Origin of the sequence: Paraburkholderia sp. J8-2 (assembly GCF_905220195.1) — a bacterium.
Classification (GTDB): domain Bacteria; phylum Pseudomonadota; class Gammaproteobacteria; order Burkholderiales; family Burkholderiaceae; genus Paraburkholderia.
Window position 1 is genome coordinate 1 of the sequence record NZ_CAJMZA010000024.1, and the last position, 57,671, is coordinate 57,671.

Below are 57,671 nucleotides of genomic sequence, written 5' to 3' on the forward strand. Positions count from 1 at the left end.
CAGGAAAGCGCCTTCTGGCAAGCCGTTTCTTCATCGCCAGCGAAGAAAGCCCATGACGTACGCCCGATTTCGCAGCGGCCGCGCGTGAGAGCTGCGTCTGAACAGGAAGATCCGTGCAGTCCCACCGCCTGCACGCATCTACGTATCGGTAAGGCAGGCAAATGCCCAGGTTACGGCGCTTTGCGGCTTCGCCGAACGGGACACACGTGGCAACTCAGGACCATCTCCAGCAGCGCGCGAAACAAAAAGGCCGCCCAGGATGGTTGACTGCCCAGCTCCCAACGGAGGTCCGCTCAAAAAGGCGGCCGTCTACATGGCCAAAGCCATTCACACGGACTGGAGAAAATGCTCGCCAGCCTGAGCGGGTGGTGCGCTCGATCAGCTACTGTGTCGTGAACACGACAACGTGACAGTGCCTCTGGAAGGCATCCCTGGTCGCCTCCCACGGATAGAGGGGGCGGTTCAGGTTGTTCTGCGCTGTGGGCTCAGTCGTTAGACAGCGAACCCAGAAGTGTCGCAACCTTCGCCTTGCTGGTTTTCTGCAATCGAGCCATGAGGGCGTGATCGATTCGCTTCAGCCCGTATGTTTGAGCGATGTCATTCTGCAATCGGCACCATAGATGGCTGGCGACCTCGGCGTCGACCATCGCCCGGTGCGCACGACCCGATTTCGGTAACCGAAGCATCTCCGCCAAACTGGATAGGCGGTGACTCTGGGCGCGTGGGTAGATCCGCCTGGCGACGAGCATCGTGCAAACAAACGAATGCTCCGCTGGCACTCCAAGAAGCCCCAGTTCTGCCTGCCAAAACCGCTTATCGAAACCGGCGTTGTGGGCAACGACGAGATGGTTTCCAACAAACGCCGCAGATTCCCTCATGACTCTCGATACAGGAGGAGCCGACGCGATCATGTCGTTTGTGATGCCGGTGAGAGCAACGACATCGGACGGGATGCGCCGTCCTGCGTTCATCAAGCTCTGGTAACGATCAACAATCTGACCGTCACGCAGGAGGATGACGGCAATCTCGGTAGCACGGTCGCCCAGATTCGGCGACAGCCCAGTTGTTTCGAAGTCGAGTACCGCAACGGTCTGCATGCTTCTTTCGTTCACTAATCAGTTGATGCCGTACTACGCACGCTTCGCCAGGCCTGGCGAGCCGCCCAGGCAAGACCCACCCTGGTTTATTCGCTCGACTGCCGCTCTGGCCAGTTCAACAACCAGCGACACACTCGGAGCCAGGATTTGCAGGGTATCCGTGGCGATGCGCCGGGATCCGGATGTGTTGAATGAGTGGCGTATTCTACGCTTCGGCCGGAAGCCGGCGTGGATGGCGTGCGTCTCTATTCGCTGGTGCTGGTGACAGGTGAGGTACGGACCGAACTTGTCGCCCAAGTGCGCCGCCTCGTGCTTCGGCGCTCCAATCGGAGAGCGAAGGCGTCGCTGCCGCCGCTGTGGGATGCGCGACAACAGGGGCTGTTTTCCTGAATGGCATCCGGTTAGGCGGAGCGCAACCGGTCGGCCAACCGCTGATCGCGTCATCATGAAGCGGGCTATGATTGCCGTCACCGTATTACGCGTCTGGGAGGTAATCTTGGCGACGTTCAGGGAACTGAAAGCACAGATGGCCAAGCTCGAGGAGCAGGCGGCGGCGGCCCGCGCTGCGGAGTTCGAGGAAGTCCTTGCAGATATCCGGGCCAAGGTAGCCGATTATGGGTTTACGGAGCGGGACATTTTCGGTCGCGGTCGGGGCCGCCCGCGAAAGACTGCCACGGGTGTCTTGCCGCCGAAATATCGTGATCCCAAGACGGGGGCGACGTGGTCGGGCAGGGGACGGGCGCCTGACTGGATCAAGAACGCAAAGAACCGCGACAGATTTCTGATTTCGCGCTGAAGGACCGCTTCGGTGGCAAGGCAACGGGCAACCTGCCCACAATGATTCGGAAGCCAGATTAGTTTCGCTATTCACACGCCGTCGGGACGAAGACTCTCGCGTTCGCAAAGGCGAGCAGCCTCACAGTCGAGGCTGAGAATTACGATAGCTCTTGCTGGCGATTGCGTAGGAGAAGCGTGGGGCACGGCGCAGAACCCAGTGGGTCATATCGACCCGTTTCCGTCATTTGCGCTTTCGGAGCTGCAACGTCCGCTCTCAATGGGCCTAGCTGCCCGTCATGCCGCGGCGCACCGCCGCTTGTTGAATTGTCGATGATCTTGAGCCTTTAAGCCTGCCGTCGATGCTCGTCGATGAATGGTTTGCGCGGTTTGGGTGCTGTGCGCCGGCGCAGCATCTTTTAATTGCAAAGCTGATTTGACCAGATTGAAGGTGCCGTTTCGACGAACCGGCAGAAACGCCATAAATTGAGACGGCTCGGGTGCCCGCTGATAACTTCGCTCGAAAGAAGAAACGAACATGCCTCACATCCCCATCGTACTTGTACGGGTGGAAATTGCTGACCGCGGCGATTCCGTGAATGACGGCGGGTTCGTGCGTTGATCGGACATCAACGCTTGCGCACCAGCCGATGCACTGCGCCGTTCAGCGCGTCGAGGAATTCATCGACTCGCTGCGTTGCCACCCTGTTCTCGTTCCTGCCGCCATAGGCCTGGATTTTGGCCATGGAGTCCGACATTCTGCGGTTGTTGTGAACCAGCGCGTCGACTTCGGAAATGAATCCCAGGAGGTCGCGACAAAGCTGTCGCCCTTGTTTAGATAGACCCAGATAAACCGCGACGGAAATCGTATTCGTCTCGACACGCACATATCGGATGTGAGCATCGTAGTCATGGAATCTCGGATGAAAGAAATCCTTAATGCACTCCGGTGAAGGATAGCGGCGCTTGCGCCACGTTCCCCATTGAAAGTTCGACTTGCGATGGTTGCAGTCATGACAGGCCGCCGCGAGATTCCAGTAATGCAGCGAGAACTGCGGATAGTCAGCGCGCGAAAGGATGTGCTCGACAGGCCGCGCGTGGGCGATATTCTGCAGCCAGCGGCGACAGTAGCAGCAGCGGTTCTTTTGAAGTTGGACGAGATGATCTCTCAGCGCCTTCTGGATCTGAGCGCCGAACGGGACAGGGTTCCCTTTGGTATTGACCGCATTGACGGAGCGCAATGCGGACCACCGGTCGAGGTTCTGTCGCTGCGATATTTTTCGCTCTCGCCGCCATAGCGTCCTGGCGCTCACACACAGATACTGATACTCGTGCGGTGTGCTGAAAAAAATCTGTCCCTCTTCAGCGAGTTGCCGAAGGCGTTGGCTTTTTGTTTTCATTCTGGTTGTCGCCTTAGTTACGGGATGCCTGTAAATTTCGGATCTCAGTGATGGCAGCCTCAGCCTTACCGATTAGATCGATGTCTGCTTCCGCGGTGTCACGGCTGTCGAAGCTTCGGCCGTTCTCGACGATACGTCTCATCTCACCCAGCTGGCCGAGAATTTCGCTGCCGACATCCTGAGCGACTTGATCGCGGTTGGCCACATCGATGAATTCCGCAACGAGGGACGCACATCGCTCGTGAACTTCGCGGTTGTTGGTGGTGTATGTTCTGAATCCCTCGAACAGGGCGGTCTCGACCGATCGCCGGGATTCCTGATCGAGCGACTGAAGCGTGCCATCACGCAGCGTAAAGCAATGGTCGTCGCCTTCGAGTGCGCCTGAAATGAGGATGGGCGAGTGCGTGGCGACGAGCACATCGGCACGGAACCGACGCCCAATGGTCGTAAGCATCTTCGGGATGGCTCGCTGCCAGCTCACGTGAAGGCTGATCTCGGGCTCGTCGACGAGAAAGAGAGTGCCGGTGCTCGCGTGCCAAACCATTTTTGCCGCAAGCATGACGATCTGCTGCTCGCCCGAGCTGAGTTCGTCGAACGGCGTGATGCTGCCGCGGTCGAGCTTGCGCTTAAGTCCCAGCTTGTATTTTCGCGATTCCATTGGAGATTGCCGCAACATCGCGGCATGCTCCCGGTCCATCGGCTCGTCGGCGTTCAAACGCACGACGCCGCCGATGAGACCCCCATCCGTGTGAGCGTTGCTGCCGATGCTGACAGGGATGAGGTACAACTCGGATTCGAATCCGGCAAGCAGGGCAATCTCGTCGAAGATGGCTTTTTTTTCCGGGCTTGCGTGGATTTCGAGCATTAGTCGTCCGGCATTGACCGCCGCGTCGCGAATGTTGATTCCTGCTACCGAGGTTCGGGCGCCCATATAGGTGTAGAAATTTGCGCCCTCCCCTTTCAGCGAACGTGGGAAGCGGTCGATCGCTCCGAAAGAAATGGCGACCACCTTCCTCTTTTTAACGGCTGTTTCGTGCGCGATATGCTGCAGTAGAAAACTCTTGCCTTCCCCGTTGTTGCCGATGACGTAGATTCGTTTCCCGAGCGCTGCCTCGTCATCAAGACATGTATTCAACTTCGCCCGGTCGACTCTTGCCAAAAAGGCCTCTTCAGAATTCGATTCAAGATACGCCCGTGCGATGAGTCTGTACCCATTCTCAGCGACGTTGCGCACGGTTACCCGTTGGCACAGTCCCGGCACGTTCCGATACCCCGAGCGGAACTCGCGCGCAAATATGCTTTGCAGAAGGTGTTCGCCCTTGCCCGACGGTTCCAACGGCGCACGGTTGAAGTCAATATGTTCGGCGCATAGGGCGATCAACCGTCCAATGAACGACGCCACGGCTTTCCCGTTGTCGCTGAAGCTGAGACGTGCCAAAGGCTCGGCGTCGATGAACACAATTGCTTCGTCGCCTGTACGGATTTGCTGCCGCTCCTTCTGAATCAGCCACGCCGAAAACTTTGCGGCTCTCTGATCACTCGCGCTTCGCGGGAGATCAATGACAGCAATGACGTGCCCGCCCAACACGAGCTCATCCCGGGGACGGAACCGCGGATGCGCTGACCGGCCATCGACCTGGGGGACGATCGCGAGCATCAACTCGAACCGTGCATGAGTGAGCATCGCCTCGTGAGCAAAACTCAGTGCAGATGGCGGTCGTGTCCAGGGGCGATTTTCTACCAAGGAATCGATTTCATCCCGATGGAACCGCCTGGCAGGAGGATTGATCAATGCCAAATCCACATGGTGATGGGGCCATTCGAACAGTTCTCCCCCTGAATTCGCCGGGAATGGCAGCCGCTCGTGCCGGATGGCGCTTATATGAAAACGCATGTCTCGCGCTAGACCCAGCCAATCGCTACGCACGCCGGTCAATACCCTGAGGTCTTCGCTGACGACCTCTGCGGCCTGGATGGGGAACTGACCCGTGACACCGAACATATCGACGAGTGTCCGGCTGTTGCGCGGCAAAAGCGACGACGCCAGACGAGCGCAGAAGGCCTCCCGTGCGAAGTCGACGCCGGATGCGGCCAGACGTGAGAGGCCGAGATCGAAGGTGGGCAGAATGAGGTCCTTGTTCCGGGTCTGCAGCCATCCCTGTACGAAGGAGAATCGCTTCAGAGCCGCTTCTTCATCACCTGGCGCGATGAGGTTTCCATCACCGCTTTCGGATTGCAATCCTTCTTGAACGGCCAGGGCGAGACCGTTCATGCGCTCCCTGAATTCGGGCGGATTGCTGGTGCGAAGCCACCCGATGATTTCCGAGTCACCGGAGATACTCGTAAATCGCTCGGACCTCAACAAACGCCTGCTGCGCAGCCGTTCGATCAGCTCGCTGTTTAACGGGTCCCGGTAGCTGACCTCCTGAACATAGAGGCATATCAGTGCTTCCAGATAGGGAGGGGCCCTCTGGATGTCGCCGTCGTCAGATGATTGCCTCAGAAAGTCGTTCCAAAACCTGGTAGCGACGATGTCCGTCTCGCGAAGATTGTCCATGGAGTTTCGAGTTATGTAGTGCGTTAACGTGGCTCTCGAATGCCAGCCTGTCGTCTGCTGATCAGCGAGCAGACGAATCCGCAGGATGATAGTTGTTTTTTGCCTCAAGTAGCGAGCGAACCCAAGCGGTCGCCACCGTACGGCAACGCGAGATCGCTACAATCGGTCGAATGGATACCCTGACTTTTCAGTTTCCCAGCTCGGCGCCATACGCAGCCGAAGCGCAAACGATATCGCTGACTGTCACGCGCGACGTGCCGATACCGCCGGCAAGCCTGATCGCGGAGTGGCAACGAGCCTTCGGCGCATCTTTAATAAGGTCGGACTTGTAGGCGTCAATGAACAGCGTTTCGAAGTGGTAAATCTGCGCCCCTACGAACTGGGCGAATGGGGAAATCGCAGCGGCGGGATCGGTCTGTTGCTACGCTAAGATATGACTGCGGCTGATCAATTGAACGGCGGGTAACAGAAGTGTACTAGCCCTTCGAACGAGTGCTTTACGAAGTGGCCGATTGGCAGCAATTGGCCGACGTCTGCCTCACGCGGCCGGCTCTGGTTGATCTTACCCACGAACCGTGGACACCGTGGCGGTCCGATTCAGTCACTGTGAGTCTGCCTTCGAGTCCAATATCGGTCGGTCCTGAAGTTGTGCCCCCGCCACGGCTGAGGCTGCGGTGGCCACCGTCTCGTCACCAGCAAGCTTTCTGACCTCGGACGCGCAATCGTCGGACGCTGCAACGTGCGCCTGGGTAAGCAGCAACTGAAGCCCCGCGATCTTCTGCTGATCCTGGGCCAACAGTGATTGGCAAGCTGTTTCCACCTGGTGCAGCCCGCTGTGGTCGAGGATCGATTGGAGGTGGGTGGCCATCCGCTCCCGGTCTTCAACCACCGGGGTAGGCTGACCCAGAACGCGTAGGGCCTCCAGCACTGCGGGCTGACACGCACCAGTGTAGGTCAGCACGCGGTCACAGACCGGTGGCAGTACCCACGTGGGCGCATGCACTGTCTGCTGAGTCCACAGTTCTTTATCGACCTGATGATGAATGCCCTTCGCACGTGGTGCCCACCCTCCATGATGGTGGCCATGATTGTGCATTCTGACGCCGACACGGTACAGGTGGTGACTGCTGTGTGTGCCACGAGCGTGATGGACCGCCGCCTGTCCCCCGTGCGCGCGCACTGTGTGTCGGATGTGCTCGGTGTGTTTAGTCGTCTGATGTTGGTGGCCGTGTGCGTCAGCCATGGCGGGGACCAACAGCGTTCCCGCCATGATGGCCGCCACGTTAATACCTGTTCTTGCGCTGTTGTAGCCCACTACACAATCCTATTAGTCTCGGTCCTCACAGCACACGTTAACGGCAGTCTATGCGGTCTGCTTTACCCCACACAGTCGGGGAGCCTGCCGAAGCTCCAGATGACTATCCAAAATCTGTTCAATAAGTGCTCAGGCGAATATTGCGGTCTACGAAAGCGCTCGCACGTTGCCGATTCCGCGTGCGTTCTGAGCCGGTGTAATGATCGGCAAGGTGGCCTTCAGGCATGTCCCGTGCGGGTATTGGCATGGGTACACGTACATCATTGGAGGGCGACTCACTATGAAGAAAGCCAGACACTTTATTGCGCTTGCTGCTGTGCTTCCTGCAATTTTCTCCACGCCCTCAATGGCGGCGGGCTGCATGGAAGGTGCCGCTGTCGGCGGAGTGACAGGACACGTTGCCGGGAAGCACGGCACGGCTGGAGCAGCCGCAGGATGTGCCGTCGGGCACCATGAGGCGACGAAGAAGCAGAAGGAGAAGGCTGCCAGCCACGCTGCTGAGAGCCAACCGGCGAGCCAATAGGCGTCGAACAGGTCCGATACGAGTGAATTCGCGATGCGGCGCGCGTGATGCCGCCGCACTTCCGTAGAACTCAATGAGTTTGTCACCAGCGCGGCCCCATGGGGATGCGATCGGGGCCGTACGTGTTGACAATTTTATTGTCACTGAAAACACAATAAAAGCGTCAACTTACATGCGATCGTATTAAATTTGTCAACTCGCCTACGGCTAGGCTAACAGCTTCTGAAAGGTCTGACTCGTAGCGCAGATCCCGTTTGATGCGCTGGAAACTGTTCATGTAGTCGGTCCAACGCGTGCATGCAAGTTCGAGGCGCATCGCTAAAATCGCGAACGTTACAAGACGACCAAACTGTACCCCGATAACACCCGAAATGCTGTCGAAAGATCACCATGCTTTATGCGTGTGCCGGAGATCAGAAGGTCGAAATACCCGCTAATCCTGGCTTGAAAAGGTTCATCATGAAAAGTAGTAATCCTTATGTATTGGGAGAAGATTCATGAACAAATACGCTCGGGACTAGCTCTTGATGGGACGCGCGTCGCTGCAGCGTCGGCAGACGTAAGCCGCGCTCCTACACCGCTGGAGAACTTCTTCCTAATGTGGTGGACGGCAGCTTTCTGGTTGCGTTGATAAATCCTGGTCATTGAAAGCTTCTCGGGTCTTGCTATACGGCCTGATGTCTGATTGACGCATCCAATGTCGCAACGTTGACAAATTTAATGTGCTCTACGAACAGGTCCGATACGAGTGAACTCGCGATGCGGCGCGCGTGATGCCGCCGCACATCGCCTGACTCGGGTTTATTGGAAGACGGCGCTGCGGCTGCAGGCGGGAGCTGTCAGGCGGATTCGTCGACCCCGGAGTTTTCTTTATAAATCAGTGCATTGTGATAAGAAGGATTATCTCAATGGCGGAGTTTCACGTCGATTTCCGAAGAAAACTCTGTCCGCACGCACAAAAGCAGCGAATGTGTTGCTGGCTTGTCGAGCGCGGGCGAGACGAACGTCGCCGCATCGAGCCGTGGCTATGGTCAAGGTCGAGGGGCGCGCGCAGGCCGCTCTCAAGGAGGATAGGCGCATCGCTTCCCCCAGTGTTGGAGGAAGCGAAGGCTTGAGGTCACTCCGCTACGGGCATCGAGAACTCGGCACCCTTTTCGGTGCTTTCCGGCCAGCGCTGCATGATCGACTTCTGCTTCGTATAGAAGCGCACGCCTTCTTCGCCATAAGCGTGCATGTCGCCAAAGAGGCTGCGCTTCCAGCCGCCAAAGCCGTGCCATGCCATCGGCACCGGAATCGGCACGTTGATGCCCACCATCCCCACTTCGATCTGGCGGCCGAATTCACGTGCCACGTGGCCGTCTCGCGTGTAACAGGCCACGCCGTTGCCGAACTCGTGGTCGTTGATCAACTGCACAGCTTCGGCGAAGTCCTTCACGCGGACGCAGGCGAGCACCGGCCCGAAGATCTCTTCCTTGTAGATCCGCATCTCGGGCGTGACATTGTCGAACAGCGTGCCGCCCGTAAAGAAGCCATTCTCATGGCCGGGCACCTTCAGGCCGCGCCCATCGGCCACGAGCTTCGCGCCTTCCTCCACGCCGGTCGCGATATAGCCTTCGATGCGCTCGAGCGCCTGCTTCGTTACGATCGGGCCCATTTCCGCGTCGGCTTCCATGCCGTTCTTGATGACCAGGCTCTTCGCGCGTTCAGCTAGGCGCGGCACAATCTTGTCAGCCACGTCGCCCACCAGCACAGCCACCGAGATCGCCATGCAGCGCTCGCCCGCTGAGCCGTAGCCTGCTCCGATGAGCGCATCAACGGTCTTGTCGAGGTCCGCATCGGGCATCACGACCATGTGGTTCTTCGCGCCGCCGAGCGCTTGCACGCGCTTGCCGTGCTTTGCACCAGTCTCGTAGATGTAGTTCGCGATCGGCGTGGAGCCCACGAAGCTGACGGCCTTCACGTCGCGGTGTACGAGGAGGGCGTCGACCACCACCTTGTCGCCCTGTACGACGTTGAACACGCCGTCGGGCAGGCCGGCTTCCTTGAGCAAGCGCGCCATGAAGAGCGAAGCCGAAGGATCGCGCTCACTAGGCTTGAGGATGAACGTGCAGCCCGCGGCGAGCGCCACCGGGAACATCCAGCAGGGCACCATGCAGGGGAAGTTGAACGGTGTGATGCCGGCCACCACGCCCAGCGGCTGGCGCACGGTCCAGTTATCCATGCCCGTGGAAACCTGTTCGGTGTAGTCGCCCTTGAGCAGTTGCGGAATGCCGCAGGCAAATTCGATCACATCGATACCACGCGCCACTTCGCCCCGCGCGTCGGAAAACACCTTGCCATGCTCGGCCGTGATGATCGCCGCAAGTTCGTCAGCGTGACGATTCATCAGCCCGAGAAAACGCAGCATGATGCGCGCGCGGCGAATCGGCGGCGTGTCGCGCCACTTCGGGAACGCGGCTTTCGCGCTCGCCACGGCCGCGTCGACATCGGCACCTTCGCCCAGCACGAGGCGGCGTGCGGCGGCGCCGGTCGCGGGGTTGAAGACCGCTTGCGTGCGCTCGCCCGAGCCACGCTCGGTCTTGCCGCCAATGAAGTGAGCCACGTCTGCGGTATCAATAAAAGGTTGCATTTCGTCTCCTCGGCAATGGTTGATGATGACCAGTGTACGAAGCCTGGAAATGCATGAAAAGAGACCGCGACTGAAATGATTGTTTACGTATACGAACAATCATCGGTCGAGAATGTAAAAAATAGAAAGGGCAACGAACGTGCCATGATCGGCAATTAACTCGCGTAAGCAGGTCTCAGGCGTATCCGCGCGACGACTGAACGGATGGGATGGACGAGTGGTAGGTGCCGTCGAGCACGTCTTCGGTACGCTCAAGCACTAGATGGGTCCTGCACACTTCCTGACCCGAACGCTCGCACGAGTGCGTACCGAGATGCGCCTGCAGGTATTAGCCTACAACCTGAAGCGTGTCATTAGCATACTGGGCGCGGTAAGAACCCTGAAGGCCGTGAAGTTGGCTGGGAGCTAAAGCCCCGAGGGGCGTTGTTGTGCTCGTGACATTCGATTCTTCAAACTCACCGTAAAAAAGTTTGACCGGTCCGGTCAAGAATTGCTCACGCGGTAGAAAAATACGTTTCGACACGCCCTGGACCCACTTCGGCCGTTGAAACTAGCTGGACATGAATGCTGGTTTCAGAGGTCCAGCGTTCATCCACGCGTGCGTGCTGTCCGTCAAGTCATCGGCCCAAACTGCCGCCGCTCGTCGCAGCAAGACGAGATCGTTCGGCGGAGTCTTCGAAAGCCTTCGCGACAGCGAGGCGCCCCATGCTGCCTCGCGCGTCACGTCTTTTTGTTGTGCTTGGACTGCCACTGCGTCATAAAGGCAATCTCCTCCTTTTGTGCCTTGATGATTTTTTTCGCCAGCGCCTTCATTTGGGGATCTTTGCCGTACTTGAGCTCGACTTCGGCTTGATCCACCGCTCCCTGATGATGCGGGATCATGTGCGCCACAAAGTCCGCGTCTGTATCTCCGGTGTATCCGGGTGCGCTCATGTTTTTCATCATCTTTGCCGCGTTGTTCTCAAAGGCCGACGTCGGCGCAGACAGCGGCCCATCGGTTTCCGCAGGCGTATCCATTTTTCCAGCAGACATGTTCATCTGCCCATTTGCCATGGCAGTGGCTTGCTGCGCGCTCGCGTTGAGTGCTATGCCACACAACACGATTCCGACGTTGATCGAGAGGACGGTGAGTAAATGGTTGACTTTCATCTGAATATGCTCGATAGGTGGATAACTTGATCGTTAGCGGGCGACTGCGGTCCTAATCAGGCCCCGCGTATTGATCATCACCCTTCCTATCGTTGGAAGGTCAAGTGTCCAGGTGGAGCGCACATTTTTGCAGAGACCGAGACTTGTAATTGCGCGAAGGGCTGCTTTGCTCGACGACTTATCGGATCGAATCCGTACGTGAATGGCCGGTATTTAGGGCAACACGAGGCAGTTGCGGGAGTCGTCTGATAGAAGGATGCGGCGTCGCATGAACACATCGGCGGCAGGCCTACCAATATTGCTCTATGAACGATTGCCATCGTACGGATGCTTAGTGAGCAGCCATGCAGTCGTGTGTACGGGAGGAAGCCAGTTGGGTCGAGAGTGACGGAGATGATGCGCGCTTTTCTTCTCGATCATATTTTGCGATTGATTGATCTTAATGGCGAGGTTGACGTTTGGTTGATTATGAAAATACCATGACATCTCATTCTTGCGTGTCGGCAGCACTCATTTCTTACGAACTCCATGAAAGTCTTGGCGAGTCGAAACTGTGATCTGTTTGGCAAGTTTCGAGGCTTCTTTGTCGCAGCAGCGGAAATCAATTTCTAGTGTGATTTGTTCGGATTCTGATAATAAAATTTGCCGAACAGATTAATGTGAAGAATTTGGAAAATCAGGATATTGATCATGAAACTTAATTATGAGCAATCGGTCGAGAATTTTTCGAGCGCATTTAATCTCTCGAAAATAAAGACGCAGCAAGGCAAAGATCACATTCCCGGTGGGTTTAGTAGGCGCACATTTGGATACGGGCCGCACGCGATCTTCGTTGAGAAGGGCGAGTCACAGTACATTCACACTATCGAAGGTATAAAGCTACTCGATCTCAACAACAATTTTTCTACCAATGTACTGGGGCACAATCATCCTAGCGTCCGAATGGCAATGGAGGAAATGCTTCAGCATGGCTTCTCCTTCGGCAATCCGACTGATGCCGAACTGGAGCTGGCCAGGATTCTCTGTGATCGCATTGACTCCATCGATCAGATCAAGTTCTTCTGCTCTGCTAGCGAGGCATGTTTGGGAGCAGTCCGCATTGCACGGGGATATACCGGCAGAACCAAGATAGCAAAATTCGAGGGAGGGTATCACGGTTTTGCTGACGATCTCGCTATCTCGGCTCACCCGAGCCCCAATAATTTCCCCGGACCGGATACCAAACCGAAGTCTTTGCCTGACTCCGACGGTATTCCTCATTTCAAGAGTGACAACGTCGTTGTACTCACGCAAAATAATTTTGAGTCTTGCGAAAGGACACTGAGGGAAAACGCAAAGGATATCGCTTGCCTTATCATGGAATTGCAGTCTTGCGCCGGCGGCATTGTCGAGCTCGAGAAAGGGTTTGTGTCGAAGCTGAGGGTGCTTACGCAAGAACTAGGGATTCTTCTTATTTTCGACGAGACGATTACATTGCGCGCGGCGTATGGCGGGTTGCAAAGTGTCTATCAAGTCAAACCAGACATGACGGTGCTTGGGAAAATGATCGGAGGTGGCTTGCCCATTGGCGCAGTGGGGGCAAGCCGGGAGGTTTTCCGTGTGGTAGAGGAGAATCAAGTCATGATCTCTGGCACACACCACGGGCACCCGCTGGCCTGCGCGGCGGGAAGTGCAACTCTAAAGGTGATGGATGCCGCTGCCTACCGAAAGCTAAATGGCATGGCCGATAAGGTGAAGGTTGAACTCAATACATGGGCCATGGAATGTGGGTTCCCGTTTATCGTATTCGGGTCATTCTCTGTCTTGGGATATGTGTTTACCAAAGCGATTGGCCAAAAAATTACCACGCACCGTGACTACTGGCACATGGTTGACGAAAATAGTATGAATATTTATGCACTTGAAATGGCGACCCGAGGCTATTTCCCGGTGCATCGCGGTCAATTGGGGTTGACGCTTCCTATGACCGACGACGACATTGACGGTTACATTTCAACCACGAAAGACATTATTCGTCTTATTTATTCTAAGGATTAGGCAATATCAGGGAGCACTGAACTCGGAATACGGTCGACATTGAGAGCGACAGCCGGTCGCCATCTAACACCGGCGGCGGTCGGCCGACCGCGTCGCAACCGATTTACTGGAGTGCCGACTGGTTGCCACTCGGGGTGAAATCGCTCGCGGCCCTGCCGCGATAACTACCTTTGCGAAATCGTGCGATCGACGCGCTACCATTTTAGAGGCAGGCGCCGCTCCTGTCGGCGGACGTAGCCACGTTTACCACTCGGTAGCCAAGCTACCTGCTATTTCGGGCCGCGGCATGCTTCTGGCATCCGGGAAAGCGAACTGTCGAGTGTCTGCGAGATGCACTGTCGAAGCGAACGAACGGCGGCGTTTCGGCTCTGTTTGAGCGTAACGAGTGCCAGGGCGCTGCGCGGTGCGTCCTTGAGCGGAACGTAGCGCACTCCAGGATGTGAGAAGACCCGTGTCGCACTCAAGGGGAAAGTGTCACAGGCTCCGCTGTATGCAACGGCGGCGAGACTTTCAGGTATTGACTGCACGAACGCGCCGACGCGTGTTCTCTCGTGATATTGCGGTTCTAGGCACCAGTAGGAAGCCCATTCTGATGGGGCTCCCGCCGCTGCTACGGCAAACGGCTGTCCGAACAAGTCCGAAACTTCCAGCAACGATGCATCGGCCATCGGATGGTCTGCGGGTATCACTGCGACGCGCGGTTCGTCGTACATGACATCGATCGCCAGACGGTCGTCGTCGATAGGTAAGCGCAAAAGAGCCGCATCAACCCGGCCGCTGACCAGCGCCTGAACTTGGTTGGTCATCGACAATTCGATGCAGACCAATTGGATATTGGGGTTGACGCGCCGGAACATCCCTAGCATCAGGTGCGTCAGTTCCCCCGCTGCTTCGCCAAAGAACCCGAGCTTCAGAACGCCTCGGCTCTTTTCTGCAAGCGCTCGACACTCGATGATCGTATTCGACATGTCGCCAAGCATCTCGCGAGCGCGCTCAATGAAGCTCTTGCCGGCTTCGGTCACCACAACTCGACGATTCGTTCGCTCGAAGATAGCAAAACCCAGTTCTGATTCGAGTTTTGCGATCTGTGCACTCAAGCCCGACTGCGCTACGTTTTCAATCTCCGCTGCCTTCCCGAAGTGCAAAGTCTCGGCGAGCCGTATTGCCAATAAAAGCTGTCTCGTGTCCATCAACAATCTACGCCAGATCGGCTGTAGCCATACAAAATGGGGTGCGAGCACCGTTGCTGCACCAGCTACCAATCGTACCAAAGGTCGCCCGGCCATAGAAAGAAGGTGTCTTTACTGAGTGCTGGGCCACTGGCGGTGCACGAGCGGGTTTGGCGGGTGATCGCGAAACGCGATTGAATAATCAGTGAACGTCCATTGCTGGACACAATGAGTGAGCCAATAATCGCCGAACGCTATATGCATAAGAAGTAATCTGACTGGAGCGAGATCATGGATCGAGACAAATCGGCAGGCAAATTAAAGGCGTCGTCGCTGGGAATCGCGGACATCGTGTTTTTCGTCGTGGCTGCGGCGGCTCCCCTCGGGGCGACACTGGGAGCGGGCCCGGCCGTGTTTTCAATGGGAGGGAATGCTGCCCCTGGCTTATACCTCATCGCATCTTTCATTCTTCTGCTTTTTGCGGTTGGATTTGCCGCGATGAGTAGATACGTAGTTAGTGCCGGTGGCTTCGCTGAGCTCATAGGCAGGGGGCTAGGAAAACGCGCGGGCAATGCAGCGGCCGGCATTGCACTGCTGGCATACGTGTGTATGTTGATCGGTATCTATGCGCAGTTCGCAGCTTTCGGCGCCGACACAATCAAATCATTTACTGGTCTCGCGCTCGACTGGCGATTGCTAGCGTTCGTAGCGGTCGCTATGACCGGCGTGTTTGGCTACATGGATATCAATCTCTCGGCAAAAGTCCTCGGTGTGTTGATGATCCTGGAAGTTCTCATCCTTGTACTTTTCGATGGCGCGGTACTGGTAAAGACGGGAGGGCACGTAAATGCGCTTCAGGTCTTCTCGGTAAGCACATTCAAGTCTTCCGGCATGGGTACCGCTCTCATGTTCGCGTTCTCCTGTTTCGTTGGCTTCGAATCAACCACCATTTACGGCGAGGAAGCACGCAACCCTCAACGAACGATTCCGTGGGCCACGTACATCGCGATCGGTCTGATTGGTGTCTTTTACACACTGACGATGTGGTGTCTCGCACTTGCATATGCCGGACAAGACGTGCAGCACGAGGCTTCGGCTAATCCGATCACTTTCGTTTTTACCGCCAATACACGGTTCGTCGGAGAATGGTCGACTCAGGCCATGCAGGTACTCGTCATTACCAGTCTGTTCGCGGTGTTGCTGTCATTCCACAACGCTCTTTGCCGTTACTTTTTTGCGCTCGCCCGGGCAAGATTCCTGCCGGCCTCTCTTAGCAAGATTCATGAACATCACGGCAGTCCACACGTTGCTAGTGTCACCTTGACGGTCTCCTGCGCGGTGGTTCTCGCGGCATTCATGTTTGCCAAAGCTGATCCCGTGCAAGTCATTTACATGTGGATGGTTGCACTTGGCACGCTCGGCGTTCTGGTCCTGCAAACTCTCGGTGCGGCTGGTGTCGTCGCATACTTTGCGCGGGCGGGGCGACGCGAGCTCTGGCAAGGATTCATCGCGCCAATACTGGGCGGTGCTGGGTTGCTCGGTGTCGTAATAATTGCGGTCACCAATTTCGACGCGCTTAGCGGTGCAACCGATGGGCTTTCAACGCGGCTCCCTTGGTTGGTACTTATTGCGGCCTTGGCTGGCATTGTCAATGGCTCTATCAAGCGCTCCGGGGAAGATCCCAGCGAGGAAATCCTCAGTCAGTCTCAATCTAACTGAAGCGGTAAAGAAGCGCAGACGAACGGAGTGAACTCGACTGTCGTCATGGTGCGCATACCCTATAAGCGGGAACGGATTATCTGACGATTCCGGCCAAACAAGGCGGGCAGGACTGCCTATGCGACCTCCGCGAGGCGGTCTAGTACACGCTCGCCTAGCGAAACGCAAAAAAAATGCCATAAAGGAGATCCTACGAATGAAACGAATCAGTTTGCTCACAGCAGCGGCTATGCTTTGCTTCGTGTCCGAAGCTCGTGCGCAATCGACGATGACGCTTTACGGAGTATTGGATAACGCGATCCAGTACGTTCACAACAACGGGGGGGCCAACAATTCAGTTTCGCTTCAGGGTGGGCAAATGCAACCCTCAGTGTGGGGCATGAAGGGAGAGGAGGGCTTGGGCGGTGGACTTTCCGCGTTGTTCGTTCTCGAAAGTCAGATTGACCTGAACTCAGGAGCACTAGCTGCGGATGGACTTTTTAATCGTCAAGCCTACGTCGGCTTAAAGAGCGACAAGCTAGGCACATTTACGATGGGTCGTCAACTTGACGGGCTTTTTGACTTGCTGATCCCCGTTCAGGGAAACAATATCCTCGAATACTTCACCGCTCCAGGAGACGTTGACCTCTCCGATGGAACAGTGAAAATCAACAATGCAATCAAATGGCTCAGCCCGACTTTTGGCGGTCTTCAGGCTGCACTCCAATACGGCTTCGGGAATGTTGCCGGCGCGGTCGGTTCCGGGCAATCCTACAGCGTGGCAGTGAACTATGCCGTTGGATCACTTACATTGGCAGGGGGGTATTTCCATGCGGACAATGGGAGCGCTCGATATTCGGAACGAGGGGCGTCAAGTGTAACCGGCTCGTTCTTTAGTCCCGTCAACAGGGCATACGCGAGCGCCAGCCGATACAACGTCGCTCGTGCGGGGGGCGCTTATGTCGCCGGTCCGTTGACCTTCGGAGCGTATTATAGCTACGTTGAGTATCTTTCCGATGCCGAGTCGACGTTTTCCGGCAGTCAGCGATTCAACAACGGATCCACATTCGTAGCATGGCAGGCCTCACCTGCTGTTACTCTTGAGGTCGGCTACGACTATATGAAGTCACACGGCGATTCATCGGCGACCTATCAGCAGGTAACCTTTGCCGCAGACTACTTACTATCGAAACGAACCGATCTATACTTCTCCGCAGGCTATGGCCATGCGTCCGGGACGAACGGAGAAGGGCCAGCACAGGCGGTTATCGCGGATACGTATACCAACGGCGGTACTAGCTCACAGGAAATCGCGATGGTAGGTATCCGACACCGATTCTAAGAATCAGAGGAACCACGATAATAGGCACTCGATTCGATTGTCGGCGGTCCTTTGTATCACAGAAGTCAACTTAGTCACGTCGAGGTCGCGATTGCAGTCGCGAACCTCGGCCCGCGCTATGCATTTGACCAAATCAGGAACCACAGGGTGGACGCGGAGCGATGAGTGCTCTCTCCGGCTGCCGATGTGGTTTGCCCTAGAAGAAGTGTGCGATGCCCATTTTGGCGCATCATCGAGCAGCGCATCCCACATCGTGGTACCTCATCAGCCACTTCACGTGATCTTTGCTGGCCTGAAAGCCGCGACAACGAGCAACCTCTGTCATGCGCGGCTAGCCGTAGGCGCCCTTGACCTTAGCATAAATTGTCCGAATCAACGAGAGACTGCACGTCGCTTATCCGTTCAAGTACAGGTCGATCGAGAGACGGTTTGGGGATCGCCTCTATCAAAACAAGGATCAGAACTTGTGCTGAATGCCGAACACAGCAGCAACTTGGTGTCTCGCACGTGAAGGTACTAGGTTCAAGAGTTGCACGTTCGCGTTTCGACAACCTTGCCTGACCGTGTCCGTCCCTAGCGGGGAACGTGGTAACCGGCCACCCTTCGGGGAGGATCTGCCCGGACAGAGCCGCGGCGATTGCATCGCCGGCTTCTTGCCCGGGGAGTCCAGCAAACAGCACGGCATCCGCTTGGTCGAGCCAAGGCATCAGGACAGGAGTGGCGGCATTGACGACAACCGCGGAGTGGGGGTGGGCGGACGCAGCGATGGCTGCGACGAGCGCGTCCTGATCGCCCGTCCGGGCGAGTGAGTTCTTGTCCTGGTCTTCAGTTTCCTGATCAGGTGTGAATCCCACGACCACAACCGCGATGTTGCAATCCCGGCTGGCCGCGACCGCATCGGCGATCGCTGTAGCTGAGGAGCGCGCTGCTTCACCTACAACGAGGCCGAGGATACGTGGTAATTCAGCTCGACGCGTCGATGCAGTGACCGTGGTGCCGGGCGTCACATGGACGGTAGTCGCATGGTCGCGTGGACGGAAGAAGCCACCGCTAGGACCTTCGCGGTATGGAATTGTTATGTGTTCATCAGGCCCTTCGGCGACGATGTGCCAACTCCCAGGGCCGCGGATGTCCAACTGTACGGCCATTGGGTGGGGGAGCTCGAGCGTGGCGGAAAGCTCAATAGGTTCCGCTTGCGCGAGCCAACCAGTCTGGCTGTCCTCTAGCTCGGCTACGTCCAGATGACGGCTCTCGATCAAGGACTCGGTAGCGTCATAGATGCGCACACGAATCCCAGGCTCCCCGATCTCGGGATCCTGTATTTGCCATCGCGACAGCGTCTGCATAGCGCCCCGAGTGGCGTTTATGTTTATGAGAACAACGGGGGAATGGCGGAAGTGGCGAGTCTATCCGTACTTGCTCATCGAGTCCGCTCAAGCCAACGACGTCGACTTCTGGTGTTCCTTGCGCTGGCTCCTCTTGAGGCCAGCACCCTCCAATTATTATGTGGCGCTCTCGGCCTGGAACATGTATCGCGTGCGTCACTCTTCAACTATGAAGGCCATCGTCGAATGGTTGCGCACGCAAGCGTAAGCGACTGCAGATGTTCCCGAGTCACGCGCAGATTGCTGCCGGGTCGTGACGCTTCGGCAGGGGCGCCCGGCCGCCACCTGGTGCGGCGGCGTCAGACCAGCCATTGAGCGTCGAAATCCTTGTTCGATTCCCGAGTGTTGACGCTTTACCATACACGGCTAAAGAAATTTAGATTTTCGGCATATCGTTTCCCGCACTATTTCGGCGAGAACCGCGCCGCGTGCACGGCAGCGCGCTCCGCAGACTTTGCTTCGTATGTATCCCGCGCCGCGGCCATCTCATCACCGTGCTCTTTCGCCCATTCGTACAGCGTGTGCAGCGGCTCCATAAGGCTGCGGCCCAAGTCCGTCAGCTCGTAGTCCACGCGCGGCGGAATGCTCGAGTACATGGTTCGGCTCACCAACCCATCCTGCTCTAGTGCCTTGAGGGTAAGCGTCAGCATCCGCTGTGAAATGCGGCCCACCTGACGCTGGAGCTCGTTATATCGCAGCGGACCTTCGCTCAGCGTACCTACGACCATGACCGTCCATTTGTCGCCAATTCGAGCCAAAACATCTACGACCGAGGCACAGACCGGGTGCTCGTGGCCGCGAACATCTGTGTTCGTATCGCTCATAAAAGTGCCTCCTTGTGCAATTCCTCGTCGAATCTAACATGACGGCACGAACATTTTGTTCGTTACTTACAGGATTAGCCCATGAAGCTTCTGCATATTGATTCCAGCATCGCCGGTCAACAGTCCGTGAGCCGCCAATTGACCGCGGCCATCGTCCGCCGCCTGCGAGACGCCAATCCCGACGCTGTCGTGATCTACCATGACCTGGCCGCCGAGCCGGTGGAGCACCTAGCCGTTGCCCCCGCCGCCGAAAGCGGGACGCTTGAAGAGTTCTTGGCCGCAGATGTCGTGGTGATCGGTGCACCGATGTACAACCTGGGAGTTCCCAGCCAGTTGAAAGCCTGGATGGACCGATTGGTCGTGGCTGGAAGAACCTTTTACTACACTGAGACCGGTGTGCAGGGCGGCCTGTGCGGTGGTAAGCGCATCATTGTTGCCTCCACCCGCGGCGGCTTCTACACAGCGCCTTCTCCGATTGCGGCCATGGATCACCAGGAAAGCCATCTGCAAAGCTACTTCGCGTTCTTGGGCATATCGGACTTGGAATTCATCCGTGCCGAGGGGACGGCAATGGGGGACGAACTGCGCCATCGTGCGCTAGAGGCTGCACTGGCTGCCGCGTCGGCACTGGAGGCAGAATGAGTTCCAACGCTCTACTCGGCTCGCAGATCCTGCACGGCAGGATGAGTGCTGTTCGTTGCCATTGCAGCCGGACTTGACCACCAGTGGCTCTGGGACTCTCACATTAATAGGTGCCCACCGATTTGGGTGGGCGTCATCTAGCAACCACCTCGGTCCGACTGGTCGCCGCCTTTCAACTACCGCTTATCTTTAGCCGACCGTGCTTGCACACATTTCGCAAGGCCGAACACAGTGTCTAGGTAAGCAATGCCTGTTCTCGGGAAGGCCGTGCTCAGAAGGACAGATACGTAACCACAGGACTCGCCTCGATATTCGATAAATTACGCGCTTGGATCGCGTGGAGGCCATCCTTTGCACCGTTCTTCAACATGCCGATGTCCTTCAGCGGGCATCTTGGGGCGACGGACAATGTCGTGGGGCCGCCCGAGCAGCTCGTGACGAGAATAATCGTTTCCGGCGACAAATGCCGCGTTGCAGTACATGGTGATTCTCGAGACGCCGGTCGTCGAAACAGGCATTTGCCCCGTATGCGAGAAGGCCTCGTCATGCTTGATCGATGTTTCTGTGTGCATGCCCGTGCCCTTTTCATCTGTCGATGTTGCTGCCACGAACCGCGAAATGCCTACTGCGGTGTCGGTCGTTTACTACGTGGTCTACTCACACTTAGCGCGTGTTCCTCAACCATGATTGTGCGTAAGTTCGAGGACCGCAAATCACGTTTTGCGGCGTTGGGAACGACATATGAATCGTCTCAAACTGACACAAAGGCACAGATCCTGTTCTGACGCGCACTCGCCGCGGCCCCGAATTGCCCCGGACTCGCAATCCTGACTTCCACACGCTCCTGCTTCGTCTGCGCGTTCACGCAGCGCGCCTCCATTCGCTCACTGTTCAATAGCTGAACGCTTTTCTGAGCCTGACGCTGTAGATACGGACAATCTGGGGGCGCGAACAATTCCCGATGGCGGCGCTCACCCTTCTTTAGGTAGCGTGCCTGCATCCGTACGTCGGCAAGCATCGTTGACGTACTCCAACACGGCTTTCGCCAAATACAGAAAGGACTCAGCATGACCGTTACTTCCGCACGCCTTCTCGACAACGACAACTGGCATCGACGCCTCTTCACAGGCGTATGGCAGGACGGCACTTCGGTTGCCGACGTGTTCGAACCCGCCACCGGTAATCGCCTTGCAAGCATCGGTATGGCTGACGCCGAACTCGTGGGCGCATCGTCGAAGGCTGCGTTCGAGGCGCAGCAGGCTTGGGCTGCGCTGCCCTATGACGAGCGCGCTGCGGTGGTGCGTCGCGCCGCGCGTCTCGCCGAAGATGCGTTTGACGAAATTGCCGGCTGGATCGTCCGAGAAAGCGGATCGACGCGTACAAAAGCTGGTTTTGAGACTATGGTGACGGTGAAGGCGCTGCACGAGGCCAGCGCATTGCCGTCCCGCTCCGCGGGCGAGGTCCTGCCTTCGGTACCCGGCCGCCTCTCGCTCGCGCGCCGTCGTCCGTTGGGTGTGGTCGGCGTCATCTCGCCGTTCAACTTTCCGCTCTATTTGGCGATGCGCGCAGTGGCGCCGGCACTTGCACTCGGCAACGCCGTCGTGCTCAAACCAGATCCGCGCACTTCAGTCTGCGGCGGCTTTGTAATTGCACGGCTGTTCGAGCTCGCTGGCCTGCCGGCGGGCGTGCTCCACGTGCTGCCCGGCGATGGCGCGGCGGGCGCGGCGCTTACGAGCGATCCTCACATTGCGATGATCCAGTTCACGGGGTCGACGAACGCAGGCCGCAAAGTCGGCGAGGCAGCGGGACGACACCTGAAGAAGGTTTCGCTTGAACTCGGCGGCAAGAACTCGCTGATAGTTCTCGATGACGCCGACCTCGATCTCGCCGTCGCCAACACGGCATGGGGTGCGTACCTGCATCAGGGCCAGATCTGCATGGCGACGGGTCGTGTGCTCGTGCAGCGCAAGATTTACGACCGATTCGTGGAAAAGCTCGTCGCGAAAGCGGCGAGCCTCACGGTCGGCGATCCCGCTACCGATGATGTCGCGCTCGGCCCCATCATCAATGCGGGGCAGCGAGATCACATCGCGCGCGTGCTCGCCGCCGCGACAGACGCGGGGGCGCGCATCGAGACGGGTGGCGACTTCCGCGATCTGTTCTTCGAAGCGACCGTGCTGAGCGGCGTGACGGCGCAGAATCCGGCGTTCAACGAAGAAATCTTCGGGCCGGTCGCAGTGGTTGTGCCCTTCGACACCGACGAAGAAGCCATCGCGCTCGCCAACAACACCGAATATGGGCTTTCCATGGCCATCGTAACGTCCGATGTAGGTCGTGCGCTGCGCATGGGCGAACGCCTGCGCACGGGTCTCCTGCACATCAATGACCAGACCGTCAACGACGAGGTCATTAACCCATTCGGTGGGGTGGGCGCGTCTGGAAATGGTACTAGCGTTGGTGGGCCGGCCAACTGGGAAGAATTCACGCAGTGGCAGTGGCTCACCTTGAAGGGCGAAGCGCCGCTCTATCCCATCTGACCGGTACGGGTGCTGGAGCGGTACGAAGCACATCGACGGTTCGCGGAGTGACGGCATGAGTGGCAACTGCAGGCCGCGGTGTAACGGCCGCAGTTGCACTTAAAAGGGGAGCCGCTTGGATCCAGATGGCCTGTTTGCGCGGGCGGAAGGACGTTTAGGTTCTCGTGCGTGTGGTCGCCACGGACCTGTGGCCTACGGACTTGATCGTGCACGACAGATACTATCCGGCGCCGTTACCCTGCGTTGGGGCGCGAAGGTACGGGTGTCGTCGAGCAAGGCGGCACGAACGAGAGGAACCTCAAGCCTTGAGATCACGTCCCGCTGATCTATGGCGCATCCGGTCATCGCATGCCGCTGAATGGGGCATCTCGACCGGCGCGGGCGCTGGGAGGCTTTCTGCCGTGGTGACGGCACGCGTGGTGCACGACGACAATCGTCGCGGCTCCTTCGCGGCTTAGACTCGCGAAGGGACTGGGCGCAATGCGCACCGTCAACTGCGCGGCAGTCGACATTGTTGAGGCCTTCTGTGGTCTCACTGGCACAGGCCTGGAATTGCCGCTGGAATCGAACGGTCATCCTAAGGTATGTGCGAGCCGGGGTACGACTGGCGCGTTTGTCAGCAGTGCCTCTGGTTCCCTTGAGCTGCGGTATCCTTGAGTCTCTGGTGATCGAAGCGTCCTGCGCACGCCAAGGAGCCTGACGGTTGGCGTGGCACCACAAAAAAGGGCGTGGCGTCACTCGTTATTTCAGGCTGACAACGCATCGCCACCGATCTTCTACTTTCAACCAACGCCATGACGGGACCCCGAATGAATCGCACGTCTGCGCCCGAGTCCGTGAACGACAATACGCTCGCGCAACTGCATTCAGCCCGTGAGCGTTTTGGCGGCGGCGAGCAATTGCCCGATGTTTTGACGCCGAATTTGCTCCCCGAGCCCGTGGCGCGTTCATGGGCGCGCTCGCGCGACGCCGGCGTAGTGCCTTGGCAGGCGCCAGAATATGAGTTGCTTATTGGTACACGCAGTGTACGTGAAACACCTGACGACCGCCGTCTGTACAGCTGTATCGTCGATGAAATCGAGCAGCTTTGGGACGCGTTTGGTGGCGATGACTGGACCATTTTCTGCGTGAATCCAAAGGGCACTGTGATTCACGCACGACGGAGTGCCGGTTGTGGCGACCAGCTGATCCTGCCGATTGTTGCAGGCCGGCGTATTCTGGAATCCCACATCGGCACAACCGCACCAAGCTGCGCGTTGCATGACGGTACCGAAGCGACGGTAACCGGCGGCCAACACTACCTCAACGAGTTCGAGCGCGTCTCGTGTCTTGCGGTGCCGCTTTTTGGGCTACACGGTGAGGTAGTCGGCGCACTTGATATTACTGGTACGGGGCAGCGCGATTTCGCGCAAATGAAGGAGCAGTTTCGGATCGCCGCGCTCGCTGCTGAACAACGCCTGTTCGGGACGTTGCGCGGTTGCCATCTGCTGCGTGTGCAGCACGACCCTCGCTGGCTCGCCACTCCGCTCGCAGGTGTGCTCGCGGTCGAGGAGGACGGCCAACTGCGGGCTGTAAGCCGCATGGCTCGTCGTATCCTGTCGTTACCGCATGACGCATCTGTAAGTCGGCTAACGTTGCGCGACTTGTTCGACGAAGCGCCACCGGCTCTGCTGGCCCGCGTACTTAGGCCGCAGCAAGGCCCTCAACGCATCTCGCGCGCAGATGGCAGTCGCCTGTGGGTCCACTACGCGCGCGCACCACTCAATCGCAGCACGGCGCGCCGCATGACTACGGATTTAGAGGTGGGAGGGGGCGAGGGAGAACCAAAACATTTCGGCGGCGCGCCGCGAGGTGCGCAGAGAATCGGAGCAAGCCTCGAAGAGCAGATGTTCGTTGCGATCCAGGATGCCATGCGGGATCACAACGGTAACGTCGCCGCGGTGGCGCGCCAATTGCAGATCTCGCGTACTACTGTTTACGCGCGGCTGCGACAGCTACACGAGATCGGGATGCCGGCTAGGGAAGCCGAAGACGGAGCAAGCTCTCTACCCGGTGATAAACGCTAATCGAAACCACGCTTCCAGCCAAAGGGCGGGCTCTCCACTGCGTCGCGGCGGCGCTTCAAGTGCAATCAAAGGCAGGCGGTCCGATCGCAGCATGAGAGGGGGCCACCCTGAGCGCATGATTTGTCACTACGCGTATTCGTGAAGTGTTTCGTCGATCGGCTCTTGCATTGCGCGTGCCACTCGACTGACGCTGGAACTGACACAGCAAAAGAACAGAGCGGGCCCTAGCTTGGACGCCGATGCGCGGACAGGCTAGCGCGACGTGTGGCTCCGGCATCCATTGATTCGCTTTGCGCGCGTATCGACCGTGAGTATGTGACTTCGGCGCTCGGCCGCGATTTCTTGAGCCGCGACCTGACCGGCGCACCGTCTGGGTAGGCCGGCAGCAACGCGAACGCGCTGTGGAGCAGTGGCTTCCGCGGCATGCGCAACCGGGTCACACTCAGCATTCACCTGACTGGATGCTCGGTATTGCCGCGAGCACTGGGCCGTGGGACAGTAAGCGTCAGGACCGGCCGTCACAAGCGACCTCTCTACGCGAGCGTAGCCTCGTCCATATGCCAATAACGGTGGCACAGGTCTTCGTTCTGCTCGGCTCTTCGGAAGTCGCATATTTCCCGCGCCGTTTTTGCAGTTTGGAAGGTGTGAGGCCCTCGGGGGTGCCGGCAACGGCGAGCAAATTATCAACGAGGCACTTATTGAAGTTCGCGGCGCTATCCGCAGCGCATCCTCGCGAGTTATTGCCACTCACTGCCAGCATTCCCGTTCCGGCCTCAGAAGCGATAGCCAATACCGACGAAAACCGCGATAGGGTCACCTGTGATCTTGCTTGAGTTTGTCAGGGTTGTCTGACCGGACTGAGATACAGCATTAAAGTGTGCATGCGTTACAAGCGGAAGATAGGTCGCGGACGCAGTCATATACCAGCGATCGGAGATCTGATATGACGCACCAAGGGAGAAAACCGGATTCCACGAATTGCTCAGCGACCCTTCTGCATGCCCACCCGGGCCGCCAAACTGGGTCAGCACGCCAGCAATGTTCGGGTTCAACTGGACTGCGGAAAACCAGGTGTAGTTCACGCCTGCAGCGATGAAGGCGCGAAACCGGTTGTTAGCGGCACCGAAGAAGTACTTGGCAAGAAGAATCGGTGCCCATGCTCGGGCCGTTGCGAAAGGGTGTAGATCACCCATTGGAAGTGCCGGCCCGCCCGAACCCAGAGGAGCTACGTTGCCTTGCGCGTATAGGTTCAGTTTTGGCGGCACGCCCAGAATCGCTTCGAGGGCGATGTTATCCGTCACGAAATAGGAAAGCGTTAGCTCGGGGGTGACGACATTGTGTACTTGCGCATCTGTTCCTGCTGACGTGTAGGTTCCAAACGGCGACTGACTTTGAAGTTCCGTAGCATGTGATCTTCCGAAGTCAATCCACGCCGGACCTAGCGACGCGACAAAGCTCCCCACGCTTTGCGAGAATGCCATCGGCGAGGCCGACATTGCGAGCACCATTGCCGGGATGCTCATATTGAAACGCTTTAGCATACTTGTCTCCGATACCCATCGATTGATTCAAACCATTTGGCAGTTGTGGGTCTTTTGATTCTTCTGTCTACATTGTCGATTGCCCCAGATATTTCGAAAAGCGCAGCCAATATTCGAGAGAGCATGTGGACGTGACTATGATTTTCGTCACGGCGAATGCAGTGTCGACGACCAATTTCGTGCTGTCTTGTCTGGAAGGGACCAGATTGTTGATGTTTTGTGCCATGCTGGCGGCTAAATCTGGTCTGCTCACTCGCGGAAAGAGAGTGCTAAGTGGCACTCAATTGAAGCGTTCGATATCTTGGCGGCTTATCGTAAATCGCTTGCTCGGTGACGCAACGCAAATTCACCATGGCTCTTCAAGCGACTTTTGTGTAATAGTAGAATCGAGGCGGGCGCTTCGCGCGTTGTCCGCGGCATGCCGATATCACGGTGCAAGACCGCGAGCCAGTCAACCGATCTTTAGCAATCAAGATCGCGAGCTGAAACGCGCCGCCCAAAGTCCGGCGGCTCTCCTTTCGAGTGTTCACGCTAGTTCGCGCGATTGAATATTGATCTTATTTGCTATTGACTCTGCGCATGTAGTTGAGTTGTCGCCAGTGTTCAATCCTAACGTCCGGTACTCGCGTGCCGACATTCCGAAGTGATGTCGAAAGAGTCTGCTGAAGTGAGCAGCGTTGTTGAATCCCCAACTCATGGCGATATCGGTGATTGATCGATGATGCCAAGCTGGTTGGGCAAGCCAATTCGCACAGCCATCGAGACGCTTATGGAGGATAAGATCGCTGATAGATTTGTCGCTATTAGCAAATATTCGATACAAATAACGTTGCGATATACCGAGCGCGGCTGCGACTTGGGATGGGCGCAGAGCCGGGTCGCGAAGATTCTCGGAGATGAAGACGTGAGCGCGGCGCAAATGCATTTCCCGAACGTCCGACACGAGTACCGGAGACGTGTTGAAATATTCGGACAGTGCTGTCGAAATGAGATCGGCGGTAGTGCCGCAAAGGTGTTCGATAACTGTTGGGGAGCGTCGAATGTGGCCGAACTCACGATAGATGGTACTGACGTGTTCGACTGCGATGCGCCCGAGACCGCTCTGTGCAGGCACCCGAATGGCGGTATGTCTACGATCGCAAGGTCCGCGAGACGACAAAAGTGCGCGACGGAAGCGCACTGTGTATTGCTGACCGGAGAAGTTCCATATGAACGGACGGGAGGCGTCGTATATCACCATGTCATTCGGACCGAGCTGGGCAGTGCGGCCATCTTGGAGAATTGTGCTGATTCCGCTCAATTGCACGGACAAGAGAACGTGCTCCCCATCCTTGCCTTCCGAAAGACCTTGGCGATGATTTGCTACATGGTCGGTCGCCTGGAGGTGTGAAATGCAGAGTGGACCATCATCTATCATGTCAACCCGTGCTTCAAAATGCTGCCGTTGCACATTCGCAGTTGACATTGACATTGGTGCGCAATAGTCCGTGATCCACCTTTCCCATGCGGCAAGACGATCACTGGGCGCGAACTCCGATGTCGTAAATGAACGCCTCATGGTTTCTGTGCCTCATTCGTCGGATTTCGTAGCTATCCGTATTCTTGAAGAGATTTCTGGTGTGGCCCACTCGGTTGCGTCTCGGATGCCACCCGGGCGGGAAGTGGTGCGCGAGCACCCCTCCTCCCGCAGGCCTATCGTGCTTCTGACTGCCCCCGGCAACGAGTCAGGGGGGGCACGACACCCGGTTATCTTTAGCGATGGGGCATTAGACCTGCGCGCCCAATTGTCGACGAATGTCGAGTCGATCGAAATGTGCCCGTTTCTCGATGATTTTTCCGTCGGCAACTTTCAGAAGCATCATCAGTGAGAATCGCACGGTCTTGCCAGTAGGTTCTACACCTTCGATCTGTCCCGATTGTTTGCCCTCGAACGTCAAATAGGCGGCGACTTGGTCACCTTCGGCAAGCAAAGCCTCAATCGGAAACCGGAAACCATTGAAGGCGTCGAAGTTCTTTTTCTCCGACTGGACGAAGCCGTCAGTACCGTAGATTGGCGTATCAACCTGCGTGTAGAACACGAAGTTCGGATGGCAGAGTTCGGCGGCGGCGGCATAGTCCTCACGCTGGAGTGCAGCGTAGAATTTACGGACAAGATCCTTGTTCGCTTCAACAGACATGATATTGATCCTTCTAAATGATTTGAGGAGTTTTGCCCGCGGTTTAGAGGACGCAAACCTCGCCGTCTTCCGGGACGAGCAGGTGGTTAACCATATCTTTCTCTGCCGAGAATTCGCGCAGTTCTTTGCGTGTCAACAGAGCATGGTTGACTGCTTCCATGTGAGTTGCAATCAGAGTGGCGTGGGGCGCTGCCTGATGGACCTTATAGACGTCCTCTTTACCCATGATGATCGAACCGAGACCAGGGACTTGGGCATCACCGCTATTTAGGATGATGGCATCGGGCTGATAGGTTTCTACGCACCTTTCGACATATTTATTCCACACCGTGTCGCCGGCCAGATACAGCGTTTTTTCTGACGGATGCTTGAAAACGACGCCACTCACCTGACCCAGCAGATCACCAATGGCGTGAATTGCTTCGTCCGACCCGTGTTGACCGGGAGTCTTGATGAGCGTCAGCCCGTTGAATGACGAGTCTTCCGTCAGCAAGCGAACATCAGAAAACCCTGATGCTTTCACAATTTCAGCATCTTCTTCATGTTGGACGAAAATCGGCAAGTTCTTCGGGATCAAGGATTTGGCGCCGTCGTCCCAGTGATCCAGATGCGTGTGGGTAACGATGATGGCGTCCACGTCGAGGATCTGCTCGACAGAGATGGGCAACTCCACCGTTGGCCAAAAGAGATGACTGTTCGCAGTGCCTTCGAATCCGGGGTAAGTGCCTTTCGGGGAGAGTACGGGATCGACCAGGAACCTCGTGTTGGCGAATTCCACGATGACGGTTGCATTGCGGATTTGCTGGATCTTCATGGGGAGCTCCTTGTGGTGGAGAGAATGTTACGGAACGATCGTTACATAACAAAGGAAAAAAAGTGCACGCATAAAAGCATGCACGTCTTCAATCGAGATTCGAGAACAACAGCCTTAAAGCATCGTTCAGCCGCTTGTTATCGTAACCAGCGCGGACCATTACCTGAAGCCCTGGGAATGCCACGACGAGCAGCTGAGCAATGTCTCGCGCGGGCTTTGAGGACTTTACCGAGCCATCTCTTTTACCGCGCTCTATCGCACGTCTCAGCGCGTCCTCGATATGCTGAAAATCATCCTGCACGCGCTGCCGGACCTCAGGGTCGCGCGGAGCCATCTCAACCGCTTGATTGATGCTCATGCATCCATTTGAAAACTGCGGTGAGTGGGCGTCCGTGACGATCATGCGAAAAAACGTCTCGATGGAGTGGCGTGCCGGTCCATGCTCAAGAATGTTGCGCATGTCGCGAACGCGGTCGTTTCGGTACGCGTCGAATGCGGCCAGAAAGAGCTCGTGTTTTCCGCCAAATGCTCCATAGAGGCTGCTTTTTCCGAGGCCGGTCGCATCTACCAAATCAACGACTGAAGTGCTCTCATAGCCCTTCTGCCAGAAAACCCCCATCGCTTTGTGCAAAACTTCTGCGGCATCGAACTCCCGTGGCCGCGCCATACACTCCCCTCGCTTGAATTGCGGTTACGTCTCGCAGTAGGTGCTATTATGGAACATCCGTTACGGAATGTCAATCAGACCGACCGGAGTCCTCGTCGGGAGAGTTTGTGCTGTTCTGACGCCAAACGGGCTGGCGTTCGGGGGTCTTTAACGTCCCCCGTTGGAAACACACGGGGGTGTGCCGTTTCGCGTTTGCGGCAGGTATGGGTGCCCTGCCTTCGTGAGCCGCCCCGAACGAAAGACCCGTCGCATATCCGCCGCAGATGCGAATGTGGTACAGGATCAGTTGCGCTTAGGAGGGCGGTGCTGGAGGGCGTGTGTGGGAGGAGATCGAAGCGGACCGGCGACGGAGCATCGACATGAACGCTCACTGATGCGACCGTCCACTGTTGGGCCTTCAGGACTCAAAGAGTCACGAAGTGTGAGGAAGACCTGTAGCGCATCGCTTCCGGGTTGAGCGTTGCTCCACTCAAAAGGTTGCAACCTTCACCCATGCCGACGCGATCCTGAAGTGTGCTTGTTGCATCACGCCGTTCTATTCAAAGAGCGTACTGGAATTCGCGAGCTGATGCATGTCGGAGGCTGATCTTCCTCCTGAATACAAACATCGTCGACATCATTTCCATGGAGCGGTCGGCCAAACCGCCTGCATTCTCGCAGCGAGCGAGTCTGTGGGCCGCCTGCACGGCCGGGCGAAATACGACACCATTTGCTGTGGGGAGCTACGCATGTTCAGGCTGCCAATGGCCTAAAGCACGTTGTCTGGTCTGTCAGATAGATACTATGTTGGCATAACAATTGCTTAATTTTGCTCGATCGCGCGCCGCAGGTGCTGCAGTGCGCTGCGCGGGGCGTCTAGCCCTAAATACTGGACATGTCGGCCAGGTGTCCCTAAGCTTTGGTGATCAAATGAGATTTTTAGCTCATCTCTTGGATGTGATGCATGTGCGCGGTGTGTGCGATTTACGTCGTTCAATCACGAAATTCGCACAGATCGAAGTCAATGAATACTGCAATGTGCCGGAACTCAGTTGGCATTATGTCGTCCAGGGGGGCGTGCGTGTCGTTGACGCGGCAGGACGTTGTCGTTCAATGGTCGCTGGCGACATTGCGGTGATGGTCGATGACTGCGGGCACCGATTGGAGCCATTAACCGCCCGGGATGCTCCTGAACGGAGCTTAGAGATTGAATCTCGGTCGACGGAGGTACTTAGCGGCAGGTTCTTCGTATCGTCGCTTTATCTCGTACTTCTGCGTCGCTGCCTGCCCTCAATCTTGGTCTTTAGCGTGCAGGGGAAAAGTACACCGCAATTGCGCCTTTCTCGCCTTATTGCACTTATCTTGGACGAAGCCTGCCATCCAGAGACGGGTGGTTCCTATTTCGCAGGCAATCTCGCATCAGCGCTCTTTTTCATGACGTTGCGTTGCGAACTGGCGAACCAGCTTTCCGGGGGTGGTCGGGCCTGCGAGGAGGGGTACCTCGAGCCGGCGTTCGATCACATGTTCTCCAACCCGTCGCATGATTGGACGGCTCGCGAACTTGCCCTTGTCTGTCAAATCCACGAGAGTGCTTTCCTCGAATTGTTCATGTCCTTCACTGGAGAATCTGTATCTGATTTTCTGGGTGGGATACGTATCGTGTCGGCGATGAAAATGTTATTGGAATCCGATGATGTAGGTAAGGTGGCGTCGAGGGTGGGTTGCAATGATGTTGAGCTTTTTGAAAAACTACTTATCAATAAATCGGGGTTCGACGTATCGAGCTGGAGAATATGGGGTGGTAGTCGGTTGAAGAGTTCGTCCGGCGAATATGTTTGATGTACGAGTAGATATCAATGAAGGCACGTGTCTTGAGAAAGGGTAGCTAGATGAATTCCCCGCACAGTGAAAGCGATTCGCCCGGATTTTGGAGGGAGCAGGAGATGCTCCTTCTCCAGCAAATCATGAGTCTTGTGGGGAAAAGTCTTTCGACGGACATAGTCCTACGTGAAACGCTCCATCTTATGTCTGAGCTCCTTGGGCTGAACAGGGGGCGTATTGTGCTCATGGATGAAGCGACTGACAGTTGCAGAATCCGCTATGCGTATGGCCTCAAGCCCGACGAAATAGAACGGGGGTGCTACAAGATTGGCGAAGGAATAACGGGGCATGTGCTGCGCCACGGTCAGTTAGTCATCGTACAGGATATCGATCGGGACGACGTTTTCCTCGCGCGAGCTGTTCCACGGGATCGCCTTCCGCCTGGCCCCGTTTCATTTATTGCTCTGCCGATCCGGATAGAGGACCGCAGTGTAGGCGTTCTTGCGTGCCATCGAATTCGCGCCCGGAATCGCGCTCTATCGAGCGACGTTTCTATTTTGCGGATCCTGGCGACACTGGCCGGACATCTTCTCCATCTTGATTCGATGATGAGGGCGAGAACGCGGGCGCTTGAGGAGCAGAACGAAATGTTGATGCACGCGCTCGAGCATGAGAGTGCAAAGTACGGAATCGTGGGCACCTCGCCTGCACTGTTGAGGGCCATCTCGGAGTTGGAGCGGGTCTCGGATGCTTCAGCGAGCGTCTTGCTGCTTGGTGAATCTGGAACGGGCAAGGAGTTATTCGCCAGAGCTCTGCACCTGTCCGGCCAACGGAGTGACAAGCCGTTCATAAAGGTGAACTGTGCGGCAATTCCCGACTCGCTTTTCGAGTCCGAATTGTTTGGCTACGAACGTGGTGCGTTTACGGGGGCTACGGGTGTGCGAGAGGGACTTTTCGAACAGGCGACTTCGGGCACTATATTCCTTGACGAAATTGGTGAACTGCCGCTCGCGTTGCAAGGAAAGCTGCTTCGCACATTGCAGGAAGGCACAATAACTAGGCTTGGGGGAAAGCGGGAAATCAAGGTGGACGTCAGGCTTGTTGCCGCGACCAACAGAAGCCTGGAGATAGATGTTGCCAACGGCATGTTTCGACAGGATCTCTATTACAGACTCAACGTTATTCCTATTCGTCTGCCGTCGTTAGCAGAGCGCAAAGGCGACATTCGACCTTTGGCTTTGCACTTTCTTAGCCGTACAAACCAGGCAAACCAACGCAACGTCAATCTTGCGCCTGACGCGCTTGCCAGGCTTGAGGATCATCAATGGCCAGGCAATATCCGGGAGCTTTCGAATTTCATCGAGCGCGTCGTGCTGCTCGCCGACAAGCCAATACTTCACTCGGAAGATGTCGAACGGTTTATGCCCGCAGCTGAATTGGTGCCAGCGCTGGAGACCTCAAGGTCGACGCAGCAGGCGAGAATTCAAGTCCCGGAAGGAGTGCGCCAGTACATGGCGAACGACTCGCACTCTGCTGACGAACTTCGACAAGCGTTGCGGACGGCTGGCGGTAACAAGTCGCGCGCAGCGCAACTGCTAGGTTTGACGACACGCCAGTTTTCGTATCGCTGGCAGAAAATCTGCAGTTAGGGTGAGATGACAATGTTCGACAAAATGTCGACATTGTAAACAATCTGGTATTTGATGCGAACTGGCTGGTCGGGCGGGTGGTGACGAAAAACACAACAAATACAAAGCAGTAAAGGGGTTCTTGTGTCTTGGCACGGTCGTTGCTTAGTCTGATGTGCGATCACGCAGATCGTTTTATCCGGCTTTTATGGCACGTCTGTTACCAGGAGAAATACCTTGAGTACCGAAACCGTCACCACCCACCTGCGCCCCATCGACCGCGAGGGCCTTCTGAAATTTGCCGCAGCTGGCCGTGAGAACCCCGAGCGTAAGGGCAGCAACAAGGTCCACACGGTAATGCAGGGGCAGTTCCGCTCGTGGAGCTATGTGGGCACGCACAACCCGGTCGTCGTGGATGAGCCGGTCCACCTTTTCGGCGAAAACACAGTCCCCGCTCCGGGTGAGATCGCATTGTCCGCACTGGGTGGTTGCCTGAGTGTCGGCATCACAGCCGTTGCAACCTACCGCGAAGTCAAACTTTCGCGCCTAGAAGTCTTCCTCGAAGCCGATATTGGCAATACCGCCGCGTGGGGCGCCGGCGGCGCCGAACGTCAGCCTGCGCAAATGGGCTTCCAGGCGATTCGCGTAAAGGTCCTCATCGAAGGCGATGCCACGCGTGAGGAACTCGACGATATCGTCAAGCACGCAAACTACTTTTCGCCCGTCGCCAACACGATGCGCAATCCCGTCCCGTTCAGCATCGCGCTCGCTGACTAAGCCGCAGCACGCTCCATCACTCTGATAAACGGGAGTATCGCATCATGAAAGCGGTTGATTTTCCTGGCGACCGGATCGATTCGACGTGGACCGATTCGCAGGTCATGTCAAACGTGACGGCCGTCGCCGATGGCCCGCTTGCCGAAGCCGCGCATCGCATTGACGAGGGACATTACCCTCTCGAGATCATGGGGTCGCTCGGCGCCGCAGGCGCATTCGGTGCGCACCTCGAGCGAGGTGGTCGTCGGGTTGGCTTGGCACTGGATGCCATGCGCGCTGTGAGTCGCCGTTGTGGGTCGACCGGGTTTCTCACGTGGGCGCATGACGTCTGTGGGCTTTACATGGAGCAATCCGATAATCCCGCACTGACAGGCGAACTGCTCAATGATCACGCGATGGGGCGTACTTTCGGGGGTACGGCGCTTTCAAATCCGATGAAAGCGCTGGCAGGTATAGAAAAGATGTTGTTGCGCGCAGTGAGGGTGGCCGGGGGGTATCGCGTTAGTGGCGCACTGCCGTGGGTGAGTCATATCGCCCCCGGACAGTACTGCGGTGCCATGGCGGGGGTGTTCCGCGACGATGGCTCACTGTCGCACGAGATCATGTTCCTGTTGAAGTTCACGCCCGAGGTCGTACTGCGCCAATGCCCCGAATTTTCGGGCATGGAAGGAACGAGCACTTGGGGCATACGCTTGGACAACTACTTTGTTGGAGAGGACGCGATGATTGCAGATCCTGCGCGCCCTCTCATTGCAAAGATACGAGCGGTATTTGTGCTACTGCAAGCTGGAATGGCGATCGGGATTGCACAGGGGAGTATCGACTCCATCCGCGAAGTCGAGCCTGTGCTCGGTCACGTCAACCAATTCCTTGAGGATGGCGCCGTGGAGCTTCAGGCGGAGTACGACGAACTGGGGGGGCGAGTTGCTCGGCTTGCGGAGACGCCTTATGACGGCAGTAAAGACTATCTGCTCCATGTGCTTGACGCACGTGTGCAAGGCGCGCAACTGGCGCTGCGCGCTGCAAATTCTGCGCTTATGCATCAGGGAGCTCGCGGCTACCTCATGAGCGCCGCTCCGCAGCGCCGTGTGCGCGAGGCCCAGTTCGTAGCGATCGTCACCCCCGCCATCAAGCACCTGCGTTGGGAGATGGCTCGTCTGTCGAAAGAGGAGGTCCCCGAATGAACACGCCGACCACGTTGCCGTGGAGGCAATTCCTCTGCCGGGCCTGTGGCTTGATTTATGACGAAGAACTGGGCGATCCAGATAGCGGGCTCGCGCCAGGGACGCGATTTGACGATATTCCGGAGGACTGGGCTTGTCCGCTCTGTGGAGTCGTGAAGGCGGATTTCGAGCCTTATGAGCCGCTGGAGCGAACGGCACTGCAGACTGACGCTGCTGCCGTTGCTCCTTCGCGTGAGCTCGGGGTCGTCATCGTGGGCGGCGGAATCGCAGGGTGGAGCGCGGCTGAAGCGTTGCGAGCGCTCGATCCCGCAGTACCTATCACCCTCGTGACCGCATGCAACGGCGACAGATATCTGAAGCCCGAACTGTCCGTAGCGCTCGGGCGCTGCTTGAAACCTGCAGATCTGGTTCGTGAGTCTGCCGTAAATGCAGCCCGGCGCCTCAACGTGCGGCTGATGACTGAAACGTTCGTCGTCGGTATTTCCCCGTCACTCAATCAGGTTCGGACGACGCGAGGGGCGATTCGCTATACGAAGCTCGTAATCGCACAGGGGGCGCGTCCGGCACTGCCAGAGCAGATGCCAGCTTCACTCTGCTGGCGTGTCAATGATTTGGCGGGGTGGTCAGGGCTTCGGGCACGATTGGATGGCGCGAAAAAACACGTCGCGATTGTCGGTGCCGGAATGATTGGATGCGAACTCGCAGAGGACTTTGCGCGCGCAGGTCACGCGGTGTCACTTATCGATGTGAACCCCGGTCCGTTGGCCAGCCTGGTTCCGGCAATAGTTTCTGAAAAGCTCTTGACGAGCTTGCAGGATGGGGGTGTCAGATTTTTGGGGGGGCGTCACATCGAGAAGATCGAGAAAGCGGAAAACGACCAAAAAGACATTCTGCTGCAAGGCACTGAGCAAATTCGCGTTGACGAAGTCGTTGCCGCAACAGGACTCGTTACCGAAACGCGGCTCGCGAAAATGGCAGGACTTGCGTTTGACCGAGGCATTGTTGTCGATCCGTTGTCGATGCAGACAAGCGTCGAAGACATTTACGCGATCGGCGACTGCATCAGTGTCGCCGGGGTGCCGTGCCGTTTCATCGAGCCGATCGTGCGCCAAGCGGGTGTTCTTTCGCATCACGCGCTCAATCGGGAACATGCCGGCTATGTCCACAGCACGCCTATGATCCGCCTGAAAACGAAGGCATTTCCCGTCGTTCTCCACGGAGTCCCACGCTCAGATGGCACGTGGAGCGCTCCGGAGGATCGAGATGGGCAGATTTGCATGGAGCAGAGCCTTGATGGTCGAGTGATTGCACGTATCGAAGCAGGCGTCACTAAGCAGCGGCTTGTTGCTTGAACGTCTTGCCGCCCGTAGGGCGGCTAACCCAAGTCCGGATTGAAGCAGGTGCGTCGAACATGAAAGATGAGAATCCGTATCGTCCGTATAGCCCGGACCACTCGCTGGAGCGCTGTTCATGTGGCATGCACGGCAGCCAAGACGAACACACTGCACGCAGCGGCGCTGCGTCGCGCCCCCAGGGGCAGGGTGACGAAACTCAGTCGCGTCATTTCATCGAAATGGCAGCCGTCCGGGCGCTGTTCCCCCACGATGCGCTGCGCCGCCGATTCCTGCGAGCAGTCGGCGTCAACGCTGCGCGTGCCGCTATCGCAAGTGTGCTTCCCTTAGCTGACCTTCAGGCGATGGCGGAGGAAAAGCGCCCTCTGGAGAAGAAAGACCTGAAGATCGGCTTCATCCCGATTAATTGCGCCACGCCGCTGATTACAGCGGAACCAATGGGGTTCTATCGGGAGCAGGGCCTCAACGTCACACTTAGCAAGACCGCTGGGTGGGCCCTGGTTCGCGATCAGATGCTGAATCATCAGCTCGACGCATCGCATTTCCTGGCGCCGATGCCGCTCGCCATTTCGATGGGGCTTGCGTCTGCTGCCCAGCCGATGCGAGTTGCCGCCATTCAGAACGTCAATGGCCAGGCGATTACGCTAGCTCTGAAGCATAAGGACAACCGCGATCCGAAGAACTGGAGGGGCTTCAAGTTCGCCATTCCGTTCGAGTACTCGATGCACAACTTCCTGCTCCGCTACTACCTCGCAGAGCACGGACTTGACCCTGACCGCGACGTTCAGCTCCGAGTGACTCCGCCCGCGGAGATGATTGCCAATTTGCGGGCAGGAAACATTGACGGATTTCTGGGACCGGATCCCTTCAATCAGCGTGCTGTGTATGACCAGGTGGGCTTCATTCACATCCTGTCGCGCGACATTTGGGATGGACACCCTTGTTGTGCATTCGGTGTGACGCAGGACTTCATCGACAAGAATCCGAACACGTTTGTGGCGTTATATCGTTCTCTGCTGAAGGCCTCCGCGAATGCCCACAAGCTGGAGAATCGTCCTGCGATTGCGCGTGCCATCTCGACGCCGAATTATCTGAACCAGCCGGAAACAGTCATTTTGCAAGCACTCAACGGTCACTACGCCGATGGTCTTGGGCATGTGCGCGATCAGGCGGACCGAACGGATTTTCAGCCGCTGCCGTGGTATTCGATGGCCACCTGGATGCTCACACAAATGCAACGGTGGGGCTACATCAAGAAGCCGATTTCCTACGATGATCTGGCAAAAAAAGTGTTCTTGCTTACGGACGCACGCGTGCAAATGAAGGCGCTGGGGCAAGAAGTCGACCAGGATGCGATAGCTACGGGGATGCGGAAATTCTCAGTGATGGGCCGTGAGTACGATCCCGCTGACCCTGCCACCTACCTCGCACGTTTTGCAATCAAGCGGACCTGATTCAAAGGATATGAGATGAAGTCTTCAATTCGGTTGCAGGCTGCATTTGTGTCGCTTGCCATGGTGGCCATCCTGCTCGTTTGCTGGCAGTTCGCAACAACTGCGGGCACGCAAGTTCAGCAGGCACCTACGACACCAGAGCAAAAGGAGTATGCCCGGTTGATGGGGCAGGCTCCGGGCGATCAATCGGCTGAGCCAACAAGTGATGGTTTCCCCACGCCAGCGCAGTTCTTATCCGTCGCAGCGAAAAACCTCGCGCACCCGTTTTACGATCATGGTCCGAATGACAAAGGGATCGGCATCCAGTTGGGACATTCCCTTTTGCGTGTCGCTGGCGGATATCTGCTGGCCGTCGTCGTGTCGATACCCCTGGGTTTCCTGATTGGCATGTCGCCGCTTCTATATCGCGCTTTTGATCCGTTCGTTCAACTACTGAAGCCGATCTCTCCGCTCGCGTGGATGCCAATCGCGCTGTACACGATCAAGGATGCTTCCGTTTCCGCAATTTTTGTGATTTTCATCTGCTCCCTATGGCCGATGCTGATCAATACGGCATTTGGCGTCGCAAACGTAAGGCGGGAGTGGTTGAACGTTGCCCGCACCCTCGAAGTCTCGCCGTTGCGCAAAGCGCTCCAGATTGTCTTGCCTGCCGCCGCACCCACAATTATCACGGGAATGCGCATCTCGATGGGGATTGCATGGCTTGTGATCGTGGCTGCTGAAATGCTGGTCGGCGGGACGGGCGTTGGCTATTTCCTCTGGAATCAGTGGAACAACCTTTCTCTGACAAATGTCCTGTTCGCGGTACTCATCATCGGAGTTGTGGGAATGCTTCTCGACCAGCTTTTCGCACGCCTGCAAAAGAAGGTGACCTATGCAGAGTAACGACAGTCGCAGCACAATCGGCGGAGCATTCATTGAGATTGACAACCTCTCGAAACGTTACCGCGCTGACCTCCCACCGGTGTTCGAGGACGTGACTTTCAAGATCGACCGTGGAGAGTTCATTTGCGTAATTGGTCATTCTGGCTGTGGAAAAAGCACGATTCTGAACGTGCTTGGTGGGCTTGAGCAGGCAAGTGGTGGCAGTGCCGTCATGGGCGGACGGGAGATAGCTGGCCCAAGCCTTGATCGCGGCGTAGTGTTCCAGGGGCATGCGCTGTTGCCTTGGCTCACAGCGAAACAGAATGTCGAATTTGCCGTCCGGTCACGGAATCCAGACTGGACACGGCAACAGATTCAAGACTGCGCGATGCGCTTTCTCGATATGGTTGGGCTCACGCGAGCGATCGACAAAAAGCCATCGGAGCTATCGGGTGGTATGCGCCAGCGCGTCGGGATTGCCCGCGCGTTTTCCGTCGCACCTAAGATGCTTTTGATGGATGAACCTTTCGGGGCACTCGATGCGTTGACGCGTGGTGTTATTCAGGATGAGCTTTTGCGCATCTGTCTGGCTACGCATCAGACCGTTTTCATGATCACACATGACGTGGACGAAGCAATCTTGCTTGCTGACCGAATCTTTTTGATGAGTAATGGTCCGCGTGCTCGCCTTGCAGAGATCGTTGTGAACACGATGCCCCGGGAGAGGACACGAGAATCGCTGATTCACGATCCTCAGTTCTATCGGATCCGAAACTATCTCATCGATTTTCTCGTCCGACGGTCCGCCACGATCCAGCAGGATATCGAACAAGGGCGCGACATGCATCAAATGACGCAGATTGTTCATCCCGGTCTGTGCCAAGACAACGTTACGGAGCTTGAACAGGGTCGCGTGCTCCGTACCGGAAATATGGCTTAATTTTTCTAGTGGTAGATTTTTTTAAGGATAGTCACATGATTTCGAGTCGCACGCAGGTTACCGAGATGATCGTTTCGGCGAAGGTTCGCAAGGGCCTCAAGTGGGCAGATGTCGCTGAAAAAGTAGGCATGGCGAAGGAGTGGACTACCGCCGCATGCCTCGGTCAGATGCAGCTGAGCAAAGAGCAGGCCGCCATCGTTGGTGAAATCTTCGAGTTGTCCGATGAAGCCATCGCGTGGTTGCAGATTGTTCCATACAAAGGTTCACTGCCGACGGCTGTTCCGACGGATCCGCTGATCTATCGCTGGTACGAAATGGTGAACGTGTACGGCACGACCATCAAAGAGTTGATCCACGAAGAGTTCGGTGACGGGATCATGAGTGCAATCGACTTTTCGATGGACATCCAGCGCCAAGCGGATGCGAAAGGTGACCGCGTAAGTGTGGTGCTCTCCGGCAAATTCTTGCCGTACAAGTCCTACTGACCGTAAAAGGGAAGGACCTATGATGTTCACCGGGGCCGTCTACGGCTTGGCAATCGGCGCCGTCCTTGGACTGACTGGAGCTGGCGGCGTTATGGCCGTGCCGGCACTGATGCTGGGTCTAGGGTTGACGCTGCATGATGCAGCGCCAATCTCCCTGATTGCAGTCTCATCTGCGGCCGCAATTGGCGCGGTAACGGCTTTAAGGCGTGGTCATGTGCGCTATAGGGCGGCCATTGCAATGTCCCTTGCGGGAGCAGTCGGCGCGCCAATTGGAGCGCATTTAGCACACGAGATGCCGCAGCGATGGCTAACGTTCATATTTTGCGGAGTGATGCTGTTCGTAGCGGTCCGGATGATTGCTCAGGTGCTAGGAAACGCTAACCAGCGCGAACAGTCCAGCAAAAATCTGCTCTGTCAGGTGAATCCTGAAACCGGGCGATTTCATTGGACAGCAGGCTGTGCCGCGTCGATGGCAAGTATTGGTGCCTCGGCTGGGCTGTTCACTGGCATGCTTGGTGTAGGGGGCGGCTTCGTCATTGTCCCGGCATTGCGGCAGTTTAGCGATTTGCCGATGGTTGGTGTTACTGCGACGTCACTGGCAGTCGTAGCGCTCGTAAGTTCCTTTACCGTAGTCGGGTCACTATTAGGCGGCGCTCACATTGCGTCTGTTGGCTGGGTCTTTACCGGGGCGATGGTCGTCGGACTTGCGGGCGGCCGTATAGCGACGCATCGGTTGCCATGGCAGTGGGTCCAGTCGGTGTTCGCTTTGCTCGTCCTCAGCGTCGCTGTGCTGTGGCTAAAGCAGACATTCGCCTGAGGGTCAGAGAAGATGGAAGTTAGAATTGAGCCGTTCTTCGACCCGGCGACGTCGACATTCAGTTACGTCGTGAACGCGAAGGGCTACCGCGAATGTGCAATTGTGGATTCTGTTCTCGGCTTTGAACTGAGGGCTTTGAGAGTCTCGACGGAAGCTGCTGACAAGATCGCAAGTTACATTAGAGAGCACGACCTGCTGGTTCAATGGCATCTCGAGACGCACGTACATGCTGATCACTTGTCCGGCGCAGACTATCTGAAACAAGAACTTGGCGGTCAGATCGGCATTGGCTCGGGCATAGTCGAAGTGCAACGAGTATTCCGGGAAATATTCGATTTTGGGTCCGAGTTTGAGCCCAACGGAAGTGACTTTGACCATCTCTTCGAATGTGGCGAGAAGTTCAACGTCGGCCCTTTGGTCGTTACGGTGATGCACGTGCCGGGCCATACTCCCGCTGATGTGGCATTTCTATTCGGGGAATCTGCGGCATTTGTTGGTGACACGATATTCATGCCAGACGTTGGCTCTGCTCGTTGCGATTTTCCTGGAGGAAGCGCCGAGAACCTGTACAAATCAGCTCGCCGGATCCTCAAACTCGGGGAAGAAACGCGTCTCTTTTTGTGTCACGACTATCCTCCTGACGGACGCGAGCCGATTTGCATGACCAATGTTCGACACCAGAGGCACGCAAACATCCATGTTCGCGACGGAATCAATCTGGCGACGTTCAGAGACATGCGCAACAGGCGAGACCAGAGCCTGTCCTTACCGGGGCTATTCTTCCCTTCCATCCAGGTTAATTTGCGCGCAGGGAAGCTTCCAGTGCAGAACTCGCGTGGGAGGAGATTTATGCAGTTTCCCATCGACTCGATCTGATTGTGTGCGGCTGAATCGCGATTACGACATCTATAAAAATCGATTAAAGGCAAGCCATTGAGAACGATCATCAACAATATGAGAATCGGAGCCCGTCTCGGAGCTGGATTTTTCGTCGTTCTCTTTCTTTTGGTTGTCATTGTTGTTGTCGGTGCGTACAAGCTCGTCAGCATTGACCGAGATACGCAGTTGCTGGTTGACAGTGACTTTCGCAGCGCAACTGCGGCGCATGCTATAGACAAGCGAACGCAAATGAACGCGCGATACTCGCTGCAACTAATTCTGGCCCGAGACGATGCATCGGTGAATGCTCTTCTGGACAAGATTCACACGAATCAGAAGGAGAACGCGACTTTCCTCGACACGATTCAAAGATCTGACACATCTGATCGGGCAAGAGAACTGCTTGCCACTCTGCGTGAGCGTCGCGATACACTAATGTCGGCACTCTCGAGCGTTAGCATCGCACTTGAACAGCATAATCAGGATGCCGCAGTCAAAATTACGACGGATAGAACAATCCCTGCCTTGACCGCGTTGAGTGAGACAACTGACCAGCTTGTTGCACTGGAAAAAGCACACGCAGATGTTCGAAGTGCGACCGTTGTCGACAAAATTCGTTCCTCCCTTCACTTCATGTTGGCACTCGGCGCAATTACATTGGTGTTTGGAGCTGCCTTTTCACTCCTGCTAACACGAACAATCACTCGCCCAATCATCCAGGCTGTGGACGTGGCGAGCACGGTTGCATCGGGTGATTTGTCTTTGCACGTTACCGCTCAATCGCTCGACGAGACTGGGCAACTTCTTCGCTCGCTTGATGGCATGAGCAGGAGTTTGGGGGGCATAGTGGCACAGGTGCGTGTGGGTACGAACGCCATCGCTACGGCCGCAACACAGCTGGCCTCTGGAAATACAGACTTGTCATCTCGTACAGAGGAGCAGGCTGCGTCTCTGGAGCAGACCGCTGGGGCAATGGAGGAGTTCACCGCCACCGTAGGCCGCAATTCAGATAGTGCAGAACGTGCGAATAGTCTCGCGCGTAAAGCTGCGGAGGAGGCCAGACGCGGAGGAGATGCCGTCGAGCGAGTGACGTCGACAATGCGTGGGATTTCTAGCAGTTCGCAGACTGTCGAGAGCATCGTTGAAGTTATCGAGGGAATTGCGTTCCAGACGAATATCCTTGCCCTCAATGCTGCAGTAGAGGCTGCGCGGGCCGGAGAACAGGGTAGAGGATTTGCAGTGGTGGCAGGAGAGGTGCGCGCCTTGGCTCAACGCAGTGCGAGTTCAGCGAGAGAAATCAAAGCGCTGATTTCAGAGTCCTCCGCGCGTGTCAGAGAAGGGGCGAAGCTGGTCGAAGATGCCGGTCAGATCATAAGCAGTATTGTACTGTCGGTTGGAGACGTCGCGACGATCACGGAGGAGATCTCGATTGCATCTGCTGAGCAACTGACCGGAATCCAGGAAATGAGTCAGGCGGTCTCCCAGATGGACCACGTTACGCAACAGAATGCCGCATTGGTTGAACAATCGGCGGCCGCGACGCATGCGCTCGCGTCACAGGCTCGCTCGCTCCTGGATGCGGTTGGATTCTTCCGTTTGTCAGAGCTTTGAGCGCTTTTGTGCATCCCTCGGTTATTCCTGCATGGAGGCACCGCTCGCACTACGGATGGGACACGACAAGGAGAAGAAGGGCCACCTTGCATTCTGGTCGAGCAACGCCCTGATAACTGAGGTGGGGACTACACCCACGCGACGCAGATATCGTTAAGCGCAGGCACGTCGGTTAAACACGGCGATCAAACACGTGACAAGCGAACCAGTTCTACGCGCTTGAGTGGCCGCATTTCCGTCAGTCCAAACGCTGTGGAGCGGGCCATATGGGAGCGCTGCCGGGCAACACACAACGTCGCGATCGACTGTAGTCGACCGAAGACGCTTACGCGAACGTGCCGAGATGTGCGTCCGGTAGGCGCGACATACGCTAATTCATACGGGGTTGCATGACGCCCTGGAGTGCCTGCTGAAATAGTGGTGCAGCAAGTCGGTGACATTGCCATCCGGTGCGCGTTGTGGCAATTCGGACAACACACGCACGAGGTATGCGTAGGTCTCGGCAATGCAGGTCAGACAACACGTAAGCATCTGGCTGTAGATGATCGCACTCGCTTTCGCTGCGGCGATTGTGTCACTGACTACCCTTGCTTCAATTGCGGCGGCACTACGCCGTGTGTGCTATTATGGAACATTTGGTACGGAATTTCAACCTAGCCTGCCGGGGAGTCCTTCGGGCGATTTTTGCTTTCTGGGGGGCAGTGGGGAGAGGCTTGCGTGCTTCAAGCGGCACTACGGTGGCGTAGGGCCGCGCGTCGTCTCGCGGGCACGTCGAGTTCAGGGAACTGCCTTGTAGGCCGTGAGGTTTGTGTTGAAGGGCGGCTCTCTAAAGAGCCATCGCGGGTGTGAACCGAAGTCACCGAATTATTGAACAAGTTCGTGTCACTAAGAAGAATTCGGCAAGCTTGTCCTTGAGGCTGAAGGGGGAGTTGCCCTAGTTGTGTGGCTCTGGCGATCATGACAGATTTCGTTCAATAAGCGATAGTGGGATTTCAATTGGCTGCTCAGCTCCTTAGAGCCGTGGTAGGAGTTCACGGCACCACTCATGTCGAGGCATCAGTCGCGTACCAGTTGCAAATTGCGAATTTGGTGCGGGATCAGTTGCGCTCGGACGGGGTGTTGCCGGAGGGCGTATTGCGGGAAGATATCGAAGCGTCTTGGCGTCGAAGCATCGACCAAGGTGTCCGTTGGTACGACCGTTCGTTATTGAACCTCCCGGACGCAAAGAGCCAGGAAGAGATGCGCGAGGTGAACAGCGCGTTACTTGATGCGGCGACTCCGGAACTTCGATTTCTAGCTGAACGTTGCTCGTCTCAAGAGATCGTGATCTTGACTGATGCCGACGCGGCTATCCTGAAGATTGACGGTCATGTAACGCCGTTCAAAGATCACATTGGAATTCGGGACATACGCCCTGGTGCATGTTGGAGCGAGTCCGTGCGTGGAACCAACGCTCTTGGTATGGCGCTCGTCGAAGGCCGGTCTGTACTCGTAAATAGTGGTGAGCACTTCCTTGACAGTTTGAACCGTGTTTCCTGCAGATCGATGCCCATTGCGGATCCGTACGGCAAGATTCTGGGAGTGCTTGACGTCACTCGCGACGGACCTCTGCCGCTACAAGACACTATGTTCATGCTGATGAATACTGTGGCGCGACATATTGAACGCCGCTTGTTCGCTGCCACGTTTCCCGAGCATGTTCTTGTTGCCATACATTCATACGAACAATATATTGATTCAATTTGGGCCGGGCTACTGGCCATTACGGACGAAGGCATAGTCGCTGGCGCAAGTTTCCAGGCGTGTGAACTGTTGAATCTCACGAGAGAGCAAGTTGTTGGCCTCCAGTGCGGTAATGTGCTGCAAATGCGTGGCGCGCCGTTTATGACTGTTCTTGAACAAGCTCACGGACTCAAGGTCGCCGGCCTGCAGCAGGAATACCGGTTTAAGGTTCTCGCGTTGCCGCGGAATCCGGTGGGGGGAAATATTCTCAGTGCCGCACAGGCAACGGAGGCGGTAGCCGATTCTCATTCCCCTTTGGGCGCACTTGCCTGCGGAGACCGCCAGTTGTTGCGTGCATTGCAGCAGGCATGCCAGGGTTTGAACAAGGGCGTGCCAGTCTTGCTCCAAGGAGAGACGGGCACGGGTAAGGAGGTGATCGCGAAGGGCCTTCACGATGCCAGCGCGCGTTCCGGGAAGCCATTCATTGCAGTGAACTGTGCAGCCATTCCCGAGGGATTGATCGAGTCTGAACTGTTCGGCTATCGCGAGGGCGCTTTCACCGGCGCTCGAAAAGGGGGAGTCGTTGGGCGCGTGATGCAAGCGCACGGCGGTACTCTCTTCCTGGATGAAATCGGAGATATGCCGGCCCCTTTGCAAGCGCGCCTTCTGCGTGTCCTGCAGGAGCGCAAAGTCGCTCCCTTGGGTGCTGGCAGTGAACACGATATCGACGTGGCTGTGATTTGTGCGACCCATCGCGACCTGAGTGTACTGATACGCGACAAGACGTTTCGGGAAGATCTCTACTACCGAATCAAAGGCTTCTCGATAAATCTTCCGGCGTTGCGTGAGAGGCCGGATATCGATCTGCTTGTCGTGACGATTCTGAAGAAGCTTGGAGCCCCTGAGGTGCGCATCAGCAAGGAACTGGCGGACGTTTTTCGCCGACATCCATGGCCGGGAAATATACGCCAACTCGAAATGGTGTTACGCACGGCATTGGCTGTTCGGGGTGATGGCGAGACCGAGCTAGGGTTGGACCATATGTGCGCTGGGTTTGTTGGCGCTGATACCTGTGTGAATTCAGCTCGGCCTGTTGGCTTGATTCGCGAGCAGGAAGCCCAGTTGATTCGCAATGCGCTCGAAAAGCACAACGGAAACGTGGGCGAGGCTGCGAAGATGCTGGGAATTGGGCGATCTACGCTTTATCGGCGGATCAAAGAGTTGGATGAGTGACCGCGGATGGCGTGACCGGTCCACGCTATCACCGTATGTTGAGGCGGAGAAAGTATCCTCGGCAACCGAGGCTTCGTATGAATCGGGAAAGGCGCAGAGCGGTTGGTGAGATGGAAGAACGATAGTCGAATCATGGTGGCTTCTGATCAATTCTGGAGTTCCGGAGGCATGACTGCTTTGACGCGTGGGTGACGTGGCAGACTTCTGCATCGGCGCATTGTGGGGCGCTGCGAGGAGCGAATGCGCCTCCACGTTGAAGTGTGTATCTGCAAAGTCATGGCTGAACTTGGCTGCAATGAAAAGAGAAAAATAAGCCATCATTCGACTGGCTGCCCCCACCAAGATCGCAAGGGGCTTACAAAAATCTTTCTCGACATCGTAGCGATAGTCTCGCTATGAAACTTCGGTGGCCACGAAAGCGAGTTCGGGTTTCCTGACTTATCGAGCAATCCGAAGATCGAACGTTCCACGGCCAATCGGTTGGAGTCAATTCTTGGTCGTTGCGAGCACATTGGCGACCGAGCAATGAAGTGACTTCAGTGGTCGCCTACCGCCGTATCGGCCAGCGTAAACGCCGAAACGGCTTCCTGCAATTTCATCGCATGCGTCTCAAGAGAATGCGCAGCAGTAGCTGCTTGCTCTACCAGCGCTGCATTCTGCTGCGTAACTTGATCCATCTGAACTACCGCCGTGTTTATTTGCTCGATTCCACGGCTTTGCTCTTCTGAGGCAACGGCGATCTCATCAACAATCCCTGCAACACGCCGTGCATTCGACTGCATCTTATCCATTGCCGAACTTACTTCCAGCGCGTGTCGCGTACTCTCATGGACCGTTGAGACCGAGGACGCGATCACTTCGTTGATCTCCCTTGCTGCCAGCGTACTCCGCTGGGCGAGTACGCGCACTTCTGCTGCTACAACCGAAAATCCTCTGCCTTGTTCGCCCGCGCGAGCTGCTTCCACTGCCGCGTTGAGTGCAAGAATATTCGTCTGAAATGCAATCGATTCGATAACACTCGTGATTTCGGATACCTTCTTTGAAGTGCTATCGATACGTTCGATTGCGTCCAGCATGACTCTAACAACCTGACCAGCCGCGTCGGCCATGACGTGCGCGTCTGATGCAAGGCCATTTGCTGTTCGTGCGCTGTCTGTGTTGCGTTTTACCGTCTCTGTCAATTGAAGCATGCTCGCGGCAGTTTCCTGTAGTGAAGCAGCTTGTTGCTCAGTACGTGCGGATAGATCGAGATTACCGAAGGCTATTTCTTTAGCGGCCGTAGATACGGAATTCGACGAGACATGAACAACGGCCATCGCCTCTTCAACCCGCCGCATTAGCTTGTCGAAGGCAATCGCCGCGCGACCGAATTCGTCGGCTCGTGGACTAGCTGAACGTCTGGACAAATCCAGCGTTGTCGCGACTTCCTCAAATTTATGAGCCATGCGTAGCAGGCCACCGCAGACCACGCGATGGAGATGAACCGAGAAGTACACCGCAAACACTGCTCCTGTCGATGCGACCGCGATTATAATGCCCAGCCAAAGTTGGGGGGGCGACTGTGAGCCGGCATCAAGCTTCTGAGCCGCCAGTGCCGCGAGAACCGCACAAATTGCTAGTATCGCTGCCAAGAGGCCGAACGTAAGAAGCAGTTTGAATTTGATTGTCACAATTTTCTTTTTCATCAGTGCTCTCTCATTATTATCTCGTGAACTAACAGACTTATAGCGGGTGAAAAAAGTAGTTTCGATTAGGTGCGACCGCAATTAATAATATTTCATGTCGGCTCGCTAGCGATCACTGATAAATAGTCTCGTGCACGTTCCACGTGCGCGACTGCCATCCTATATGTAGTGGTGAGCGCTAGACTTTGTTCGCTTCGAGGGTTTCATCGATAATTGGTTTGTCCGCGGATTCAATCGATGTCTGCAGCGCAGATTTCTATCGTTCGTCGGATGCATGTATGAAACCCAAGACATTTTGTTTGATGGAATGATTTTCACGAGATCGTTCGATGCGAGTCGCGACGGTACCGATTAATAACAGCGCCGCGATCTCTATGCAGTCACCAGCGAGCCGAATCGGCCAATCCGTCGCCAAGTGCAATGTTCGAGTGACGAGTTGAAGACCGACGTCTGCAAATATTGAGACAATGGTGCCACCGACAAAACAAGCTAGGCCCTGACGCCCCGCTATAACGACAGGCCATAGTCTTTCCGCGAGCAGGCGAATCCATCCGAGTCGCACCGCTTGCGCGCAGAGCCACGCGATCGACAGAAAGCTCACAATCCGCACGCTCGCGAGATTCTGCTTCATGTACCCGGGAGAAGCGTGCGCATCTATGCACAGCTTGATAAACGCGATGACTAGCGCAACGCCAATCGCGATCTTCGTCACTTGTCTGCCCCGAAACGATGCGTGGAATTCCTGAGAAACGGGGTGTAGGCGGGACAGTTTGCCTAAAGTGAACATTAGTTGCCACGCGAAGGGATTGAACGGCCAACCTTCGCCGGTCGAGCTGGGCAATCCGGTACCGAGCCACGGGGCGGCGAGCCAAACTGCGAGGCTGGCAAAAAGAGCAACTGAGGGTGACCGCCGGAATAATGGTACTGTGAACGGTACGCCGAACGCGAACAGCACGTACATTGGAAGCACGGCAGACAGGAAAGGTTGCTGACGAAAAAGTGCGAAGTCGAGCAACGTCCGTACCGGATGTGCGGCAAACATCGGCCACGTCTGATGGATTGCGGCTAACGGCACATTGACGAATCTCAGAGCCGCGCTGCAAGCGAGCATCAGTGCTGCCGTGATCAGGTAGGCGCGGTAGATGTCGCAGGCGCGCTTTAGGAAGCGTCGACGCGCAACAAGTTTGCCTCGGCGTGTGGCAACACCGACGTATGCAGCCGCCGAGGCATAACCACCCAGAAAGACGAAAACCTCAGCTGCGTCGCAATACGCGTAGGTATGCAACGTGACATGTCGAAGGACGCCGCTCGTGTTGTGATCGAGGGCTATAACGAGTAAAGCGACACCTCTAAAAAAATCTACCTCGACAGAACGTTCCGTAGACGAACCCATGCCCTCACCTTTTTTTGAGGAGGTGTTGTCGCTCGAGATGCGGGCTAATTTCTGGCCGCAGCAACGGTGAAAGGTGAGCCCATCGACATGGGCCAACGGATCCTGAATTCCGCAGGACACCCGCCCTTCAAGGTCGGGTTGCCTGGATGGAACCTGTGTCTCGAACACATTGGTGCACTTACTCGTCCGGTTCTTCGAGCTTCGTGTTAGAGAGGCCTGACGAGAAAGCCGGTGTCACGATCGGAAACCGCTCGGTCAGGTATGCAGTGATTGCCAAGACAGCCAGGGTGACAACGAGACGTTTCATAGGAGGGTCGAAGCTCACTGTGGCGCTGTCGTAGGCCGGCGTTCTCACCTGCGGGCGACTTGTGGCATAACAGGAACGGTGAGCGCTCTCTGTGCTGGTTCTGGCTTTGATTGAACGGCGAGCATCTTGTCTTAGTCGTGAGACTATCGTTACATCCGTGGAACGGCCAGAAGTGCTCCTCCGGCCGCCGTCGTCTCCATAAGACGCGTCGTACTCGGTGCCTTAGAACGAGTGATTTATACCAATTCGAGCGACAACTTGATGCCCGTTGGACGAGGGACCGGACAAACCAGGGATGTATGCTACGTCTAGCGGTGTACCGGTTGTGCCGCCCGAAACATTTTGATAGACGACTTGGCTGTAGACCGACGTTCGCTTCGAAAGTAAGTACTGAGCCAATGCGCCGACCTGGTTCCAATGAAGCGTCTGCTTGGCACCGCCCTGACTCAATCCGCCACGAGTGTAGGTGTACATACCGCCAAGGATGAACGCCGGTGTGAGACTGTATCTTGCGTTTACTTCGATATTGTCGAACGTGAGATGTGCGTTATCGAGTCCAAGATTGCCAACATATATTGATGAGTCGGGTTGGCCCACATTGACATGTGTATAAACTGAACCGAGCGTGACCTGCCCGATGCCGTAGTTCACGCCGATACCATAGATCTTTTGGTTCGCTGCGGAGAAGCCAATATCATCGGTAGCTATGGCGCCTCCAGGCGTCGATCCTGGGCTGGAGAGGTCTTCGTAGACGGCAGCAACGGAAAGTGACTGATACGAATAGTTCAGCCCGACGCCGTACATGCGGTTTCGGGCGAACGCGCCTGCCATATTCCCAAATCCATACATGGCAGTTGCTGAGAGACCAGCGTAAGACGGGCTTATGTATTTGACAGAGTTGCTGACGTGGAACGTGGCGTCCGTGTTGTCGTTGTCCAGCGGATGCGAGAACAGAAATCCAGCCCAGCTGCCATTGGCAGTCAATGGCCCAATCGTATCGGCAACAGTGTCAAACTGACGGCCCGCAGTCAGGGTGCCGAGACTGTCAGATTGCAGGCCAACGGAGGACTGAAAGCCAAACAGACGGCCGCCGTACAGGAGCTGACCGTTTTCCAGTGCAAAACCACTTTCGAGGTCGAAGACTGCGTGCAGCCCACCGCCCAGATCTTCGGTGCCCTTGATGCCCCAACGCGTTGTCGACAACAGGCCACCGGCAACTTGCCACGCTGAATGTCCGCCGACATTGTTCGTGTAGTTGATGCCTTCGTCGAGGATCCCGAACAAGGTGACTGAACTTTGCGCATGTGCATGCATGGAGAACATCAGGAGTGCTGCGGAGAGGACGTGGGGTTTATGTCTCTTAATCATAGTCATTGTTGAGGTGCGTTGCAGTCAGGGGCCGTTGGACCATCTCTGGCATCTTCGAGATGCGTCTAGTACTAAGCAGATGTCGTGCCATACGTGCCGAGAACCGTCGGACATAGCCAAGGAGGCCGTCTGCCGGTCGTTCCTTGAGTGCGGAAATCACAGGAGGTGGGATAAGTGCGCGTGATTCCCGTCCCATATCGCGACAGGAATCCCACTTTGGGACGAGGACTGCGAGGTGTTTGGACTGCCCGCTAGCGCGAGGCTAGTGAACCGAAACTAAGATCCGCTCAATTGATGACGAGAAATAGCAGAACTAAGCTAGACCGCTGGAAGGGTATCCCTGACTTTCGAGCCATTGCTGAACTCGCACAGCATCCTCCGACGGGAGTGTCGAGAGGACCTGATGAGCGCTTTTATAGCGAAGAGCATTGACAATTGGTGCAAGCGGAACACCATGCAGATGCCAAATGCCAAGAGGCTGGTCGGGGCAGGTGACTACTTCCGCTTCGGATATCAAGTGGCCGTCTAGTACCGGCGCCTTTTGTATCTTTAGCTTGCTGAAGTCACGCGGATGGTGAGCGGGCTGGTTATCGGGCCACACGCTTCGTGTGCGCCAGAATTGTCGGTCTGGCCACTGCTGCTCGAGCGCATAAAAATCTCGTCCAACTCGTGCGAATCGTCCGAACAACTCAGCAATACGGCGCTGATGAAACCGCAATGCGAGTGCCGCGCGATCGGGATGAGCGAGCAGCGTATTGATGACGGCTGGCGCCTGTAGGGCGGACGACAGCGATTGGAAGATGCCGTTTCCAGAGAGAGGGTCCACAGCCATCGCCGCGTCGCCGACACGCAACCATGTTTCCCCGCCGGTTTCGTCGCTCAAGACAGCGCTGCTACTTCTGGCGTATACGCGCACTTCGCTGTCGTGTCTGTCAAAAAATCTTCGGGCAAGATCGGTCTCCCGCATGGAGGCGCACCAAGCTGCGAGCGCGTCTCGCGCCGGGAGCGTTGTGCTCGCGATGTCGAGGGTGACTTGCCAGTAACAGCGGCCGTCCGGTAGTTTGGCCATCCACGCCCAACCATCCGGGAGGCTTTCAATTGCCGATGCCGGATTCCCAGGCCGGCCTTGCCAGATGTTCAACAGACTTAGTGATTGCGGGCCGCGCGAAGCGTTTCGAGAAATTGGTGCACGACGGCCGCGTGCTTCCACCAAAAATGTTGCATCAAGTGTTTCGATACCCGCCGGTGTGTTGATGCAGATGGAATATCTCTCCCCGACTTGACGCACTTCGCGGACTGTTGCCTCATGAATCTCGATTCCGGCCGCTGTCATATCATCGCGCAACGCATCGTCAAAGCGGCGTCGGTCAATCAAATATTCGTGATTCAGTTCGCGCTCCTCGCCGTTCCAGCATGTCGTGCGACCACACGGCGGTAGCGCACATGCCGCCGCTCGTCGAAGACCGGCGTGTTGCAGTCCTTGCAGCACGCGAGCGGATACGCCCTCAACGGCATCGAAGCGACGTCTTTCTCCTACGACCGCCACGCTGTAGCCTAGCTGGGCTAGTCCAATGGCGACTGTAGCCCCTGCAGGGCCGGCGCCGAGCACGACAATACGCGGTACGGTCATGATGAGAGTGCTCTCCGCTCCCTGCCGATGAACGAGGCATTCGCGCGGAGATAGGCGAGCAGATCGGCGCGATCCGCATCTCGATGTTGTCCGAGCCACCGCGCGGCGTGTCCGCTAAGAGCTGCACACGCTATGCTGGCGCCGGCGGGCGATCCAGCCGCCTCGATCGAGACGATTGCACCGAAGTCTGCCTGCTCGCTGTCGAGCGACGACCACTGACATGGCGAGCAGCGCGCGTCACCGGTGACTTTTATGACCTCGGGGTAGCTGGCTGGAAACACGGGATTTCCTCTCGCCGGACTGGCTGCAAATATGATGATCCCTTGAGCGATTGCGCTGGCACAGGCGTCGCGCAGCGCTGTCCGATCTGTGCGCACACCGAGACTCAGGTTAATGATGCGCACGCGCTGAACCACGAGCCACTGGATCGCATGAGCTATCTGCGCCGCGCTTGTCACACTGCGCGAATGAAAGACTTGCGCGATGTGCAGACGTGCGTTTGGTGCGGCTGCGGCGATAGCAGCACATATGGCGGTGCCGTGTCCAATGCGATCCCGCTCCGCGGGGCCGTAGCGCAGCCTATCCTCGGTTTCGAACCAGAAGCGCACTGCAGCATCAACCTGCGGTGCCAAAGCATCGGAGCAGCCACTATCGACGACTCCGACGCTAACATTATTCGCGAAGCCGGGTGCGCTAGCACTCATTGCTTGGACTCCGGGAAGTACGACTCACGATGCGACCGTTGGATAGCTCGAAATGCAGGTCTGCACCAGCGAGCGTCGATGCACGATGACTGATGAGGATTCGAGTACGGTCACCGAAAAGTACGTCGATCTGCGCGATGATTTGCCGTTCCGTCATTTCGTCGACAGCGGAAGTTGCTTCGTCGAGCACTAGGACCGCTGGGTCCTGTAAAAGTGCACGGGCTATGGCAATCCGTTGCTTCTGACCGCCGGATAGCTGCTGACCGCGTTCACCCACTGGCGCGTAGAGTCCGCCCGGTAGCGAACTGATTAGTTCGTCAAGCTGTGCCGCACGCGCCGCGCGCACGATCTCTTCGTGTCCCGCCATCGGAAAGGCATAGCGTATGTTATCTGCGAGGCTTCCACGAAAGAGGACGATATCCTGACTTACAACGGCGATGCGTCGTCGCAAGGCGTCAATGCTGACGAGGCGTAAGTCGACCCCGTCGAAATGAATGCTGCCTTGCTGGGGATCATAGAAGCGTTGGAGGAGATCAATCAGTGTCGATTTCCCACTTCCCGACACGCCGGACAACGCAACTTTGGCGCCGCGCGGGACGCGCATGGTGGCACCTTGAAGAATCGGCCCCTCTCGTGCATCGTGCGCGAACCAGACATTGTTGAATTCGACGTCGCCACGCGTGGGAATACTGCGGGTCACGATTGCCTGTTGTACGGAAACGGGCGCGTGTTGCAACTCGGTGACGCGTCCGAGGCTTACCGTCATTCGCTGCAGGGCAACGTACAGACCCAGAAGACTCCGTACAGGACCAATGGCCATACCTAGATAGCTCGAAAACGCTATTAGTGAGCCTAGTTGCCAAGTTCCCTGAATTACCCAATAACCGCCAAGAACAAACGCGGCCGCGCGGGTGATCGAGGTGAGCGTTGCGGGAACCGACTGAGTGACAAATTCGGTCACCTGAAGCTTGAGCAGCTTCCCCAAGTAGTGCTCGCCAAGCTCGTCGAGACGGCGTACTTCCAGAGACTCTTGCCCCGCGGATTGAATGAACTTCATTGCGGGGAGTGTCTCGACGAGGAACGCCGATACATCTGCGGCGCTCTCGCGCACTGTGCGCGCACCTCCCTCAACCTTTCGTCGCATCATACGAAGCCACACAACTTCGAGAGGGATCAGGACTAGCGCGACCAGCGAAAGCTTCCAGGACAGCGTAACCAGAAGTGTAAGTGTGCCGACGAGACCGATTACGTTGGAGACCGCCGAAAACAGTCCGTCAAGGGCAAAACGCTGAATCTCGGCGACGTCGCCATCGAGGCGCGATAGCAAATCGCCGATCCGCCGCTCTGCATAGAACGATGGTGACAGGCGCTGGAGGTGTGCATAGACCGCGGTGCGCAACGAGAAAAGAACGCGACCGGATAACCGTGTATAGACGTATCGATTAAATCCGCCTAGTAGCGTGCCGACGAGTCCGACTCCAACCATTGCGAGCGAAAAGCCAATGAGCGCGGAAGTATTCCTGCTCACCAGACCGCGGTCGATGAGCTCCTTGGTTAGCCACGGCTGCGCGATGGCCAGCAGTGATGCGCACGCGGATAGCGCTAGCAACCCCGCTATCGCGAGCCGGTGTGGTCGCACGAAGCTGTAAAGCCAGCCTAATGAGCGTGCTAACTGTGCCCGGTCGTCAGTTTGCACGAAGCGCAGAATGAAACTCAACATGGACCTAGCTACGTTGGCGCCGAAGAGCGTTGCCGCAATTCGAAGTGTTGGGAGGAATTTAGGTAAGAATAGACCAGAGCAAAGAACAAGTCATTCAGGCCCAGACGTTGACCTGATCTGTGAACTCTTGCATTTACGCGGCCGAAGCGCGACGTCTGACTTTCGGTCTTGTCAGACTTGCTCAGGGCGCAAGGTATATCCATCTAGTGAAACATGCTCTGAAATAAGTGCTTCGCAGCGGTTCTCAGTATCTTTTTCGATACCAGCCGAGGAGTCGACGGGAGAATCTCCCGCCGGGTACGGAGGCTGTCGGCGTTGCAGCCGAATCAACCTATTGGGTATCGCGACTGGCGCGCTGGAACATCGCGTGGATGATCAAGCACGTTTGTTGTAAGCGCTGCACCAGCCTTTCCCAGACACTCGCTTGACGGCGAAGAGGGGGCAAGCAGCTGCTGGGTCTGTGGGCTTTCCTTGATAGAAGCTGCAGTTCCCGCAGTCTTGCCCGGCCTCATATCGGGGGTATTGTGCTTTTTCAACGTTCGCAGCGTTAATGCGATATCCCAGTCCCTTTGCAGCGGGGTCGTTCTCATCCAGCATCGGCGCCTCTGCCTGCGCAGTGCGGGCAAGGGCTAGTGCCGATACAGTGCCGGCAACTGCGATGACAAAGCTGCGTCGGGAGCGATTCAGTTGATGCTTCATGGGGATTGCTAGTCTCAAAGTATTGATGAATGAATCAGGTCGCGCTGTCTGTCCGATCGGTGGGAATTGCATAGGCCGTTCCGACGATCTTCGCCCGACCACCAACCCCACCCGATGCAGGATCGGACACTTGAGCCACTCTCAGTGGCGCCGCTTGACCAAGCGCACGACATGCGTGCGAGACGCGCCGCCCGCACATCGGTTAAACGCCTGCAGAAGCCACCGGCAGAGCAGCCAGGAGGGTACCCGCGGCGTATAGACCGTACGAGCAGAGCGCGCATGGTCCGTCAATACATAAGCACATCGCATGCCAGCTCAAGGTTTTTTGTCCCTTTGAGTTCTGCGAGGTTTCCCATCCTTTTGCCTGCGAGCCTTCCGACGCATTATCAGGCAATGTCGTTGACGCTCAAGGTCGACCCTCAGTCCCATATTGGGAATTCTCGCGGGACGGGAATGGGACGCGAGAACAAGAGCCCGTGTCAGCTCTCAGGGATACGGCGTTGATGCGGTTTCAAGCAAAAAATTGAATAGGGATTTCCCCGGAATATTTGAGGCGCAGGCCCGCGTTTTAGCGCGATTTTTGAATGCGCGCGGGGCTCTCTCCAGTTGGCATGGAACCTGCTTATTGCGATGGTCCCACGCCAGTTCCCCTCGATCCTCGGCGAATTAAGACCCCTCTCAAAGGAGCAGCGCTTTGTTAAAAACGTTCATTCGACGCAGCAGGTTGATGGGCATCATGGCGGCAGCCATGCCGGTCGCGCTGGTTGCGGGTGTGGCTCATGCCCAAGCGCAACCGCCCCGCGACGCGCGAGCGATTCTGAGTCAGACCTGTGCGGCGTGTCACGCCGCAGAATCAAAGGACTCGTGGAGTCGTATCAGCCATCAGCGCAAGACCCCGGAGGGTTGGTTGCTGACAATCGGGCGAATGCAGACGATGCACGGCCTAACTATTAGCGACGAAGAGCGGCGAATTCTCGTTAAGTATTTGTCGGATACGCAAGGGCTTGCGCCATCGGAAACAAAAGATCTCCGGTATGCACCCGAGCAACGCCTGAACACCCAGGAGACCGCCGGTT

43 protein-coding genes and 1 pseudogene (1 of these 44 running past the window's edge) are annotated in these 57,671 nt (G+C 56.6%); 22 read left to right on the forward strand and 22 right to left on the reverse strand.

Annotation, left to right across the window (positions count from 1 at the left end; translation table 11 throughout):
• Window positions 1-485: 485 nt before the first annotated feature.
• Window positions 486-1,097: a 3'-5' exonuclease gene (locus U5A52_RS32500; RefSeq protein ID WP_321937994.1), complete on the reverse strand. Its 612-nt coding sequence runs from the start codon at window positions 1,095-1,097 to the stop codon at window positions 486-488.
• A 496-nt stretch (window positions 1,098-1,593) separates the two neighbouring features.
• Here U5A52_RS32500 and U5A52_RS32505 point away from each other — a divergent pair, with 496 nt between their 5' ends.
• Window positions 1,594-1,893: an H-NS histone family protein gene (locus tag U5A52_RS32505; RefSeq protein ID WP_321938092.1), complete on the forward strand. Its 300-nt coding sequence runs from the start codon at window positions 1,594-1,596 to the stop codon at window positions 1,891-1,893.
• 275 nt (window positions 1,894-2,168) lie between these two features.
• On the opposite strand, the gene U5A52_RS32510 is transcribed toward U5A52_RS32505, so the two are convergent.
• From U5A52_RS32510 to U5A52_RS32535, 5 genes are all read right to left on the reverse strand, one after another.
• Window positions 2,169-2,411, reverse strand: coding sequence for a hypothetical protein (locus tag U5A52_RS32510; RefSeq protein WP_321937995.1), 243 nt, complete (start codon window positions 2,409-2,411; stop codon window positions 2,169-2,171).
• A gap of 89 nt (window positions 2,412-2,500) precedes the next feature.
• On the reverse strand, window positions 2,501-3,271 hold the full coding sequence (locus U5A52_RS32515; protein ID WP_321937997.1) for a hypothetical protein: 771 nt from the start codon (window positions 3,269-3,271) through the stop codon (window positions 2,501-2,503).
• A gap of 13 nt (window positions 3,272-3,284) precedes the next feature.
• Window positions 3,285-5,828 (reverse strand): AAA family ATPase, encoded by a 2,544-nt coding sequence (locus tag U5A52_RS32520; RefSeq protein WP_321937998.1) that lies wholly within the window; start codon window positions 5,826-5,828, stop codon window positions 3,285-3,287.
• A gap of 601 nt (window positions 5,829-6,429) precedes the next feature.
• Window positions 6,430-7,143, reverse strand: a complete 714-nt coding sequence (locus tag U5A52_RS32525) for a hypothetical protein (RefSeq protein WP_321938000.1) — start codon at window positions 7,141-7,143, stop codon at window positions 6,430-6,432.
• 1,640 nt (window positions 7,144-8,783) lie between these two features.
• Window positions 8,784-10,295 carry a CoA-acylating methylmalonate-semialdehyde dehydrogenase gene (locus U5A52_RS32535; RefSeq protein WP_321890106.1) on the reverse strand — a complete coding sequence of 504 codons (1,512 nt, stop codon included), beginning with the start codon at window positions 10,293-10,295 and terminating at the stop codon, window positions 8,784-8,786.
• A 229-nt stretch (window positions 10,296-10,524) separates the two neighbouring features.
• Between U5A52_RS32535 and U5A52_RS32540 the strand changes: the two are divergent.
• Window positions 10,525-10,704: pseudogene (locus tag U5A52_RS32540) on the forward strand (transposase); the annotation flags it as partial.
• A 311-nt stretch (window positions 10,705-11,015) separates the two neighbouring features.
• Here U5A52_RS32540 and U5A52_RS32545 read toward each other — a convergent pair.
• Window positions 11,016-11,444 (reverse strand): DUF305 domain-containing protein, encoded by a 429-nt coding sequence (locus U5A52_RS32545; protein WP_321938004.1) that lies wholly within the window; start codon window positions 11,442-11,444, stop codon window positions 11,016-11,018.
• A 690-nt stretch (window positions 11,445-12,134) separates the two neighbouring features.
• Here U5A52_RS32545 and U5A52_RS32550 point away from each other — a divergent pair.
• A complete protein-coding gene (locus U5A52_RS32550; RefSeq protein WP_321890104.1) occupies window positions 12,135-13,481 on the forward strand; it encodes an aspartate aminotransferase family protein in 1,347 nt (448 codons plus the stop codon).
• Between the two features lie 269 nt (window positions 13,482-13,750).
• Here U5A52_RS32550 and U5A52_RS32555 read toward each other — a convergent pair whose 3' ends face one another.
• Window positions 13,751-14,671, reverse strand: coding sequence for a LysR family transcriptional regulator (locus tag U5A52_RS32555; protein WP_321890103.1), 921 nt, complete (start codon window positions 14,669-14,671; stop codon window positions 13,751-13,753).
• A gap of 270 nt (window positions 14,672-14,941) precedes the next feature.
• On the opposite strand from U5A52_RS32555, the gene U5A52_RS32560 reads away from it, so the two are divergent.
• Both U5A52_RS32560 and U5A52_RS32565 read left to right on the forward strand, forming a co-directional pair.
• Window positions 14,942-16,369 carry an APC family permease gene (locus U5A52_RS32560; RefSeq protein WP_321890102.1) on the forward strand — a complete coding sequence of 476 codons (1,428 nt, stop codon included), beginning with the start codon at window positions 14,942-14,944 and terminating at the stop codon, window positions 16,367-16,369.
• A gap of 196 nt (window positions 16,370-16,565) precedes the next feature.
• Window positions 16,566-17,690, forward strand: coding sequence for a porin (locus tag U5A52_RS32565; RefSeq protein WP_321890101.1), 1,125 nt, complete (start codon window positions 16,566-16,568; stop codon window positions 17,688-17,690).
• A gap of 353 nt (window positions 17,691-18,043) precedes the next feature.
• Here the strand turns inward: U5A52_RS32565 and U5A52_RS32570 are convergent, their stop codons facing one another.
• Window positions 18,044-19,036 carry a glycoside hydrolase family 3 C-terminal domain-containing protein gene (locus U5A52_RS32570; protein ID WP_321938006.1) on the reverse strand — a complete coding sequence of 331 codons (993 nt, stop codon included), beginning with the start codon at window positions 19,034-19,036 and terminating at the stop codon, window positions 18,044-18,046.
• Between the two features lie 443 nt (window positions 19,037-19,479).
• Complete coding sequence (locus U5A52_RS32575) at window positions 19,480-19,899, reverse strand: helix-turn-helix domain-containing protein (RefSeq protein ID WP_321890099.1); 420 nt, start codon at window positions 19,897-19,899, stop codon at window positions 19,480-19,482.
• 81 nt (window positions 19,900-19,980) lie between these two features.
• Between U5A52_RS32575 and U5A52_RS32580 the strand changes: the two genes are divergently transcribed.
• From U5A52_RS32580 to U5A52_RS32590, 3 genes are all read left to right on the forward strand, one after another.
• Window positions 19,981-20,541 (forward strand): FMN-dependent NADH-azoreductase, encoded by a 561-nt coding sequence (locus tag U5A52_RS32580; RefSeq protein ID WP_321890098.1) that lies wholly within the window; start codon window positions 19,981-19,983, stop codon window positions 20,539-20,541.
• Between the two features lie 1,067 nt (window positions 20,542-21,608).
• Window positions 21,609-23,078, forward strand: a complete 1,470-nt coding sequence (locus U5A52_RS32585) for a benzaldehyde dehydrogenase (protein WP_321890097.1) — start codon at window positions 21,609-21,611, stop codon at window positions 23,076-23,078.
• Window positions 23,079-23,914: 836 nt separating this feature from the next.
• Entirely contained in the window at window positions 23,915-25,144 is a 1,230-nt protein-coding gene (locus U5A52_RS32590) for a helix-turn-helix domain-containing protein (RefSeq protein ID WP_321938008.1), read from the forward strand.
• Between the two features lie 773 nt (window positions 25,145-25,917).
• On the opposite strand, the gene U5A52_RS32595 is transcribed toward U5A52_RS32590, so the two are convergent.
• The 5 genes from U5A52_RS32595 to U5A52_RS32615 form a co-directional block, all read right to left on the reverse strand.
• Window positions 25,918-26,685: an OmpW/AlkL family protein gene (locus U5A52_RS32595; RefSeq protein WP_321938010.1), complete on the reverse strand. Its 768-nt coding sequence runs from the start codon at window positions 26,683-26,685 to the stop codon at window positions 25,918-25,920.
• 526 nt (window positions 26,686-27,211) lie between these two features.
• A complete protein-coding gene (locus tag U5A52_RS32600) occupies window positions 27,212-28,243 on the reverse strand; it encodes a helix-turn-helix domain-containing protein (protein ID WP_321938012.1) in 1,032 nt (343 codons plus the stop codon).
• A 208-nt stretch (window positions 28,244-28,451) separates the two neighbouring features.
• On the reverse strand, window positions 28,452-28,862 hold the full coding sequence (locus U5A52_RS32605) for an ester cyclase (protein WP_321890093.1): 411 nt from the start codon (window positions 28,860-28,862) through the stop codon (window positions 28,452-28,454).
• A gap of 43 nt (window positions 28,863-28,905) precedes the next feature.
• Window positions 28,906-29,676 (reverse strand): MBL fold metallo-hydrolase, encoded by a 771-nt coding sequence (locus U5A52_RS32610; protein WP_321938013.1) that lies wholly within the window; start codon window positions 29,674-29,676, stop codon window positions 28,906-28,908.
• Window positions 29,677-29,764: 88 nt separating this feature from the next.
• Complete coding sequence (locus U5A52_RS32615; RefSeq protein ID WP_321890091.1) at window positions 29,765-30,343, reverse strand: TetR/AcrR family transcriptional regulator; 579 nt, start codon at window positions 30,341-30,343, stop codon at window positions 29,765-29,767.
• A gap of 909 nt (window positions 30,344-31,252) precedes the next feature.
• Between U5A52_RS32615 and U5A52_RS32620 the strand changes: the two genes are divergently transcribed.
• The 13 genes from U5A52_RS32620 to U5A52_RS32680 all read left to right on the forward strand — a co-directional run bounded on the left by U5A52_RS32620 (window position 31,253) and on the right by U5A52_RS32680 (window position 47,089).
• A complete protein-coding gene (locus U5A52_RS32620; RefSeq protein ID WP_321890090.1) occupies window positions 31,253-32,161 on the forward strand; it encodes a cupin domain-containing protein in 909 nt (302 codons plus the stop codon).
• A gap of 104 nt (window positions 32,162-32,265) precedes the next feature.
• On the forward strand, window positions 32,266-33,792 hold the full coding sequence (locus tag U5A52_RS32625; protein WP_408585823.1) for a sigma-54 interaction domain-containing protein: 1,527 nt from the start codon (window positions 32,266-32,268) through the stop codon (window positions 33,790-33,792).
• 216 nt (window positions 33,793-34,008) lie between these two features.
• Window positions 34,009-34,548 carry an OsmC family protein gene (locus U5A52_RS32630; RefSeq protein ID WP_321938015.1) on the forward strand — a complete coding sequence of 180 codons (540 nt, stop codon included), beginning with the start codon at window positions 34,009-34,011 and terminating at the stop codon, window positions 34,546-34,548.
• 44 nt (window positions 34,549-34,592) lie between these two features.
• The gene (locus U5A52_RS32635) at window positions 34,593-35,732 is read left to right on the forward strand and encodes an acyl-CoA dehydrogenase family protein (protein ID WP_321890087.1); all 1,140 of its coding nucleotides are present in this window, start codon (window positions 34,593-34,595) and stop codon (window positions 35,730-35,732) included.
• Window positions 35,729-37,084, forward strand: coding sequence for an FAD-dependent oxidoreductase (locus tag U5A52_RS32640; RefSeq protein WP_321890086.1), 1,356 nt, complete (start codon window positions 35,729-35,731; stop codon window positions 37,082-37,084). The genes U5A52_RS32635 and U5A52_RS32640 overlap by 4 nt, the downstream gene beginning before the upstream one ends.
• A gap of 59 nt (window positions 37,085-37,143) precedes the next feature.
• Window positions 37,144-38,538 (forward strand): CmpA/NrtA family ABC transporter substrate-binding protein, encoded by a 1,395-nt coding sequence (locus U5A52_RS32645; protein WP_321938016.1) that lies wholly within the window; start codon window positions 37,144-37,146, stop codon window positions 38,536-38,538.
• A gap of 15 nt (window positions 38,539-38,553) precedes the next feature.
• Complete coding sequence (gene ntrB / locus U5A52_RS32650) at window positions 38,554-39,423, forward strand: nitrate ABC transporter permease (RefSeq protein WP_321890084.1); 870 nt, start codon at window positions 38,554-38,556, stop codon at window positions 39,421-39,423.
• A complete protein-coding gene (locus tag U5A52_RS32655) occupies window positions 39,413-40,342 on the forward strand; it encodes an ABC transporter ATP-binding protein (RefSeq protein WP_321938018.1) in 930 nt (309 codons plus the stop codon). The genes ntrB and U5A52_RS32655 overlap by 11 nt, the downstream gene beginning before the upstream one ends.
• A gap of 35 nt (window positions 40,343-40,377) precedes the next feature.
• Window positions 40,378-40,827 (forward strand): cyanase, encoded by a 450-nt coding sequence (cynS, locus tag U5A52_RS32660; RefSeq protein WP_321890082.1) that lies wholly within the window; start codon window positions 40,378-40,380, stop codon window positions 40,825-40,827.
• Between the two features lie 19 nt (window positions 40,828-40,846).
• On the forward strand, window positions 40,847-41,644 hold the full coding sequence (locus U5A52_RS32665; RefSeq protein ID WP_321890081.1) for a sulfite exporter TauE/SafE family protein: 798 nt from the start codon (window positions 40,847-40,849) through the stop codon (window positions 41,642-41,644).
• Window positions 41,645-41,656: 12 nt separating this feature from the next.
• Window positions 41,657-42,520, forward strand: a complete 864-nt coding sequence (locus tag U5A52_RS32670) for an MBL fold metallo-hydrolase (RefSeq protein ID WP_321938019.1) — start codon at window positions 41,657-41,659, stop codon at window positions 42,518-42,520.
• 57 nt (window positions 42,521-42,577) lie between these two features.
• Window positions 42,578-44,134, forward strand: a complete 1,557-nt coding sequence (locus U5A52_RS32675; RefSeq protein WP_321890079.1) for a methyl-accepting chemotaxis protein — start codon at window positions 42,578-42,580, stop codon at window positions 44,132-44,134.
• Window positions 44,135-45,130: 996 nt separating this feature from the next.
• Window positions 45,131-47,089: a sigma-54-dependent Fis family transcriptional regulator gene (locus tag U5A52_RS32680; RefSeq protein WP_321915940.1), complete on the forward strand. Its 1,959-nt coding sequence runs from the start codon at window positions 45,131-45,133 to the stop codon at window positions 47,087-47,089.
• A 536-nt stretch (window positions 47,090-47,625) separates the two neighbouring features.
• Here U5A52_RS32680 and U5A52_RS32685 read toward each other — a convergent pair.
• The 7 genes from U5A52_RS32685 to U5A52_RS32715 all read right to left on the reverse strand — a co-directional run bounded on the left by U5A52_RS32685 (window position 47,626) and on the right by U5A52_RS32715 (window position 56,583).
• Entirely contained in the window at window positions 47,626-48,774 is a 1,149-nt protein-coding gene (locus tag U5A52_RS32685) for a methyl-accepting chemotaxis protein (RefSeq protein WP_321938020.1), read from the reverse strand.
• A gap of 256 nt (window positions 48,775-49,030) precedes the next feature.
• On the reverse strand, window positions 49,031-50,263 hold the full coding sequence (locus U5A52_RS32690; protein ID WP_321938022.1) for an OpgC domain-containing protein: 1,233 nt from the start codon (window positions 50,261-50,263) through the stop codon (window positions 49,031-49,033).
• Window positions 50,264-50,696: 433 nt separating this feature from the next.
• Window positions 50,697-51,848, reverse strand: a complete 1,152-nt coding sequence (locus tag U5A52_RS32695) for a porin (RefSeq protein ID WP_415774086.1) — start codon at window positions 51,846-51,848, stop codon at window positions 50,697-50,699.
• Window positions 51,849-52,155: 307 nt separating this feature from the next.
• Complete coding sequence (locus U5A52_RS32700; protein WP_321938023.1) at window positions 52,156-53,472, reverse strand: NAD(P)/FAD-dependent oxidoreductase; 1,317 nt, start codon at window positions 53,470-53,472, stop codon at window positions 52,156-52,158.
• Entirely contained in the window at window positions 53,469-54,176 is a 708-nt protein-coding gene (locus U5A52_RS32705) for a S8 family serine peptidase (protein ID WP_321938025.1), read from the reverse strand. Before U5A52_RS32705 ends, U5A52_RS32700 begins: the two co-directional genes overlap by 4 nt.
• Window positions 54,166-55,896, reverse strand: coding sequence for an ABC transporter ATP-binding protein (locus U5A52_RS32710; RefSeq protein WP_321938027.1), 1,731 nt, complete (start codon window positions 55,894-55,896; stop codon window positions 54,166-54,168). The genes U5A52_RS32705 and U5A52_RS32710 overlap by 11 nt, the downstream gene beginning before the upstream one ends.
• A gap of 375 nt (window positions 55,897-56,271) precedes the next feature.
• A complete protein-coding gene (locus U5A52_RS32715; RefSeq protein WP_321938096.1) occupies window positions 56,272-56,583 on the reverse strand; it encodes a high-potential iron-sulfur protein in 312 nt (103 codons plus the stop codon).
• Window positions 56,584-57,289: 706 nt separating this feature from the next.
• Here U5A52_RS32715 and peaA point away from each other — a divergent pair.
• Window positions 57,290-57,671, forward strand: the 5' end (the start) of a protein-coding gene (gene peaA / locus U5A52_RS32720) for a quinohemoprotein amine dehydrogenase subunit alpha (RefSeq protein WP_321938029.1). 1,217 nt of this gene lie beyond the right edge of the window; 382 of the gene's 1,599 nt are visible here — the first part of the coding sequence; it begins with the start codon at window positions 57,290-57,292; the stop codon falls past the right edge of the window.

Coding starts and splice junctions, on each gene's coding strand:
- U5A52_RS32500 (WP_321937994.1), bottom strand. CDS start 1,097: ATGCAGACCGTTGCGGTACTCGACTTCGAAACAACTGGGCTGTCGCCG.
- U5A52_RS32510 (WP_321937995.1), bottom strand. CDS start 2,411: ATGTTCGTTTCTTCTTTCGAGCGAAGTTATCAGCGGGCACCCGAGCCG.
- U5A52_RS32515 (WP_321937997.1), bottom strand. CDS start 3,271: ATGAAAACAAAAAGCCAACGCCTTCGGCAACTCGCTGAAGAGGGACAG.
- U5A52_RS32520 (WP_321937998.1), bottom strand. CDS start 5,828: ATGGACAATCTTCGCGAGACGGACATCGTCGCTACCAGGTTTTGGAAC.
- U5A52_RS32535 (WP_321890106.1), bottom strand. CDS start 10,295: ATGCAACCTTTTATTGATACCGCAGACGTGGCTCACTTCATTGGCGGC.
- U5A52_RS32545 (WP_321938004.1), bottom strand. CDS start 11,444: ATGAAAGTCAACCATTTACTCACCGTCCTCTCGATCAACGTCGGAATC.
- U5A52_RS32550 (WP_321890104.1), top strand. CDS start 12,135: ATGAAACTTAATTATGAGCAATCGGTCGAGAATTTTTCGAGCGCATTT.
- U5A52_RS32555 (WP_321890103.1), bottom strand. CDS start 14,671: ATGGACACGAGACAGCTTTTATTGGCAATACGGCTCGCCGAGACTTTG.
- U5A52_RS32560 (WP_321890102.1), top strand. CDS start 14,942: ATGGATCGAGACAAATCGGCAGGCAAATTAAAGGCGTCGTCGCTGGGA.
- U5A52_RS32565 (WP_321890101.1), top strand. CDS start 16,566: ATGAAACGAATCAGTTTGCTCACAGCAGCGGCTATGCTTTGCTTCGTG.
- U5A52_RS32570 (WP_321938006.1), bottom strand. CDS start 19,036: ATGCAGACGCTGTCGCGATGGCAAATACAGGATCCCGAGATCGGGGAG.
- U5A52_RS32575 (WP_321890099.1), bottom strand. CDS start 19,899: ATGAGCGATACGAACACAGATGTTCGCGGCCACGAGCACCCGGTCTGT.
- U5A52_RS32580 (WP_321890098.1), top strand. CDS start 19,981: ATGAAGCTTCTGCATATTGATTCCAGCATCGCCGGTCAACAGTCCGTG.
- U5A52_RS32585 (WP_321890097.1), top strand. CDS start 21,609: ATGACCGTTACTTCCGCACGCCTTCTCGACAACGACAACTGGCATCGA.
- U5A52_RS32595 (WP_321938010.1), bottom strand. CDS start 26,685: ATGCTAAAGCGTTTCAATATGAGCATCCCGGCAATGGTGCTCGCAATG.
- U5A52_RS32600 (WP_321938012.1), bottom strand. CDS start 28,243: ATGAGGCGTTCATTTACGACATCGGAGTTCGCGCCCAGTGATCGTCTT.
- U5A52_RS32605 (WP_321890093.1), bottom strand. CDS start 28,862: ATGTCTGTTGAAGCGAACAAGGATCTTGTCCGTAAATTCTACGCTGCA.
- U5A52_RS32610 (WP_321938013.1), bottom strand. CDS start 29,676: ATGAAGATCCAGCAAATCCGCAATGCAACCGTCATCGTGGAATTCGCC.
- U5A52_RS32615 (WP_321890091.1), bottom strand. CDS start 30,343: ATGGCGCGGCCACGGGAGTTCGATGCCGCAGAAGTTTTGCACAAAGCG.
- U5A52_RS32620 (WP_321890090.1), top strand. CDS start 31,253: ATGAGATTTTTAGCTCATCTCTTGGATGTGATGCATGTGCGCGGTGTG.
- U5A52_RS32625 (WP_408585823.1), top strand. CDS start 32,266: ATGCTCCTTCTCCAGCAAATCATGAGTCTTGTGGGGAAAAGTCTTTCG.
- U5A52_RS32635 (WP_321890087.1), top strand. CDS start 34,593: ATGAAAGCGGTTGATTTTCCTGGCGACCGGATCGATTCGACGTGGACC.
- U5A52_RS32640 (WP_321890086.1), top strand. CDS start 35,729: ATGAACACGCCGACCACGTTGCCGTGGAGGCAATTCCTCTGCCGGGCC.
- U5A52_RS32645 (WP_321938016.1), top strand. CDS start 37,144: ATGAAAGATGAGAATCCGTATCGTCCGTATAGCCCGGACCACTCGCTG.
- ntrB (WP_321890084.1), top strand. CDS start 38,554: ATGAAGTCTTCAATTCGGTTGCAGGCTGCATTTGTGTCGCTTGCCATG.
- U5A52_RS32655 (WP_321938018.1), top strand. CDS start 39,413: ATGCAGAGTAACGACAGTCGCAGCACAATCGGCGGAGCATTCATTGAG.
- cynS (WP_321890082.1), top strand. CDS start 40,378: ATGATTTCGAGTCGCACGCAGGTTACCGAGATGATCGTTTCGGCGAAG.
- U5A52_RS32665 (WP_321890081.1), top strand. CDS start 40,847: ATGATGTTCACCGGGGCCGTCTACGGCTTGGCAATCGGCGCCGTCCTT.
- U5A52_RS32670 (WP_321938019.1), top strand. CDS start 41,657: ATGGAAGTTAGAATTGAGCCGTTCTTCGACCCGGCGACGTCGACATTC.
- U5A52_RS32685 (WP_321938020.1), bottom strand. CDS start 48,774: ATGAAAAAGAAAATTGTGACAATCAAATTCAAACTGCTTCTTACGTTC.
- U5A52_RS32695 (WP_415774086.1), bottom strand. CDS start 51,848: ATGACTATGATTAAGAGACATAAACCCCACGTCCTCTCCGCAGCACTC.
- U5A52_RS32700 (WP_321938023.1), bottom strand. CDS start 53,472: ATGACCGTACCGCGTATTGTCGTGCTCGGCGCCGGCCCTGCAGGGGCT.
- U5A52_RS32705 (WP_321938025.1), bottom strand. CDS start 54,176: ATGAGTGCTAGCGCACCCGGCTTCGCGAATAATGTTAGCGTCGGAGTC.
- U5A52_RS32710 (WP_321938027.1), bottom strand. CDS start 55,896: ATGTTGAGTTTCATTCTGCGCTTCGTGCAAACTGACGACCGGGCACAG.